This is a genomic window from Pseudomonas sp. W2Oct36, from assembly GCF_041060465.1.
Taxonomy (GTDB): Bacteria; Pseudomonadota; Gammaproteobacteria; order Pseudomonadales; family Pseudomonadaceae; genus Aquipseudomonas; species Aquipseudomonas graminis_B.
Genome location: NZ_JAUERW010000007.1, coordinates 173,015 through 229,911 on the forward strand (window position 1 = coordinate 173,015; position 56,897 = coordinate 229,911).

Here is a 56,897-nt window from a genome sequence, read left to right on the forward strand (position 1 = left end):
GCTCATTGCCATGGTCGGCACCACGCTGCCGACGCCGCTGTATGCCCTCTATCAACAGCGGCTCGGCTTCGACGCCAGCTGGCTGACAATCATTTTCTCGATCTACGCGGCGGGCGTTATCGCAGCGCTGCTGGCGGTGGGCAGCTGGTCCGATCAACTGGGGCGCAAGCCGTTGCTGCTGGCAGGGCTGGCAATGGGGGCGATCAGTGCGGTCATCTTTCTGTTCAGCGATTCGATTGGCGGCCTGCTGACAGGACGGCTTTTCTCCGGCTTCAGCGCGGGCATCATGACCGGCACGGCCACCGTGGCCGTCATCGAGCTGGCCCCCAAGACTTGGAAGAACGCCACGCTGGTGGCCACGGCCGCCAACATGTTCGGCCTCGGCATCGGGCCTCTGCTCGCCGGCTACACCTCCCAGTTTCTGCCGGACGCGCTGCACCTGGTGTTCTACGTGCACTTGGGCATGCTCCTGCTGGCGACGGTCGGTATCGCACTGATTCGCGAAACCGTGCAGCGTCCGGCGGTGCTGAAACTGGGCATTCAAAAGCCTTCCGTGCCGGCGTCGGTGCGCAGCGTGTTTATCTCCGCGTCCATCGCCGGGCTGGCGGGTTTCAGCGTGGCAGGCCTGTTCACCAGCATGGTGCCGTCGGTGATGATTCACGTCATGCACGAGCAAGGCGGGCTGTTGATCGGCGCGGTCATCGGCTTGTTCTTCGTCGCGTCGATCGTCGGCCAGGCGCTGCTGCAGGTGCTGCCGAAGGACCGGCATATGACCCTCGGTTGCGTCGGGCTGATTGTCGGCATGATCTGTCTGGGACTGAGCATTGCCACGTCGCAGTTGGGGCTGTTGATCGCGGCGGGTCTGGTGGCGGGTATCGGCCAGGGCATGATCCTGCGCGCCGGGATGGGCGCGGTCACCGCCAGCAGCCCGCCTGATCAGAAGGCTGCCGTGACGTCCGCCTTCTTCGTGGTGCTTTACGTGTCGATTTCGGTGCCGGTGGTGGCGGTGGGTTTCAGCGTGCGAGTGTTCGGGCTGGAGCATGTGGGCGAATTCTTCGCCTCGTTGGTGGCGGTGGTTGCCTTGCTGGCGATGATCAGCATGAAACGCGTGCAGTCCAGACAGGCCGCTCTGTCGGCGTCCAGGAGCTGAGCAATGAGCGTCAAAATCGGCTTGATCTCGGACACCCACGGTCTGCTGCGCCCTCAGGCAATGGAGGCGTTGCAGGGCTGCGATTACCTGATCCACGGCGGCGACATCGGCAAGCCGGAAATCCTCGACGCGTTGAAGGCCATCGCGCCGCTGACGGTGGTGCGAGGCAACAACGACACCGATGACGCCTGGGCTTGCGACGTGCCCTATGAGGCGGTTTTGCGGATTGGCGACGTAGGGATTTACACCACGCACATACTGGCCGACGTACCGAAATCGCTGCCGGAGGGGATACGCGTGGTGGTCACCGGGCACTCACACCGACCCTTGCAGCAGATGCGCGATGGCGTGCTGTTCATCAACCCGGGCAGCGCCGGGCCGCGTCGCTTCAAGTTGCCGATCACGGTGGGTCTGCTGCACATCGACGGCGATGAGGTGCGCGGCGAGTTGATCGAGCTGGCGCTCAAATAAGCCGCCGGGCATCCAGCTACTTCGCGATCGGGTCCAGGCCACTGGCTTTGATGGCCGGGGCCGCTGCCGATGAACTCAGGAATTCCAGAAACTGTTTCGCCTGTTCAGGGTGTTTGCTCTGAGTGACGACGCCTGCGGAGTAGAGGGTCATCTGCTGCGCCTGGTCGGGGATCAGGCCGATGATGTCGATACCGTCCACCGGCTTGAGCTCGCTCAGCTGTTGAAAGCCAATCTCGGCGTCTCCCCGTGCCACGACTTCGCCGACGGGCTCGGCGGGGATCATGCGGCTTTTGCTCTGGATCCGGTCGGCGATGTGCATCTGACTGAACAGCACACGGGACAGGTACACGCCGCTGGCGCTGTCCGAGTACGCAATGCTTTTAGTGTCCAGCAGGGTCTGCTTGAAGGCTTCCATGCTGCTGATGTCAGGGTGCGGCGCACCATGACGCACGGCCATGGCGATGTAGGATTTGCCCAGATCGACGCGGGTTTTCGGATCGACCTTGCCGTCCTTGATCAACTTGTCCAGCGCTGCACCGACCATCAACACCACGTCGGCCGGTTCATGGCGGGCCAGTCGGTTGGGAATGGCCTGGGGCGTCGCGCCCATTGACGGCGCGACTTCGCCCTGCAGCTTCACACCCGCGCGCTGTTCGTAATCGGGGGCTACTGCTTTGAACGCGCCCATGATTCCGCCGGAACTCAGTACGATCAGCTGGACAGGTGCAGGTGCCGTGGCGGCATGGGAGAAGGCGACTGGAACGAGGGAGAGGGCAGCACTGAGGAGATAAGGCAACATTCTTTTCATGGAGATAAATCCGGCGTTGGAGATGAATATGACGAAATAAAACAGCGCGGGCAGTATGTGGCAATTGTAGGATCAGTAAATCCCTTTCTTGCCAACGCACCCGCGCTGTTCGTCTTCAACCCCTTGCACCGCCTGCGCCGGGCGGCTTTTCGTCCGACGCAGATAAAGCCGGTTTACACCTTGAAGTGACTGACCAGCATTTGCAGCTGATTGCCCAGTCGTGCCAGTTCGACGCTTGAAGCGGCGGTTTCTTCGCTGGCGGCAGCCGTCTGTTCAGACACGTCGCGCACGTTGACGATACTGCGGCTGATCTCTTCGGCCACCGAGCTTTGTTGCTCGGCAGCTGCCGCGATCTGCTGGTTCATGGCCTGAATGTTCGACACCGTCTGGGTAATGCTTTCCAGCGACGTCCCGGCCTTGCGGGTCAGGGTAACCGAGCTGTCAGTCAGGTTGCGGCTGCTGAGCATGATCTCCGACACCTGGCGTGTGCCGTTTTGCAGTGCGGCGACCAGGCCTTCGATCTCTTCGGTGGATTGCTGAGTGCGTTGCGCCAGGCCACGGACCTCATCGGCGACCACGGCAAAACCGCGACCGGCTTCACCGGCACGGGCCGCCTCGATTGCCGCGTTAAGGGCCAGCAGATTGGTCTGCTCGGCAACGGCTTTGATCACGTCCATGACCTTGCCGATCTTGTCGCTTTCCTGTTCCAGCACGGACATCGCGTCAGTGGAACGGACCACTTCACTGGCCAGTTTCTCGATCTGTATGATCGCTTCGCCCACCACTTTGTCGCCTTCCCGTGCCTGCTTGTCAGCGGCGGAGGCGGCAACCGATGCCTGCTCCGCGTTGCGCGCGACCTCGTGAACAGTGGCTGACATTTCGTGCATCGCGGTGGCGACCTGGTCGGTTTCGACTTTCTGGCTGTTGACCCCGGCGCTGGTCTGTTCGGTCACCGCCGACAGCTCTTCAGCAGCGCTGGCAATTTGCGTGACGCTGTCACGAATGCCACCGATCAATTCGCGCAGCGTGGCGCCCATGCGCTGGATGCCCATTTGCAGAACGCCCAGCTCATCTTTACGGGTCACGACCATGTTGTGGGACAAGTCGCCGGAGGCAATGCGGTCAACGACAGCCAGGGTCTGCTGAAGCGGACGGGTGATCTGACGGGTAATGATGATCGCCGCCAAGGTGCCAAGGATCAGCGCCAGAAGCGTGCCGGCCAACTGCAGCATACGGGCTTGCTGAATGTCAGCCTGGCCCAAGGTGTTCTGCAGATCAGTGAGCTGTTGTGCCAGCTTGACGATGACACCCTGTTCCTCGGTCATCTCTGTGCGCGCAGCATTGATATTGCCAGTGGCGAGCTTGAATCCCTGCACCGAGTTGCGATAGCCGATCAGCGCCGCTTCCAGCTGCTTCAGGCGCTCGGCCTGAGTACCGCCAAACATGGCGTTGAGTGGGGCGAGGCCGTCAAGGGCGACGGTCAGTTGGCGCATGGCCGCTTCCTCAGTTTTGGCCGAGACGCCGGCGGTGTAGCCGCGCACTTCGTAGCGCACCAGCATCACGTCTTCGCGGGCTTTAATGACGGCCTGGTACTGCTCGGAACGACGTTCATCCGTAGGGTCGAGCTTCATCACATCATCGTTGATCGCGGCAATCAGCTCCGCTGCTTTTACCGCGTCGACGCCCATGCTATCGCGCACCCCGGCGCTCGCCTGGTAGGCCTCGCGCATTTTTTTCAACGAGGTCTCATAAGCGCTGAGTTGCTCGCCCATCGTTTTGATGAGCGGCACATTCTGTGGGTTAGTGAACGTTTTTTGCAGAAATTGCTGCTGCGCCTTGAATGCGTCGAGCGCGGTCTGAACGCTTCGCGCGGCCACTTCGTCGCCGTTGCTGAGCATATATTGCAGGCGCGTCACCCGCAGGTCTGTGAGCTTCTGGCTGAGCTTGGTGATATCACCCACCCATTGGCTGCGCAAGCTCATCTGGCCCAAGCTGTTCCAGCCCACCAGGGCCAGCAGGGCAGTCAGTACAAGCACGACGCCGAAGCCGAGGGCTAGCTTCTTGTTGACGCTGATATTGGCCATCCAGCTGTTCATTCCATTTCTCCAGAATCCGTAATATTTGAAATCGTCAGCTGGAGTTTTTTTGTTATGGAGCCAGCAAAACATTCATGTGTACGAGTGCATCGGCAGGTTCGCGAGAATCTGAAACCGATGTAGGAATTGTCCGACAGTCGACGGCGAGGCTGGCAGCAAAGTATTGACGGGTGTCGTTGCTACTGCGACCAGAAATCCTCAAAGTGACTCATCGGTCACTACTGACAAACGCTGGCGTCAATCTTTGCGCCGTCGGATGTACCGGACATGAAATATTTCAACTGTTGATAAGCCGGCCAACCCCCTACCGTGTAAAGGCCGCGAGAATTCGCGGCCGCCAAAGGCGTTTTCTCACTCAGGACGGGGCGTTGGGCCATGGGATCAGTTCAGCGATTTACGACGCTCGACAGCTTCAGGGGCGTTTTCGCCTTGCTGGTGGTGTTCTACCACCTGCATGTCGTGGGCGCTTTCATCGAGCTGCCGTTTTTCCGCAGAGCTGACATCCTGCTTAACTTCTTCTTCGTGCTCAGCGGTTTTGTTCTGGCCCACTCCTATGGGCTGAAGCCGCAGTTCGGTTTCAAGCGTTTCGTTATCTCGCGCCTGTTCCGCCTGTACCCGCTGCACGTGGTGATGCTGTTGGTGTTTATTGGCTTCGAAGGCGTGCGTTGGGCGGCCTGGAAGAAAGGCTTCACCCTCAACAACGTGCCGTTCACCGGGCTGTTCGACCCGACAGAGATCCTGCCCAATCTGCTGCTGTTGCAAGCCTGGACGCCGCTCACTGAGACCATGTCGTTCAACTACCCGTCATGGAGCATCAGCATCGAGTTCTACATCTACATGCTCTTTGGCGCCCTGTGCCTGCTTTCGCTGAGAAGCCGTTTCGCGATGTTTGCCTGCGTGGCCGTCGTCGCGTTCACGATGATCTTCACCGAAAACGAGCCGCTGGTCTGGCGTGCGATGCTGGGTCTGTCCTGCTTCTTCGCCGGCAACATCACGTACCTGGCCTACTTGCTGGTTCGCGACCGATTCGTGCCGGTGCGCTGGCTGATGACGGTGTTCGAAGTGGCGCTGACGGGCACCACGTACTGGATGGTGATGAACGACTACAGCGACCGCTCGCCCATCGCCAGTCTGACGTTCTGCGTGCTGGTGCTGGTGTTCGCGTTCGAGGCCGGGCTGGTATCGACGTTCCTGAAAACCGCCGTGTTCAGGCTGCTGGGCAAATTGTCGTACTCCATCTACATGACCCACGCCGCGCTGCTATTTTGCCTGTCGACGGTGTTCATCGTGGCGCAGAAGCTCACGGGCCGCGACCTGGCGCCCATGATCAATGGTCAGCGTTTCATGGACACCGGGTCAGAGCTGGGAAACAACGCGCTGGTGGTCGCCGTCACCCTCGTGGCGATCGGCCTGGCTGCCTTGGCTCACACGTACATCGAACTGAAGGGCGTCGCGTTGGGCAAACGGATGGTCGGGCCTTCGCAGGGCAAGGCGCCGGTCAATCAGGGGCTTGGTGGTAGCTTGAAGCCGCAGGTCGATCGCGCGGCGTGAATCCGTAAGGGTTGCGCTGAGCCTTACTCGCGGCGCAACCAGTCAACCATTCCCAGCCCTGCCGCGCGGCCGCTGGCGAAACAGGCGGTGAGCAAATAGCCGCCGGTGGGCGCCTCCCAGTCGAGCATCTCGCCGGCGCAGAACACGCCGGGCAGCGACGGGATCATCAATTGCTCGTTCAGCGCTTCGAACCTCACCCCGCCCGCCGTGCTGATGGCCTCATCCAGCGGGCGCGGCTTGATCAGTGGCAGCGGCAAGGTCTTGATCGCCATCGCGAGCAGGGCCGGATCAGCGAATGTCGTCGCGGGGGTGAGCTCACGCAACAGCGCCGCCTTCACGCCGTCGAGCCCTAACTGACTGTGCAGATGCTTGGACATCGAACGTGAACCGCGCGGTTTGCTCAGGGCCTTTTGCACCTCGGCGATGGTCTTGCCGGGCAGCAAATCAATCTCGACCGTGGCCGAGCCTGATCGGTTGATCGCCTCGCGGATTTGCGCGGACAGCGCGTAAACCAGGCTGCCCTCCACGCCTGTCTGGGTGATTACGCATTCGCCCAGTCGAAGGGTGTGCCCCTCCAGGCCCATCGCGATGTTTTTCAGCGGCGCGCCGGCGAACTTGCTGCGCAGCAGTTCGCTCCAGGCCGAGACCTCAAACCCGCAATTGGCAGCCTGCAGCGGCGCGATCCTGACCCCGCGGTGTTCAAGCAGCGGTACCCACGCGCCGTCCGAGCCCAGCCGCGACCAGCTTGCCCCGCCCAATGCCAGCAACGTGGCGGCAGGGCGCAGGGCAAGTTCACCTTCAGGGCCGGCGATCCGCAGCGTATTGTCGGCATTCCAGCCCATCCATCGGTGACGGGTGTGGATAACTACGCCGGACTCCCGCAGCCGCTTGAGCCAGGCGCGCAGCAGTGGCGCGGCTTTCATGTCGGTGGGGAACACGCGGCCCGAACTGCCGACGAAGGTCTGGATGCCCAAGCCGTGAATCCACTCGCACAGCGCTTCGGCGCCGAAGCTGCGCAGTAAGGGCGCGATCATTTGGGCGCGTTCGGCGTAGCGGGCGACGAATGCAGGGGACGGCTCGGAGTGGGTGATGTTCATACCGCCCACGCCGGCCAGCAGGAACTTGCGCCCAACCGAGGGCATGGCGTCGTAGAGATCCACCTTGAACCCCGCCTGGCTCAGCACCTCAGCGGCCATCAGGCCGGCAGGGCCGCCGCCGATGATGGCGACTGTCTGGGTGCGTGAGGTGGCGGGTAAGGTCATGGCTGAACGGACACCGGTTGAATGAGGGGCGCGCATTCTACGCGAGCTTCGTGAAATGCAGCCACCCTGTGGAAAACTAATCGATCAAAAAACGTACAGTATTCTCCAGGCCCAGTGTTATCAGGGGCTCGTGGCCTTGCGCTCAGGTTATCCACAGGCGGTTCCACAGCGGATGTGGGTAAGTTTGTGGGAGCGGCTTGCTCGCGATTGAGTTCAGCGGTCACTCATAGCCCGCGCTCCACCCACACCCGCTGCGCACTGTGGTGCAGAATGCCGTGCCGCCGGGCGAGTGCTTCGCGGTCCTTGCTGTAACCGCCGCCAATCACGCCCATCAACGGAATGTCGCGGCCCAGACAATGACGCATCACCGCCTCGTCACGGCGGGCAACCCCCGCGTCCGTCAGCTGTAGGTAACCCAACGCATCGTCCTTGTGCACATCCACGCCGGCGTCGTACAGCACCAGATCAGGCCGATACAGCGGCAGCAGGTAATTCAGCGTGTCGTCGACCACCTTCAGGTAATCGTCATCCCCCATGCCCATTGGCAGCGGAATGTCCCAGTCACTTTGGGCCTTGCGCGCGGGGAAGTTCTTCTCGCAGTGCAGCGACACGGTGATCGCATCATCGGTGTGTTCGAGGATCCGCGCGGTGCCGTCGCCCTGATGCACGTCGCAGTCGAAAATCAGCACCCGGTCGACGCGTCCGCTGTGCAGCAGGTACTGACTGATGATCGCCAGGTCATTAAAGATGCAGAACCCGGCCGGGTAATCGTAATGCGCATGATGGGTGCCGCCGGCGAGGTGACAGGCCAGCCCGTATTGCAGCGCCAGTTCCGCCGTCAGCAAAGAACCCCCTACCGCCCGCACCGTACGTCGGGCCAGATCCTCGGTCCAGGGCAGGCCAAGGCGACGTTGATCCTCGCGCGACAGCGCGCCTTCCATATAACGGCTGATGTAGCCGGGGTCATGGGCCAGCGCCAGGATGTCCGTTGGGCAGACCTGCGGGCGAAACAATTGAGCATCTGTTGTCAGGCCGCTGTCGATAAGGTGGTCGCGCAGAAGTCTGAACTTGTCCATCGGGAAGCGATGGTCCGGCGGAAAGTCCGGGGTGTAGTCTTCGTGGTAAATGAGGGGCAGGGGCATGGTGTGCACGCGTCTGGTTGGAAGGGGAATCTTGCCAGTTCTGACGACCACCGCACAGCGATTTGCCTGAGCGGGAGAATCGCCAGCCGGCGGGTAATTTGAAAGGCGAGGCACAGGGAGACGATCGATGGAGCCGATTCTTGAGCTCAACAGCGCACGCTTGTTGATGCGTCAATGGCGAGATGATGATTTGCCGGCTTTCGCGCAGATGTGCGCCGATCCCCAAGTTATGCGCCATTTCCCGCAGCCCTTGAGCCGCATGGAGAGCGCCAAGCTGATTGGCCGCGTGCGCGGGCATTTTGCCGAATACGGTTTTGGGTTCTGGGCCCTTGAGCGCAAGGACACCGGCGAATTCATCGGTTTCACCGGTTTGAGCGTGGTGGGCTTTGAAGCGGCGTTCACGCCTGCGGTGGAAATCGGCTGGCGCCTGGCTCGCGAGCATTGGAGCCTGGGTTACGCCAGTGAAGCCGCCTGGACGGTGCTCGGCTGCGGTTTCGAGCACCTGGATCTGGATGAGATCGTGGCGTTCGCGGCGGTCAACAACCTGCCCTCGCAAAAGGTCATGCAGGCCATCGGCATGCGCAACGATCCGGCCGACAACTTCAATCATCCCAAATTGCCCGAGGGTCATCCCCTCAGGCCCCACGTGCTGTATCGCATCAACCGGCCAGGCTGGCTGGCGACCCTGTGATTCGCTGCGGGAATCGGGCTACAAACCTCTGTATCATTTCGTCCCACTTCCATCTGCGCCGACCTTCGGCGCCCATGGCCTGATTGATACGATGACGGTCGGCGAGACGACCGTGTGAGGAACCCTGAATGAGTCACGTGCTGGATGATCTGGTGTCGCTGTTGAGCCTGGAGCCGATCGAAGAAAACCTCTTTCGCGGGCGCAGCCAGGACCTTGGCTTTCCCCAGCTGTTTGGCGGTCAGGTGCTGGGGCAGTCGCTGTCGGCGGCGAGCAAGACGGTCGAAGACGCGCGCCATGTGCATTCATTGCATGGCTATTTTTTGCGCCCCGGCGACGCGCACCTGCCGGTGGTGTACCAGGTCGACCGGGTCCGTGACGGCGGCAGTTTCAGCACGCGCCGGGTGACGGCGATTCAGAAGGGGCAGCCAATCTTCACCTGCAGCGCGTCGTTCCAGTACGACGAAGAGGGCTTCGAGCACCAGACTCAGATGCCACATGTGGTCGGCCCCGAGAGCCTGCCGTCGGAGCTTGAACTGATGCGTCAGCGCGAGCACCTGATCCCCGAGCACATGAAGGACAAGCTGCTGTGCCCCAAGCCCATCGAATTCCGCCCGGTCACCGAGTCTGATCCCTACAATCCCAAGCCTGCGGACCCAGTGAAGTATGTGTGGTTTCGCGCAGACGGCACGTTGCCCGACATCCCCGCGTTGCACCGCTACATGCTCGCCTACGCCTCGGATTTCAATTTGTTGACCACGTCGCTGCTGCCCCACGGCAGGACGGTCTGGCAGAAGGACATGCAGATCGCCAGCCTTGATCACTCGCTGTGGTTCCACGGCGAACTGCGCGCCGACGACTGGCTGCTCTATGCCATGGACAGTCCATGGGCCGGCAATGCGCGCGGATTTTCCCGCGGAAGCGTGTTCAACCGCGCGGGCAAGCTCGTGGCTTCCGTCACTCAGGAAGGTTTGATTCGCCACCGCAAGGATTGGTCATGAGCCTTAAACAGGTACGCCACTGGGTATTCGACATGGACGGCACGCTGACTGTCGCCGCCCATGATTTTCCGGCCATTAAACGGGCGCTGGATATCCCGCAGGAAGACGACATCCTCGGGCATCTCGCTGCGTTGCCGGCCGACGTCGCAGCGGCCAAACATGCCTGGCTGCTGGAGCACGAGCGCGCGGTGGCGATTGAGTCCAAACCCGCGACGGGGGCTGTCGAGTTGGTGAGGGAGCTGGCAGGGCGGGGGTATCGTCTGGGCATCCTGACCCGTAATGCCCGGGAGCTTGCTCACGTGACACTGGAAGCCATCGGCATCGCGGACTGCTTTGCGGTGGACGACGTGCTCGGTCGCGACGAAGCGGCGCCGAAACCCGATCCGGGAGGCCTGCTGAAGCTGGCCCAAGCGTGGAATGTGAAGCCGTCGGACATGGTGATGGTGGGTGACTATCAGTTCGACCTGGCCTGCGGTCGCGCAGCTGGGAGTCAGACCGTGCTGGTCAATCTGCCGGACAACCCGTGGCCGGAGTTGACCGATTGGCATGCGGCGGATTGCGTGGCGTTAAGAAAGATGATTGAAGTGAAATAGGGCGCGCATTCAAATAGTAGGACCGGCTTTAGCCGGTAAAGCGTCAGGCAATTCACTACAAAAATAGTGGTGTACGCACCGGCCTCTTCCCGGCTGAAGCCGCTCCTTCTGCCTGATTACGTTTAACGAGTAGGACCGGCGTTAGCCGGGAAGGCGGCAGGCAATTCACCACAAAATTAGTGATGTACGCACCGGGCTCTTCCCGGCTGAAGCCGGTCCTACTACCGGATTGCTTTTAAAGAGTAGGACCGGCTTTAGCCGGGAAAGCGGCAGGCAATTCACTACAAAATGAGTGGTGTACGCACCGGCCTCTTCCCGGCTGAAGCCGCTTCTACTACCGGATTACGTTTAAAGAGTAGGACCGGCTTTAGCCGGGAAAGCGGCAGGCAATTCACTACAAAATGAGTGGTGTACGCACCGGCCTCTTCCCCCTTAAAGCAGGTCCTGCTAGCGCAGTGCTTTCAATTCGCCTTGAACAACGCCGTCTGACCTTCAGGTGAAGTGAACATCGCCTCGCCGTTATGCCCGACGTTTTTCACTTCCACCAGGCGCTGATTCAAGCCTTCCGGATGACGCTTGGTCAGGTAATCGAAGTAGTTGTGACCGCGGGCCAGACGCTGTGGCCCCTGTGCTTCGGCGCCACAATCCTTGTCCAGCGCCGGGTGCTCTGGATCGGTGTCCAGTTCGCCCAGCAGGTAAGTAATGTCGCGCTTCACGTAAGCAGCCTCAAGCTCGGCCGGTGTTTCCTTGCCGGCATAGGCTGGCAGCTTGTTAAGACCGTACTTCCAGGTGTCAAACGTCGGGCAGCTGGCCGCATCGACCGGCAGCGGCCGGGTCGCGTCGAAATACGCATAAGAAGACGGATTGGCGATCACATAACGCAGCTTGATGCCTTCCTTCTTCAGCAACGCATCCTCCTTGCCGCCGATCATCGCGTAACGCTGCACCACCTGAGCACCGCCGGAATGGCCAGCGATCACAATCTCCTTCAGATTCGGGAACAGCTTGCTGTCGCTCAGACGCTTGAGGATGTGATCGATGACCACAAACGAGCTGACTGGCTTGGGGCCCAACGACTTTTCGCCTGCCATCCAGTCATTGGCGTGCCAGCGCAACACCGATTCGGGCAGGCGGTGCTGTGAAATGTCTTTCTCATCGAGAAATTGCGGCGCGATCAACAGCGTTTTCGAGCGCTGATGCGACTGGTTGGCCGCGCGCTCGACGCTGCGCAGGTAGGTTTGCGCGTTGCGCAGCCGACCGTGAAAGACAATGACAACCCGCTGGACCTGCGGGCTTGGACGAACCCAGCTCTGACTCAGGCCGAGCGTGGCTTGGGTCGTCCCGTTGATCTGAAGCCGGTCGGGGCTGATGGATTTAACCGCCTGATCCGCCGCATGAGCATTGAGGCTCATCAGGGTGCCCAACAACAGGATCGAAAGCGGTTTCATCATGTGATCAGAGGCTCTTGGCGGCGAATGTATCGCATTGGTTGATTTGTCCTGCGGCAAAACCTGTCTTGAACCAGCGCACGCGCTGAGCAGAAGTGCCGTGGGTAAACGAGTCTGGCACGACCCGGCCCTGACCCTGTTGCTGCAAGCGGTCGTCGCCAATGGCATTGGCGGCGTTTAGCGCCTCTTCAATATCACCCGGCTCCAGCCAGTTCAAACGCTTTTGTGCGTTGTTGGCCCAAACGCCTGCCAGGCAGTCAGCTTGCAGCTCCTGACGCACCAGCAAACCGTTGTCACCTTCCATTTTCATGCCGCGTTGGCGGGCGGCGTCAACTTTAGCCGAAACCCCCAGCAAGGTCTGCACATGATGGCCAACTTCGTGCGCAATCACGTACGCCTGAGCGAAGTCTCCTGCGGCCTTGAAGCGTTGACTCATTTCACGGAAGAACTCCATGTCCAGGTACACGCGCTGGTCAGCCGGGCAGTAGAACGGGCCGCTCGCGGAAGAGGCGGAGCCGCAGGCCGATTGCACCCGACCGCTGAACAGAATCAGGGTCGGCGCCTTGTACTGGCTCCCCATTTGCTGGAACACCTGCTGCCACGTGTCTTCGGTGTCGCCCAGGACAGCGCGCACGAAATCAGCCTGCTCGTCATTGGCCGGCGGCGCCTGGCGCGTTTGCGGATTGACCGCGGAGGTCTGATCCGAACCCATCTGGCCGGTGATCTCACCCAGAATCCGCATCGGGTCCTGGCCGGTCAGCAGACCAATCGCGACGATGATCACGATCCCGCCAAGCCCCAACCCCTTGCCGCCAATGCGCATCCCGCCGCCCCCGCCGCCCCCGGAATCGCCACGTGCGTCCACGACGTTGTCACTGCGACGTCCTTTTTTCCATAGCATGTGGGAATCCTCTTTTGGTCGTGTGGGAAGTGTAGACGGCGGGCGTGCGACGTCTGGTCTGCTGGACTAAGAGAGGAGAGGAGGGGGAATGGTTCAGGCGATCAGGTACCGGGAGTCTGCGTTTAGGCGTCTAGCGGCCATCTATTGTTTTTTGCAAAGGAAAAAAGCTGCGAAGGCGGTTATGGCGGGGGCGGGCGTAATCGAGCTCGCCCCCGAACTTTGCGCTATGTCAAACCCGCGCCGTCTGCTTCTCGGTGGTTTCGACCGGCGAGGCGTCAGCGAAGTGGTTCACCTGACGCAGGGCCTTGAAGCCAACCATCCAGGCGCCAACGACACCCAGTGTGCACACGCCGCCGATGATCGCGGCGGGCACGGCCCCCCAGAGCGCCGCGCTGCTGCCGGCGCGGAATTCGCCCAGCTCGTTGGACGAACCGATAAACAACATATTCACCGCATTGACCCGCCCGCGCATGTCGTCCGGCGTCGAGAATTGCACCAGTGTGGAGCGGATATAGACGCTGACCATATCCGCCGCACCGGCGATCATCAAAGCCAGCAGCGACAGCCAGAACAGCGTCGACAGGGCGAACACCAGATTGGCGACGCCGAACACCGCGACGGCGATGAACATGACCAGACCGACGTGTCGATCAAAAGGCCGGAAACTCAGGTACAGACCCGTGCTCACCTCACCCAGACTCATCGCACTGCGCAGCGCGCCCAGGCCTTGCGGCCCCAAGTGCAACACTTCATGGGCGTAGATCGGAAGCAGCGCCACCACGCCCCCCAGCAGCACGGCAAACAGGTCCAGGGAAATGGTGCCCAGGATGATCGGCCGCGAGCGGATGAAGGCGATGCCTGCGGTAAAACGCTTCCAGGCCGTGGACTCGAGAATCTGTTTCTTCCCCGCATAGAGCACCGGCACGCGGATCAGCAACAGCACGCCAGCGATGAAACTGGCCATGCACACGGAATAGGTCAGCCCGCCGCCGCCTGCGGCATACAACCCGCCGCCGACCAGAGGCCCGGCGATGGTGGCAATGCGCATGATCATGCTGTTGGTGGCGATGGCCGATGCAAGTTTTTCGCGCGGGACGACTTGCGGCAGCAGGCTCTGCAGCGCCGGTCCGGTGAACGCCCGCGCGCAACCGAACAGGGCCAGGGTGGCGTAGATCAGGCGGGTGTCTTGATGATGGGTCACAGAGAACAGCATCAGCATGAGGCTGCATACGGCTTGCACCGACCAACTGATGGTCAGGATCATCTTGCGATCGTAGCGGTCGATCAAGTCGCCGGCCGGCATCAACAGCAGCAACATTGGAATGAACTGCGCCAAGCCGACATAGGCCAGGGAGATCGGGCTGCGGGTCATGTCGTAGACCTGCCAGGCGACAACCACTGCCTGAATCTGCATGGCGAAAACGGCAGCAAGGCGCGCGGTCAGGAAGGCGAAAAAGCCGGGCAGCCGCAGGGCGCTTTTAGCGGAAGATTCAGACGATGAGGCGGGCGATTCGGAGCTCAAGGCAAGGCATCCATCGAAGCGAAAGACGGCCGAGTGTTATACACCGGTCTGGCGCGGTTCGCCGCTAGCTGTCAGGAATTTAATGATGGATGGTGCGGGATATGCTGCGGGCGCATGGAGATCAGTTGAAACGTCTGAAGGCCTGTTCCCGGCTGAAGCCGGTGCTACTGATGATAGTAGGACCGGCTTCAGCCAGGAACGACCGAATCGCGCTGTCAGCGGCGAACCAGCAGAACCCCTGACTCCATGTGATGGGTATACGGAAACTGATCAAACAGCGCGCAGCGCTCGACCCGGTGGGTGTCGTGCAGTTGTGCGATGTTCGCGGCCAGGGTCTCCGGGTTGCACGAGATGTACAGGATGCGCTCAAAACGTCGCGTCAGCTCACAGGTGTCCGGGTCCATGCCGGCGCGGGGCGGGTCGACGAACACGCTGCCGAAGTCGTAGCTTTTCAGGTCGACACCGGCCAGACGACGGAACGGGCGCACCTCATTCAGGGCTTCTGTCAGCTCCTCAGCCGACAGTCGCACCAGCGACACGTTATCCACAGCGTTGTCCGCTAGGTTACTCAGCGCCGCGTTGACCGACGTCTTGCTGATCTCGGTCGCCAGTACCTTGCGCACGCGGGTCGCCAACGGCAGCGTGAAGTTGCCATTGCCGCAATACAGCTCCAGCAAATCATCGTCGCGGTCGCCCAGCGCGTCATACGCCCAGCTCAGCATTTTCTGGTTCACCGTGCCGTTCGGCTGGGTGAACGCGCCCTCCGGCTGGCGATAACTGAAAGTCCGGCCAGCGACGTCCAGCTGCTCGGTCACGTAATCGCGGCCAATCACCAGTCGCTGCCCCTTCGAACGACCCATCACACTGACCTTCAGATCAGCCGCCAATTGCTCCGCCTCGACTTGCCAGGCCTCATCCAGCGGGCGGTGATAGCACAGGGTGATCATGCCGTCGCCGGCCAGCGTGGTCAGAAAATCCACCTGAAACAGCTTGTGATTGAGCGTCTTGCTCGCCTCCCAGCGATCCCGCAGCACCGGCATCAGCGCGTTGATCTGCTGGCTGGCAATAGGGAAGTCGTTGATCAGGATCGGCGTGTGCTTGTCCCCCGGCGCGAACATCGCATAGTGACGCTTGCCGTCGTCGCGCCACAGGCGGAACTCGGCGCGCAGGCGGTAGTGCTCGCGTGGCGAATCGAAGACCTGAGGCTCGGGCGCCTCGAAAGGCGCCAGTAGCTCGCGCAGGCGCGTGGCCTTCTCATCGAGCTGAACGGCGTAGTTTGCAGGGTCGAACGTAGAACTCATGGATAAAAGCCCAGCTTGATCACGAACAGAATCGACAGCACGACCAGCGCCGAATTCAGCTCGCGGCCCCGGCCCGACAACAGCTTGATCAGGGTCCAGGAAATGAAGCCAAAGGCGATGCCGTTGGCGATCGAATACGTGAATGGCATGGCCAGTGCGGTGATCACCACAGGTGCTGCTTCAGTGATGTCGTCCCAGTTGATTTCGGCAAGGCCCGAGGTCATCAACACAGCCACGAACAGCAGGGCAGGGGCGGTGGCGAATGCTGGAACGCTGCCAGCCAGCGGCGCGAAAAACAACGCCAGCAGAAACAACACCGCAACCACGATAGCCGTCAGACCGGTCCGGCCGCCGGCACTCACGCCCGCCGCGGATTCGATGTAACTGGTGGTGGTCGAGGTGCCCAGCAGAGAGCCGGCCATTGCGGCGGTGCTGTCGGCGATCAGCGCACGGCCCATCTTCGGCATGTGGCCGTCCTTGCCCATCAGGCCCGCACGCTTGGCGACGCCGATCAGGGTGCCGGAGTTGTCGAACAGGTCGACGAACAGGAAGGAGAAAATCACGCTGACCAGACCGATGTTCAGTGCGCCGGGAATGTCCAGCTGCAGGAAGGTCGGCGCCAGTGAAGGCGGCATCGACACCACACCGCCGAACGGCGAGAAGCCCATCACAATCGAAATGATGGTCACGGCCAGAATGCCGATCAGCACGGCGCCGCGCACTTTCAAAGCTTCCAGGGCCACGATCAGCGCGAACCCTAGAGCCGCAAGAATCGGTGCCGGTTTGGCCAGATCGCCCAGGCCGACCATGGTGGCCGGGTTAGTCACCACGATTCCGGCGTTGTGCAGCGCAATCAGCGCCAGGAACAGGCCGATACCGGCGGCAATGGCCGAGCGCAGCGGCAGCGGGATGCTGTTGATGATCCATTCGCGGATGCGGAAGATCGACAGCAGGAAAAACATCACTGCCGAAATGAACACCGCGCCCAGCGCCACTTGCCAGGTGTGGCCCATGTGCAGCACGACGGTATAGGTGAAGAAGGCGTTCAGGCCCATGCCCGGCGCCAGCGCGATCGGGTAGTTGGCGATCAGCCCCATGACGGTGGAGCCGATGGCCGCCGCCAGGCAGGTAGCGACAAAGATCGCGCCCTTGTCCATGCCGGTCTCGCCAAGAATGCTCGGGTTCACGAACAGGATGTAGGCCATGGCCAGGAAGGTGGTGACCCCGGCCAGAATTTCGGTGCGCACATTGGTGTTATGTGCCCTGAGTTGAAACAACCGCTCCAGCATTTAAGGCTCCCCGGTGACGCTCCGCGTCATTTATGTAGTCGACTGAAACAGCAAAGCACAGCTCACCGAAACGGCTTGCACAAATTCTGCCAGTTGCAAAAAGCCGCGCATCATACCAGCAGCTCCGGGCGATGGGGCCTGGCGCGTGTCGTCGGATTGCAAATGTCCGGATCGGCTTGCCCCATCCGGGCGCCCCGCTGCGTCAAAACGCTCATCACAAACCCTGAACGTTTCCGAAACCTCACAAGTCGTACCCCTTAAGACGCAGATCACTGCGCTGATCGAGTACCTACCGTGAGGCTTCCCATGAGTGCAACCAATGAACAGGCGTTCGCAGGGCATTCCATCGCCCTGACGTTGAACGGCCAGACCCGACAAGTGGACGTGCAGCCCTGGACCACGCTGCTGGATCTGTTGCGCGAGCAGCTCGATCTGGTCGGCACCAAAAAGGGCTGTGACCACGGCCAATGCGGTGCATGCACCGTGCTGCGCGATGGCAAACGCATCAATGCGTGCCTGACCCTGGCGATCATGTGTGACGGCGCCGAGCTGACCACGATCGAAGGGCTTGCCGAAGGCGACACGCTGCACCCCATGCAGCAAGCGTTCATCAAACATGACGCCTTCCAGTGCGGCTACTGCACGCCCGGGCAGATCTGCTCGGCAGTCGGCCTGGCCAACGAAGGCCGCGCCAGCACCGATGACGAAGTGAAAGAACTGATGAGCGGCAACCTGTGCCGTTGCGGCGCCTACAGCAATATCCGCGCGGCGGTGGTGGAAGTCTTGCCATTGATGAATGCCGCACCGGGTCAGGGAGGGCGCGGCCAATGAATCCCTTCAGCTACAGCAAGCCTTCCGACATCGCTCAGGCGGTCAATCTTGCAGGTCCTGCCAGCCGGTTCATCGCAGGCGGTACGAACCTGCTGGATTTGATGAAAGAAAACGTCGCCCGCCCCGAGCACCTGATCGACATCACCGGGCTGCCGCTCAAAGACGTCCGCGCAACCGACACTGGCGGCCTGATGATCGGCGCGCTGGTGAGTAACGCCGACCTGGCCTGGCATCCGCTGATCGAGCGCGATTATCCGCTGCTGTCCCAAGCCATTCTGGCGGGCGCCTCGCCGCAGTTGCGCAACATGGCGAGCACCGGTGGCAACCTGCTGCAGCGCACCCGCTGCTACTACTTCTACGACTCAACCGTGCCGTGCAACAAGCGCGAGCCTGGCACGGGTTGCCCGGCGAAAGAGGGCCTGAACCGCATCCACGCGATCCTGGGCGCCAGCGATGCCTGCGTCGCGACTCACCCCTCGGACATGTGCGTGGCCCTGGCTGCGCTCGAAGCCCGCGTCCACGTCCAGGGGCGCGCCGGTGCCCGGGTGATCGAGTTCGCTGACTTCCATCGCTTGCCGGGAGATGCGCCGCAGCGCGACAACCAGCTCGCCGACGATGAACTGATCACCGCTGTCGAGCTGCCAGCGCCACGTTTTCAGCAGCACAGCCACTACCTGAAAATCCGTGACCGCGCCTCTTACGCCTTTGCCCTGATCTCAGTGGCCGCGGCTGTCGAGCTTGATGGCGACGTCATCCGTGACGTGCGCATCGCCCTGGGTGGCGTGGCGCACAAACCTTGGCGCGACACGGCCGTCGAGCAGTCGCTCAAAGGTCAGCCGGTCTCGCGGGAAAACTTTGTTGCCGCCGCCGACGCGATGCTGCGCGACGCTCAGCCGCTGGCGCACAACGCTTTCAAGATCAAGCTGGCCCGCCGCGCGATCGTTCGCGCCTTGAGCGATGCCACCTTGGGAGGAACTGTTTAATGAACGCCAATACACCCACCCCGGGAAAGGCCTCCGCGCTGGGCCAACCGATGGACCGCGTCGATGGACGCCTGAAAGTCACCGGCCAGGCCCGCTACGCCGGCGAGTACCCGGAGGCAGGCTTGCTGCATGCCAGCGTGGTCTCCAGCACTATCGCCTTGGGTCGCGTCGTGCGTATCGATGCCTCGCAAGCGCTGGCGGTTCCTGGCGTGATCGCGGTTATCGATCACACCAATCGCCCGCACATCGCCAGCTATGACGAGGACTATCAGGACGCCGACGCCGCCGAAGGCTCGCCGTTCCGCCCGTTCTACAACGACCACGTGCTTTACAGCGGCCAGCCGCTGGCGCTGGTAGTGGCAGACACCCTTGAACTGGCGCGGCATGCCGGCTCCCTCGTGCGCATTGAGTACGAAACCAAGCCGCACCAGACCGACCTCAGTGTGGGTCAGAGTGACGCCCACACCGCGCCGGCCGAAACGCCGAAACCGCGTGGGGATTTTTCGGGCGCATTCGCCCAGGCGGCGGTCACGGTCGACAGCCACTACAGCACGCCCAACGAACACCACAACCCGATGGAGCCGCACGCCTCCACGGTGTTCTTCAAGGCTGACGGCAGCCTGGAGATCCACGATAAAACCCAAGGCACGCAGAACTGCCAGGACTACCTGCACAGTGTGTTCGGTCTGGAGAAAGAGAAGATCCGCATCCTCGCAGCCTTCGTCGGTGGCGCCTTCGGTTCCGGCCTGCGTCCGCAATACCAGTTGCCGCTGGCCGTCATGGCGGCATTGAAGCTCCAGCGTTCGGTGCGTCTGACCCTGACCCGCCAGCAGATGTTTACCTTCGGCTATCGTCCGCAAACCTTGCAGCACATGCGGCTCGGGGCGTCCAAAGACGGCAAGCTGATGGCGGTCGCCCACGACGCCATCGGTCAGACCTCGCGCTTTGAGGACTTTGCCGAGCACGTCGTTGAATGGAGCGGCATGCTCTATCAGTGCGACAACGTGGCATTGAGCTACAAGCTCGCGCCGCTGGACGTTTACACGCCGCTGGACATGCGTGCACCGGGCGCCGCTTCCGGCATGGTCGCGCTGGAATGTGCGATGGACGAGCTGGCCATTGCGGCCGGTATCGACCCCGTGCAGCTGCGAGTGGTCAACTTTGCCGACAGCAACGGCAACGAAGGCAAGCCTTACTCCAGTAAAGAACTGCTGGCGTGTTACGAACAAGGCGCCGAGCGTTTCGGCTGGAGCAAGCGCAACCCAGAGCCGCGCAGCATGCGTCAGGGCCGGCAACTGGTGGGTTGGGGCATGGCCGGAGGTGTATGGGAAGCCATGCAGATGCCCGCCAGCGCCAAGGCCAGTATCGATAGCAGCGGCAAGATCACCGTCAGCAGCGCCACCACCGACATCGGCACTGGCACTTACACGGTCATGACCCAGATCGCCGCTGAGGCCGCTGGCGTGAAGCCTGAGGACGTCACCTTCGTACTGGGTGATTCTTCGCTGCCGACGTCGCCATTGCAGGGTGGCTCGTTCACGGTGTCGTCCGTGGGCACGGCGGTGCAGCAGGCCTGTCGTGCCTTGCGCGCCAAGTTGCTCGACGCCGTTCGCATGGCGCATCCGCAACACGCGGTGGTGGACATGGCCGATGTTGTCTGTGGCGACGGTTATCTGCTCATCGACGATGAGCGTTTTGCTTACGCCGACATTGTCCGCGAGTCGTCCCACGAGACGCTTGAAGTGCAGATCGACGCCAAGCCTGACGACAAGCGCGAAGGCTATTCGACGGCAACGCACTCGGCGGTATTCGTCGAAGTGCTGGTGGACGAAGACCTGGGCACTATCCGCGTCAATCGGGTGGTGGACGCCGTTGCGGCGGGCCGTGTGGTCAATCCGAAAACCGCGCGCAGCCAGATTCTCGGCGGCGTGGTTTGGGGTATCGGTCAGGCGTTGCAGGAAGAAAGCCAGACCGACCACACCCTCGGGCGCTTCATGAACCACAGCCTGGCCGAGTATCACATTCCGGTGAACGCGGACATCGGCGAGATCGACGTGCTGTTCGTGGAAGAGAACGACAGCATCGTCAATGACCTGGGCTCCAAGGGTGTGGGCGAGATCGGCATCGTCGGCGTGGCCTCGGCCATTGCCAATGCCATCTACCACGCCACGGGCAAGCGGGTCCGGGAATTCCCGATTACGCTGGATAAAGTGCTGTAACCAACGCCGTATCTTGTGCCCTGATCGTTCTCACGCTCTGCGTGGGAACGATCATTTTCTCTGCTGTGCCCTCGAATCCCCCTCATTCAATGTCGCCCCAGTGCAAGCACAGGTCGCGCTGGTGCGCTTGTTGCTCAGGCCTGCTGCGTACCTTGCACCAACGCGGCAGCCACCGAATTGCCGTGGGTCTTCAAGCCTTGAAAAACTGCCGGAAAGAGCTGAATAAAATAACGAGCCGACCCGAGGAGCACCCATGAACTCATTTATTCGTCATATCAGTTGCGCTGTGTTGATGCTGAGCAGCAACGCCCTGATGGCTGCAGAACCCGCCAAATGCCAAAACGTGCGCATGGGTGTGGTCAACTGGACGGACGTCGTCGCCACCAGCGCTGTTGCTGAAGTGCTGCTGCAGAACATGGGCTACGAGGTCAAACAGACCAGCGCCGCTCAGCAAATCGTCTTCGGCGGTTTGCGTGACGATCGACTCGACGTGTTCATGGGTTACTGGAAGCCGGCGATGGACAAGAACATCGCGCCGTTTGTGGCCGCCAATCAGGTCAAAGTCCTCGACGTGCCGAGCATGAGTGATGCCCAGGCAACCCTTGCGGTGCCGGATTACGTGGCGTCAGGCGGATTGAAAACATTCGGCGATATCGCCAAATTCAAGGACAAACTCGGTGGCAAGATCTACGGCATCGAGCCCGGCACCGGCGCCAACGCCAACATCAAGGGCATGATCGAGAAGAACCAGTTCGGGCTCGGCGGTTTCCAGTTGGTCGAGTCCGGGGAGGCGGGCATGCTCGCGGCGGTGCAGCGTGCGATCAAGCGTAATGAATGGGTAGTATTCGTTGGCTGGACCCCGCACCCGATGAACATCAACATGAAGATCGCCTACCTGACCGGCAGCGAAGATGTGTTCGGGCCGGGTGAAGGGGCTGCGACCGTTTCCGTGGTCACGGCGCCGGATTACGCATCGCGCTGCCCGAACGTCAGCAAGCTGATGAGCAACCTGAAGTTCACGGCCGCTCAGGAAAGCCAGATGATGGTGCCGATCATGGACCGCAAGGCGCCAACCGACGTTGCTCGCCAGTGGCTCAAGGATCATCCTGAAGACATGAAGCGCTGGCTGGATGGCGTGACAACATTCGATGGCAAAGACGCAGCGTCCGCCGTGCAAGTGGCGGTGAACAAGTAACCAAGCACGCCTGGCCAAGGGCTCGGGCTGGAGCAGCCAATGCCCACGTCTTACCCGCTGTCCCCCGAAATGTCGGCGTTCGTGACCCATACCCTGAGTTTCAGCAGCACGTCCGAGGACATCAACGAGCAACGCCGCGCTTATTCCCGGATGAGTGAAGCGTTCACGCCCACCCGTCCGGGGCAGCTCGATGTAAGGGACTTCGCCCTCGGCGGCGTGGCGGTGCGCAGTTACCGGCCTCAGCGATTGTCCCTCGAACGCCCGGCGCCGTGCGTGATGTACCTCCACGGCGGCGGCTGGGTGGTGGGCGATCTCGATTCCCACGACTTTCTGACCGCGGCACTGGCGGCCGACCTCAATGCCGTGGTCATCGCCGTGGATTACCGGCTGGCGCCCGAACATCCATTTCCCGCAGGGTTCGGCGACTGTCTGGCGGTCTGGCACGCCTTGCAGATACACGCACAGCGGCTGGACATCGACCCACGCCGTATCGCCATCGCCGGGGATAGCGCCGGCGGCAATCTTGCCGCTGCAGTGTGCCTGGCATTGCGCGATTCCGGTGAGCGCCAGCCGGTGGGGCAGGCGCTGATTTACCCGGAACTGGGCGGCGCCAACGATCTGCCGTCGCGCCATGAATGCGCCGACGCGCCGCTTCTTTCTACCGCTGAGCTGGCGTATTACCGGCAGCTCTACATGACGGCGGACGAACAATCGGCCTATGCCCGGCCACTCGACGCCGGAAATTTCAATGATCTGGCGCCTGCGTTCATTGCTGTCGCGCAGTTCGACCCCTTGCGTGATGACGGCGTCTGCTACGAGCGTGCATTGCGCGAAGCGGGTGTGCGCACCGAGTTCGATCCCGGGCTCGGGCTGCTTCACGGCAGTCTCAGGGCCAAAGGCCAGGTGCCGGAAGTGGACGCGCTTTATCAGCGGCTGGTTTGCGCGCTGTTGGGCTTTATTCGCGTTCCTTTTTAGGGCCTTGCACCTGGAGGTTTTAACTGCCGTGCTGCAGATTCGCCGCTCTGCTCTGCTTCCCGTCAACTGCACTGCCCTGAAAGGTGAGTCAACTCGCCACGCGACAAAAGACCACGCAGAGCAAGTGCCGAAATGGGACTACTCTTTCCATGTCAGCTGACCTGGATCAATACCTTGGCGTGTATTGGTCGAACTGGCCGCCTGACGCATCTCCCCGGTCGCCGACCTGAGTACGAAACCACGAGAACAACGGCCACACCTCGTACTCAATACACCGTGGGGGCAGTCGCTGCAGGCCCCAAGTCTGAAGCCAGTTCCACCTGATAGAGGAAGACCTATGTTCGGCTTAGAGGCGCTCGATCTCGCCCGAATCCAGTTTGCGTTCACTGTTTCATTTCACATTCTTTTCCCTGCCATCACCATTGGTCTGGCGAGCTTCCTCGCGGTGCTCGAAGGCTTGTGGCTGAAAACCCATGACAACACTTATCGCGACCTCTATCACTTCTGGTCGAAAATCTTTGCCGTCAACTTCGGCATGGGTGTGGTTTCCGGGTTGGTCATGGCCTACGAGTTCGGCACTAACTGGAGCCGCTTCTCCGACTTCGCCGGTGCTGTGACCGGGCCCTTGCTGACCTACGAGGTGCTCACGGCGTTCTTCCTCGAAGCGGGCTTCCTGGGCGTCATGCTGTTCGGCTGGAACCGTGTCGGTCGCGGCCTGCACTTCTTCGCCACGTCCATGGTCGCGGTTGGCACGCTGATTTCGACCTTCTGGATTCTGGCCTCCAACAGCTGGATGCAGACCCCGCAGGGCTTCGAGATCATTGATGGCCGCATCATCCCGGTGGACTGGTTCGCGGTGATCTTCAACCCGTCGTTCCCGTACCGCCTGATGCACATGGCAATCGCCGCCTTCGTCTCCACGGCGTTCTTCGTCGGCGCCTCCGCCGCCTGGCATCTGCTGCGTGGTCGTGACAATCCGGCGATTCGCAGGATGCTGTCCATGGCCATGTGGATGGCGCTGATCGTTGCGCCAATTCAGGCCATGGTGGGCGACGCTCACGGCCTGAACACCCTTGAGCATCAACCGGCCAAGATCGCAGCGATCGAAGGTCACTGGGAGAACGTCGGTGACGAGCCGACCCCGCTGATCCTGTTCGGCATCCCGGACATGAAAGAAGAGCGCACCAAATACGCGGTCGAGATTCCGTATCTGGGCAGCCTGATCCTGACCCACAGCCTGGACAAGCAGATCCCGGCGCTGAAGTCCTTCCCGCCGGAAGACCGTCCGAATGCGCTGATCGTGTTCTGGTCGTTCCGCGTCATGGTGGCGCTGGGCATGCTGATGATCGCGGTCGGTCTGTGGAGTGCCTGGTTGCGCTGGCGCGGCGGGCTGTACACCAATCGCTGGTTCCTGCGGCTGGTCATGTGCATGGGGCCGGCCGGTCTGATTGCGATGCTGGCGGGCTGGTTTACCACCGAAATCGGGCGTCAGCCCTGGGTGGTCTACGGGATCATGCGCACGGCGAATGCCGTGTCCAGACACAGCGTTGAACAGTTGAGCATCACGCTGGTGCTGTTCGTGGTGGTGTATTTCCTGCTGTTCGGCACAGGCTTCGGCTACATGATGCGTCTGGTGCGCAAAGGGCCAAAAACCCATGAAGGCGACACGCCGGCACATGGCGGACCAGGGCAGAAACGCACCCCGGCGCGTCCTCTCTCTGCTGCTGATGAAAGCAGCACGGACCACCGTAAAGACAGCCTGACTGAGGGGAACTGAGCCATGGGTATCGATCTTCCACTGATCTGGGCCGTGATCATCATCTTCGGCGTCATGATGTACGTCATCATGGACGGCTTCGATCTGGGCATCGGGATACTGTTCCCGTTCATGAAGGACAAGACGGACCGCGACGTGATGATGAACACCGTCGCACCGGTCTGGGACGGCAATGAAACCTGGCTGGTACTGGGCGGGGCCGGCTTGTTCGGCGCCTTCCCGCTGGCCTACTCGGTCGTGCTCGAAGCGCTGTACCTGCCGTTGATCTTCATGCTGTTCGGGCTGATCTTTCGCGGCGTGGCGTTCGAGTTTCGCTTCAAGGCCACTGATATCAAGCGCCACCTGTGGGACAAGGCGTTCATCGGCGGTTCGCTGGTGGCGACATTCTTCCAGGGCGTGGCACTGGGCGCGTACATCGACGGCATTCCCGTGGTCGACCGAGCCTATGCCGGCGGTGGCCTGGACTGGCTGACGCCGTTCTCGATCTTCTGCGGTCTGGCGCTGATCGTGGCATACGCATTGCTCGGCTGCACCTGGCTGATCATGAAGACCGAAGGGGCGTTGCAAAAAGCCATGCACGATCTGGCACGACCTTTGGCCCTGGCCACGCTGGTGGTCATGGCGATCGTCAGCCTGTGGACGCCACTGGCCCATCAGGCCATCGCCGATCGCTGGTTCAGCCTGCCAAACCTGTTGTGGTTCATGCCGGTGCCGGCGCTGGTCATGCTGACGATGTACGGCCTGTTCAAAGCGGTGGCGCGCAACGCCAACTACGCGCCGTTCCTGTTGACGCTGGTGCTGATCTTCCTGGGCTACAGCGGTCTGGGCATCAGCTTGTGGCCGAACATTATTCCGCCAACCGTGTCCATCTGGGCCGCTGCCTCGCCGCCACAGAGCCAGGGTTTCATGCTGGTCGGTACGCTGTTCATCATTCCGCTGATTCTGGGTTACACGTTCTGGAGCTATTACGTATTCCGCGGCAAAGTCACCCACGAACACGGCTATCACTAGCAGCCAGTGGCCCCGGGTTATTGCCGGGGCCTGACTGCGGGAGAGGAGGGTTTAGCGATGTCGGTTAAAGAATCTGTTCAGTACGAAGGTCGGAATCAACACGAGCACAAGCGCGAGGTTGATCCAGCGCAAGGCAAGCCACTGTGGCAGCGCCTCGGCTGGCTGTTGATCATCTGGACCGGCAGCGTGCTGGCGCTGCTCGTGGTCGCCATGCTGCTGCGCATGTTCATGACAGCGGCAGGCATGAAGTCGCACTGAGTTATTCCCGCTCGATAAAAAACCCGCCTCGGCGGGTTTTTTTTGGCTGCACATCTGAAGTCAGGACGACGAGCGCGGTGAGCTATTTACGCGCCTTGAGGATCACGAACTTCGGCGTCGCCGCCACTTGCTCCACGCCCCGGAACAGCCGCGCCAGTTTGCTGTGGTAGCCCAGATGACGGTTGCCGACGATGTACAGCGCACCGCCAGTGACGAGCGCCGAGCGCGCCTGCTGGAACATCCGCCAGGCGAGGAAATCGCCGACTACTTGTTGCTGGTGAAACGGCGGATTGCACAGGACGACGTCCAGCGAATCGGGTTCCTGCGACGCCAGCCCGTCACCTGCGTGAATCACCGCCGGCCGCTCGCCGAGGGCCAGTCTCCAGTTCTCCTGCGCCGACTGCACCGCCATGAACGACTCGTCCACCAGCGTGTAATGCGCGTCAGGGTTGTCCAAGGCACTGGCGATGGCGAGCACGCCATTGCCGCAGCCCAGATCCGCGACCCGCGCCGAGCCCAGGCCTTTGGGCAAGTACGGCAGGAAGGCCCGCGTGCCGATGTCCAGACCGTCACGGCAAAACACGTTGGCGTGGTTGATCAGTTCGATCTTCGGCTCGTCCAGCGTGTAACGGGTGGGGTAGGGCGAAGGCTGAACGGTTTTGACCTCAGGGGTGCAGAACAGCAGCCGCGCTTTTTTCACGGCGAGGGATGCCTGCACGGGGCCGATGTACTCTTCCATCAGCTCGCCAGCCGAGCGGGGCAGGTGCTTGATCATCCCGGCGGCGACGACTTTGGCGTTCGGGGCCAGTTGGTCCTGCAAACGAATCAGCTGTTCTTCCAGCAAGGCGAGTGTCTTCGGCACGCGAATCAGCACCCAGTCGAAGGGGCCGGTCAACGGCGCGCTGGCCGGGATCACCGGCACCGCGTCGTAGGTCAGGCCGTTGCGCACCAGGTTCTTTTCCAGAGCCTGGGCGCCGAGGTACGAATCCGTGCTGCTGACCACTGTGGCATGGGGCGCGAGACTGGCTGCGAGCGCGCCGAAACTGTCGTTGAGCACCAGTACCCGTGTTTGCAGCGTCACGCCCTGTTCAGCGACGTGGTTGAGCAGGTACTCGTCAGCGGCATCGAAGGCCTGCAAGGGCTCATCCGACTGTTCCGGCTGGCGGATCAGATCGAGCTGGGCAAGCGGGGTGGTAAGCAGGGGCATGGGCGGAGCATTTCCAGTCGTTGATGGCGTGATCGGCGTGCTGGCGGGAGTTGCACCTGTGCCGGCGTCACGAGGTTCGCGAAGCCGGCGATTTTACGTGTTTTTTGCCCACACGCACCGGGCTTTTCGTCCTGGCTTCGCCCCAGCGTGGCCTTATGCCTAGATCACCCCGTCTTTCGTTGCCTGAACCACTGCCGACATCTTGTTGCAGGCGCCGATCTTCTGAATGGCTTTGCCCACGTGGAAATTAACGGTGCGCGCTGTGACATCAAGGATCAACGCGACTTCGGCCGCCGTCTTGCCCGTAGCGCACCACTTCAATACCTCTACCTCTCTGATCGTCAGGCCCTTGTAGGTGAGCGTCTCCGCGCTCGTCGTGCAGCCGTCCCCCCTCTTGCCGATGTCCATCGCGTGCCTCCATGCTCAGTCTTGATCGTCCTGATCGAAGTCTAGGAAACAATCACGGCCTCAAAAGCGTCGCGCCTGGGGAACAAGCCGGAGTGGTGACTGATGAGCTACCAGCGGCATCTTTGAACGGCCATAAAATCAAAAGGTTAGGGCAGCGTTATGCGCCGTTGCGAGCCGCTTCGCGATTACACCGATAGCGAAATACTCTAAAAATCGCTCAGTCCGCTGCGGATATCACTACAAACCGACGGTGTTTATCGCGGCGGGTTTGCGGGACACTGATCACCCTTTTTTGCGAGACAGGAGCCAGGAGCGCCCCATGACTGCCAGTGCAGAGAAATTCACCCGGCAAACGCTGCTGGACGTTACGCCGCTGACTCCCAGTCTCTTTACCTTTCGCACCACCCGCGATCCCGGTTTCCGCTTCACGGCGGGACAATTCGCACGTCTGGGCGTCAACAAACCCGATGGCACGACGGTGTGGCGGGCGTACTCGGTGGTGTCCTCACCCTTCGATGAATTCCTCGAATTTTTCTCGATCGTGGTGCCCAACGGCGAATTCACCAGCGAGTTGAGCCGGCTTCGTCAGGGCGACACGCTGATGGTGGAAAAACAGGCGGTGGGTTACCTGACCCTGGATCGCTTCACCGATGGTCGCGACCTCTGGATGTTATCCACAGGCACTGGCGTGGCGCCGTTTCTGTCGATTCTTCAGGACTTTGAGGTCTGGGAAAAATTCGAGCGCATCATTCTGGTGTACAGCGCTCGCGAGTCCCGGGAGCTGGCCTACCAGCAGTTGATTGCCAAGCTGACCCAGCGCGAATACCTGGCTGAGTACGCTCACAAATTCACGTTTATCGCGACGGTAACGAGGGAGTCGCATCCGGGGGCGCTCAGCGGACGGATTACCACGCTGATCGAAAACGGTGAGTTGGAGAAGGCGGCCGGTGTGGAGCTGACACCCGAGCACTCACGGGTGATGATTTGCGGCAATCCGCAGATGATCGAAGACACTCGCGCGATACTGAAGACCCGCGACATGCGCCTGGCGCTGACGCGCAAGCCGGGACAGATTGCGGTGGAGAATTACTGGTAGGTTCATACAGCGTTGCAATCGCAAGACCCGCACAGAAGCGGGCTTGCTCGAGTAGATGGGGGTGCATCCGCTGAGTTTCCAGCGGCCGGTATGCCGTCTTCGCGAGCAAGCTCGCTCCCACACGTCCAGCAGCGAGCGGTGATTCCGAGCCATCCCCCGATCCTGTGGGAGCGAGCTTGCTCGCGAAGCTCGCGTTCAGTATGCAGAGCAAACAGCCGGATGCTCGCAGCCCTCAGCCCTTAAACGAACCGGTCGGGCGTCACTGGCAGTGGCGCAGCCGGTTTGCTGTTCTGCTCTTTCAGCAGATCGCGGATTTCGCCCAGCAGCAGTTCTTCTTTGGACGGCGTTGGCGGCAGGGTCGGGGCTTTGGCTTCTTCGCGTTTCAGGCGGTTGATTGCCTTGACGCCCATGAAGATGGCGAATGCCACGATGATAAAGTCGATCACGGTCTGAATGAACTTGCCGTAAGCCAGCACCACCGCTGGCGCGGCACCTTCCGCAGGTCGCAGCACGACCGACAGATCACTGAAGTCCACGCCGCCGATCAGCAACCCGAGGGGCGGCATGATTACATCGCCTACGAACGACGAAACGATCTTGCCGAATGCCGCGCCGATGATGATACCGACGGCCATGTCGACGACGTTTCCTTTTACGGCAAAGGCTTTGAACTCGCTTAGTACGCTCATGGGTGTATTCCTTTGTTACAGATGTGAGGGGTAAATGTAGTGTAAGTCAGCTAGTTGCATCCCGCTTAAACCATGCAATCGACCGGGTACGACCCGGTAAGTTTTATTTAATCCTCCAAAAGCATGCATGCCCGGTAGCGCTGCGCCCGACGGTTTGACGCATCGGGTATGATTGCCCCTTTTTACATCGGGGGTGTCATGGCCAAGGCCAAACGCATGTACGGCTGCACCGAGTGCGGTTCGACGTTTCCCAAATGGGCCGGCCAGTGCAGCGAATGCGGCGCATGGAACACCCTTGTTGAAACCGTAATCGACAACAGCACAGCGGCTGCGCCCAGCGGTCGTTCCGGCTGGACCGGCCAACAGGCGCAGATCAAAACCCTGGCCGAAGTCAGTGTCGAAGAAATCCCGCGTTTTTCCACCAACTCCACTGAGCTGGATCGCGTCCTTGGCGGCGGCCTGGTGGATGGCTCGGTGGTGCTGATCGGCGGCGACCCCGGCATTGGCAAGTCGACCATTCTGTTGCAGACCCTCTGCGCCATAGCCGAGCGCATGCCGGCGCTGTACGTCACCGGCGAAGAGTCGCAGCAGCAGGTCGCGATGCGTGCCCGCAGGCTTGGCCTGCCCCAGGACAAGCTGCGGGTCATGACCGAGACCTGCATCGAAACCATCATTGCCACGGCGCGCATCGAGCAGCCGAAGGTCATGGTGATCGATTCGATCCAGACCATCTTCACCGAACAGCTGCAATCTGCGCCCGGCGGCGTATCCCAGGTGCGCGAGAGCGCCGCGTTGCTGGTGCGATACGCCAAGCAGAGCGGTACCGCGATCTTCCTGGTCGGCCACGTGACCAAAGAAGGCGCGCTGGCCGGGCCTCGCGTCCTGGAGCACATGGTCGACACCGTGTTGTATTTCGAAGGTGAGTCCGATGGCCGCCTGCGCTTGCTGCGCGCCGTGAAGAACCGCTTTGGTGCCGTCAACGAACTGGGCGTTTTCGGCATGACCGACAAAGGTCTGAAAGAAGTCTCGAATCCCTCGGCGATCTTTCTCACCCGCGCGCAGGAAGAAGTCGCGGGCAGCGTGGTCATGGCCACGTGGGAAGGCACCCGGCCGATGCTGGTCGAAGTGCAGGCGCTGGTCGATGACAGCCACCTGTCCAACCCGCGTCGCGTGACGTTGGGGCTGGATCAAAACCGGCTCGCCATGTTGCTGGCGGTATTGCACCGTCACGGCGGCATTCCCACCCATGACCAGGATGTGTTTCTCAACGTCGTGGGCGGGGTGAAAGTGCTGGAAACCGCTTCCGACCTGGCCTTGATGGCCGCCGTGATGTCCAGCCTGCGTAACCGGGCGCTGCCGGGCGACTTGCTGGTGTTCGGTGAAGTGGGCTTGTCGGGAGAAGTGCGCCCCGTGCCCAGTGGGCAGGAGCGACTCAAAGAGGCGGCCAAGCACGGCTTCAAGCGCGCCATCGTGCCCAAGGGCAACGCCCCGAAAGAGTCGCCGCCCGGCCTGACGGTGATCGGCGTGACTCGCCTTGATCAAGCGCTGGACGCGTTGTTCGAATAAGGCGGCGCGCCCTATAGATGTATCAGCGCACCCAGCTCGCGCTCCAGTTCATCGTGATCGGCAATGTTGAGTTCGATCAGTCGGCGCAGGTGCGTCACTGAATCGAGCTCGATGTGCTTGCAGACAAATCCCAGGTGATTGTGATCATCGTGGGTCAGCTGCACCTCCATCACGACGTCTATACCGTCCTGCAACTCGATGTCGACCATGAAGCGCTGGTTGGCATCACCCTCCCAAGGCGAGGGTTTTTCGATCAGCAGCCCCTTGAGCGACAGGTCGATCAGCTGAACCGTCCAGGTCTGCTCGCCCTGGCTGAGTTTGGTTTTCGCGTCGAATGCAACGCGTTTGAAGCGACGACGTTCATTGTGATTCTCGGTCATTACGCTACTACTCCTTCTGCGCCTCAAGCGCCCACTGCGTTGACTATAGGACAAATATCGCGCTAGACCATCGTGGGGGTAGCCTTTCGCTCCGGCGGCGCTAAACTCCGCTTGCTGAATAAAAATAAGTCCACTCAGTTGGAATCAAAAAAAATGAAAAACAATAATGGTCTGCTGCGCCACGTGCCCTGGCTGATGGTTGCCATCCTTGGGGCCTGGGCGCTGGGAGTGGTTGCGTTGCGTCGCGGGGAGGCGATCAACGCACTCTGGATTGTGGTCGCCGCAGTGGCCATTTATCTGGTCGCTTATCGTTACTACAGCCTGTTCATCGCAACTAAGGTCATGCAACTCGACCCGACCCGGGCCACCCCCGCGGTGCTGAAAAATGACGGGCTCGACTACGTTCCCACCAATAAACACATCCTCTTCGGTCACCACTTCGCTGCCATTGCCGGCGCCGGCCCTCTTGTCGGTCCGGTGCTCGCCGCGCAGATGGGGTATCTGCCCGGTACGCTGTGGCTGATTGCCGGTGTCGTGCTGGCCGGTGCGGTTCAGGACTTCATGATCCTGTTCCTTTCCACGCGCCGTAACGGGCGCTCTCTGGGCGACATGGTCCGCGAAGAAATGGGCCGCATTCCCGGCACCATTGCGTTGTTCGGCTGCTTCCTGATCATGATCATCATCCTTGCGGTGCTGGCGCTGATCGTCGTCAAGGCACTGGCCGAGAGCCCATGGGGCATGTTCACGGTCATGGCAACGATTCCGATCGCGATGTTTATGGGCATCTACATGCGCTTCATCCGTCCGGGCCGTATCGGCGAGATCTCGGTGGTGGGCGTCGTGCTGTTGCTGCTGTCGATCTGGGTTGGTGGTCTGGTGGCAGCGAGTCCTGAGTGGGCGCCGATGTTCACGTTCACTGGCGTTCAGATCACCTGGATGCTGGTCGGCTACGGCTTTGTCGCCGCCATGCTCCCGGTCTGGCTGGTACTGGCGCCTCGCGACTACCTGTCCACGTTCCTGAAAATCGGCACCATCATCGCCCTGGCGATCGGCATCCTCATTCTCGCGCCTGAGCTTAAAATGCCTGCGCTGACGCAGTTCACCGACGGCACCGGTCCGGTCTGGAAAGGCACCCTGTTTCCGTTCCTGTTCATCACCATCGCCTGTGGCGCGGTATCCGGTTTCCACGCGCTGATTTCTTCGGGCACCACGCCTAAGCTGCTGGATAACGAAGTCAACGCCCGTTACATCGGTTACGGCGGCATGCTGATGGAGTCGTTCGTGGCGATCATGGCGATGGTCGCGGCTTCGGTCATCGAGCCAGGCGTGTACTTCGCGATGAACAGCCCGGCGGCTATCGTCGGCTCCGACGTCAATTCGGTCGCGCAGATGGTCAGCAGTTGGGGCTTCCTCATCACGCCGGATCAATTGACCGCGGTGGCGAAGGACATCGGCGAAAACACTGTGCTGGCACGTGCCGGTGGTGCACCGACCCTGGCCGTGGGGATCGCTCAGATCCTGCACCAGGCGTTCCCGGGTCAGAACACCATGGCGTTCTGGTACCACTTCGCGATTCTGTTTGAAGCGCTGTTCATCCTGACCGCAGTCGATGCCGGTACCCGTGCCGGCCGCTTCATGCTGCAGGATTTGCTGGGCAGTTTTGTCCCAGCACTGAAACGCACCGAGTCCTGGACCGCCAACGCCATCGGCACCGGTGGTTGTGTCGCGCTGTGGGGGTATCTGCTGTATCAGGGCGTGATCGATCCGCTGGGCGGGATCAACACGTTGTGGCCATTGTTCGGTATCTCCAACCAGATGCTGGCGGGTATTGCGCTGATGCTGGCGACGGTCGTGCTGATCAAAATGAAGCGCCAACAGTACGTGTGGGTCACTATTCTGCCGGCTTCGTGGCTACTGATCTGCACCGTGACCGCAGGCTTCATCAAGCTCTTCGACCCGAGCCCTGCGGTGGGCTTCCTGGCGCTGGCGAAGAAATACAGCGCAGCGGCAGATGCCGGTCAGGTGCTGGCCCCTGCCAAGACCATGGACCAGATGCAGCATGTGATCTTCAACGCCTACACCAACGCCACCCTGACCACGCTGTTCCTGTTCGTGGTCCTGAGCATTCTGTTCTATGCACTGAAAGTGGGGCGTGCGGCGTGGATCAAGAAGGAGCGTACCGACAAGGAATCGCCATTCCAGGCGTTCCCGGAAACCCATTGAGTGCGCTGTAACGCGAGGAGCTGCCTATGTTCAACGATCTGAGTCGCCTGGGTAAGTATCTCGGTCAGGCCGCCCGCCTCATGGTGGGCATGCCGGATTACGACAACTACGTTGAGCATATGCAGAAGACTCACCCGGACAAGCCGGTGATGTCCTACGAAGCGTTCTTCCGGGAACGCCAGGACGCCCGTTACGGCGGGAAGGGCGGGCCCAAGTGTTGCTAATGAAGTGACCCCTGGTCATGCAGGAGTGAGCTTGCTCGCGATGCGTTAATTCAGTCGCCGCTGTACTGACTGACATTTCGAATCGCCAGCAATCTCACTCCTGTTTTTTTTCAGCGAATCGAGGTCTTTTTTTTGTTCACACCTATCCCCGTCACGATCCTCAGCGGCTTTCTCGGCGCCGGCAAAACCACCTTGCTGCGCCATCTGCTCAAGGAGGAGCACGGCCTGAAGATTGCCGTGATCGAGAACGAATTCAGTGATGCCGGCGTCGACACCCAATTACTGGGCGATGAGCCCGTGCAGGTCATGACGCTGTCCAACGGTTGCGTCTGCTGCACCATTCACACCGACCTGACCAAAGCGCTATTCCTTTTGCTGGAGCGGCTCGACAGCGGCGAAATAGCTTTCGATCGGCTGGTCATTGAGTGCACCGGTCTGGCAGACCCCGCACCGGTGGCGCAAACCTTCTTCATCGACGAGGAGCTGCGTGAGCGCTACATCCTCGACGGCATCATTACGCTGGTCGACGCCGCCCATGCCGACACGCACCTGGAGCAGACCATTGCCCAGGCGCAGATCGGCTTCGCGGATCGTCTGCTGGTGAGCAAGACCGATCTGGTGGACGAAGCAGCCTTCAATGCATTGAGCGAGCGCTTGACCCGCATCAACCGACGTGCGCCGATCCGTGTGGTCGAGCACGGCAAGATCGATCTGGCCGAACTGCTGGACGTGCGCGGCTTCAACCTCAACGCTGACATCGGCGGGATGACCTTGCGACCGGCAGCCCCTGCAGGCCGCTCCATCGACCGGATCAGCAGCCTGGTCCTGCGCAGTGACCAGCCGCTGGATATCGACAGGCTCAGCACCTTCATGAACGAGTTGCTGGAAGAGCACGGCAAACAACTGCTGCGCTACAAAGGCGTGCTGAACATCGCTGGCGAAGACCGCAAGCTGGTGTTTCAGGGCGTGCTGAAGCTGTACGGATTTGATTTCGATGTGGAGTGGGCAGAAGGCGAAAAGCGCGAAAGCGTGATCGTGTTCATTGCCGACGAACTGCCGGAAGAGAAGATCCGGGCGGGGTTTGAAATGGTCTCAGAATAGGCTAAGTTTGGCCATCAAATAATATGATGGCCATACAACTCACGCTTTACCCTTGCCCCAAACGTCAGAGGGTGCATAATCAACATTGGTGTCTTTAATATTTAGGCTGATGTATCGTTCCTCTGAGCCTACTTCGGCAGTGATGTATGACCACCACATTGTTTTATCGCTTGAATCGGGAAAATTTTTTGAATGGACCTTAAGGTTAGTTTCGGAGTCCGCTTGTTGAATTAGCAGCCGGCCCCCGCTTAGACTATCCCCTGTTACATGCTTCCAAGGTTGGTCTTTAGCGGACTGCGTCGCTAGCCAGAATAGATGGGGGCGACCAGAGTTTTCATTTGCGTACAGATAGCCATTGTTAGACATGGACAGGAGTTTTCCGGTGTTGGGGCCACTCCTCACCCATATTCTATAGCGACCTCCGCTGCCAACAGTCTCCCATCGGAAGTAAAGCTGAGCTGCGCTGCTTGCGTTCGTGTTTGCGCACAAATATGCAGTATCCTTATTTTTTGCAACCAAATTGTCGTTTAGATTCGACGAGTTCACTGCTTCCGTCGCGTTATATGAAAAGTCAAAATCTACAACATTCGCCGCGCCGTATTTATTAGTAGAGCCATCATTGTAAGTCAATGTAGCCACGAAAGATTTTTCAATATCCGTACTCATAGTGTTTCTCCATGATGTTGCTTTGTTAGGAGTGATAACTATTGCACGGGAAGGTGGGTGTGTCTGCTGTCAGTTTTGACAGTTTAAAGCGTACTTTGAAGTAAAAATGAAATTGATAGCAGATTTTGTTCTTTGAAGCCCGGGGCAGCATGCTATGCGCGAGTTCAGAAGCGTCGCATATGCAGCGTATTGTACGCATGTTCAACGAAGACGGGGACGCTGCCACAAAAAAGCCCGGCTAACAAGCCGGGCTTTTTCACATCAAACAACCGCTATCAAGCGCCGTAAACCGGCAGCTTGGCGCAGATGGCCTGGACCTTCTCGCGAACGGCGTTGATCACCGCTTCGTTGTTCAGGTCGGCCAGGATGTCGCAGATCCAGCCGGCCAGCTCTTTGCACTCTGCTTCCTTGAAGCCGCGAGTGGTCACGGCCGGGGTGCCGAAGCGCAGGCCGGAGGTGACGAACGGGGAGCGTGGATCGTTTGGCACCGAGTTCTTGTTCACGGTGATGAACGCTTTGCCCAGTGCGGCGTCGGCGTCTTTACCGGAGATGTCCTGCTTGATCAGCGACAGCAGGAACAGGTGGTTTTCAGTACCGCCGGACACCACGTCGAAACCACGCTCGATGAACACGCCGGCCATGGCCTTGGCGTTTTTCACCACTTGTTCCTGGTAGGTCTTGAACTCAGGCTGCAGCGCTTCTTTGAAGCAGATCGCCTTGGCCGCGATGACGTGCTCCAGAGGACCGCCCTGGCCACCCGGGAAAACAGCGGAGTTCAGCTTCTTCTCGATCTCGGCATTGGCGCGCGCCAGGATCAGGCCGCCGCGTGGGCCGCGCAGGGTTTTGTGGGTGGTGGTGGTGACGACGTCAGCGAAGGGAACAGGGTTCGGGTAAACGCCTGCAGCGACAAGACCGGCTACGTGCGCCATGTCGACGAACAGGTAAGCGCCGACCTTGTCTGCGATGGCGCGGAAACGCGGGAAGTCGAGGATCTGCGAGTAGGCCGAGAAACCGGCAACGATCATCTTTGGTTTGTGCTCAACAGCCAGACGCTCGACTTCGTCGTAGTCGATCAGGCCGTTGCCGTCGATGCCGTACTGAACGGCGTTGTACAGCTTGCCCGAGGAAGAAACGCTGGCGCCGTGGGTAAGGTGACCGCCGTGTGCCAGGCTCATGCCCAGGATGGTGTCGCCAGCATTGAGCAGCGCCAGGTACACCGCGCTGTTGGCCTGGGAACCCGCGTGTGGCTGGACGTTGGCGTAATCGGCGCCGAACAGTTGCTTGGCGCGGTCGATGGCCAGTTGCTCGACGATGTCGACGTATTCGCAGCCGCCGTAGTAACGCTTGCCGGGGTAGCCTTCAGCGTACTTGTTGGTGAGGACCGAGCCCTGGGCTTCCATGACGGCCGGGCTGGTGTAGTTCTCCGAGGCGATCAGCTCGATGTGATCTTCCTGACGCTTGGCTTCCTGTTCCATGGCGGCGTACAGGTCGGAGTCGTACTTGGCGATGGTCAAATTGCGGCTGAACATGGCGGTCCTCGAGGATCGGGCAGTAGAAAAGGGGGCATTCTAACCCATCGGGTTTTATCTGGCATATGAAAGCGGGTCATGTGCGGGACAAGTGGTTTTCATCCAGGCTGACGCAGCGTCTGTAGGAGCGTGGCTTGTCCCGCGATGTGCCGGGAACCGGCACTGGATCCGTGACCCTCGTTGGAGCTGAGACACCGAATTTGCCGGGGTGACGACGGGTGCCCCGCCGATCGCGGGACAAGCCACGCTCCTACAGGACCGGTGCTCCTTCAATCCAGCATGAACAGCGCATCGTTGCTGAACTGCGCCTCGAACCGCGTCGCCGGCATGGGACGCCCGAACAGATAGCCCTGCACTTCGTCGCAGCCGTGTTCGCGCAAAAACTCCAGCTGCTCGTGGGTTTCCACGCCTTCGGCGATCACTGACAGATTGAGGCTGTGGGCCATGGCGATGATCGCCCGGGCGATTTGCGCGTCCTGTTCGCCGGACGGCAGGCCATCGACGAAAGTGCGGTCGATCTTCAGCACGTCGATGGGGAACTGCTTGAGGTAATTCAGCGACGAGTAGCCGGTGCCGAAGTCATCGACTGCAATGCTCAGGCCCAGTCGCTTGAGCCCGGCCAGAATTTGCATGGCTTCGCTCACCTCACGCATCAGGATGCTCTCGGTCAGTTCCAGCTCGAGGCAGGCGGGCGGCAGACCGATTTCCTGAAGGATGCCGGCAATGCGCGTACCCAGCTGACCGTCCGAAAACTGCCGTGCGGAAATGTTCACCGACACCTTGGGCACGCGAACCCGCGCCAGGTGCCACTCGCGCAACTGGCGGCAGGCCTCCTTGAGCACCCACTCGCCGACTTCGACCACCAGCCCGAGCTCTTCGAGCACCGGGATGAATTCCACTGGCGGTACCAAACCGCGGCGCGGGTGACGCCAGCGCAGCAGCGCTTCGGCGCCGGTCAGACGCTTGCCGTCGCCACTGAACTGCGGCTGGTAATACAGCGTGAACTCGCCCTGCTCCAGGGCATGGCGCAGGTCGCTCTCCAGCTCCAGACGCTCAAGGGCACTGGCGTTCATGTCGGCTTGGTAAAACTGAAAGTTGTTCTTGCCGCGTTCCTTGGCGTGGTACATCGCCGTGTCGGCGTTCTTCATCAGCTGACTCAGTTCGTTACCGTCCTGAGGGCTGAGCGCGACGCCGATACTGGCCGTGACGAAAAACTCGCGCCCTTCCAGCACGAAGGGTTTCACCAGACTGGCAAGAATCTGTTCGGCCACATGAATCGCACGGTTCAGCGCGGCCTGTTGAGTGGGGCGAGGTTGCAGCAGCAGTGTGAATTCATCGCCGCCCATGCGCGCTACGGTGTCGTCCTCGTCGACGCATCCGAGCAGGCGCAAAGCCATTTCCTTGAGCATCCGGTCGCCGGCAGCATGGCCCAACGAATCGTTGATCGGCTTGAAGCGATCGAGGTCGAGGAACATCAACACCACCCACGTTTGCTGACGTTCGGCGTGCAGCAACGCGCTGTGCAGGCGATCCTGAAACAGCGTGCGGTTGGGCAGATGGGTCAGTGCGTCGTAATAAGCCAGCCGATGAATACGCTGCTCGCTGGCCTTGCGCTCGCTGATGTCGCTGAAGAAGCACACGTAGCTGGCCAGATCGCCTTCATCGTCGAGCACCGCAGTAATTCCGACCCACGCCGGGTAGTGCTCGCCGTCGCGCCGTTTGAGCCACAGCTCACCCTCCCAGCTACCGCGCTGGCTCAGCTGTTTGAGGATGTAGCCCAAGTGCGCTGCGTGCTGGTTCTCGACGGTCAGCATCATCGGCATCTGATCCAGCACTTGCGACACGGCGTAGCCACTGACCCGGGTGAAGGCGTCGTTGGCCTGCACGATGTAGCCCGCAGGGTCGGTGATCAGAATCGCCGAGGTCGAGTGCTCGAATACCGTGGCTGCCATCCGCAGGTCTTTTTCAGCGCGCCGCTGCTGACTGACATCACGTCCCACACCGAGAACGCCTTCGAAGGTCCCGGATTCATCCCACACCAGAACCAGACGCAGTTCCACGGGAATCTTGCGACCATCAGCGCGCATGCAATCGAACAGGAACAATTGAGTGGTGACCTCGCTGCGCAGGTCTGCCAGGGTCTCGGGCTTTTTCAACGCCTTACTGATCCGCTGCAGCAGCCCATTGAAGCCGCTGAGCTGCTGAGGGTTGGCGATGATCGCTTTCCAGCCGTTCTGCAGGATCCACTCGGCGGTGTAACCCAGCACGGTGTGGACAGAAGGGCTGATGTAGTTGGCCCGCAATAATGGGTCGGTGGAGAAGATGACGTCGCTGATGCTCTCCGCCAGCATGCGGTAACGCTGTTCGCTCTCGCGCAGGGACTGACTGGCCTCCACTTGCTCGGTGATGTCTTTGGCGACGCCCACAATGCGCCGCACCTGACCGTCGTCATCCGCCGCCAGCGCCTGTTCGCGGATGTCGAGCAAGCGCCAGCCGTCATGCCGGTCACGAAAGCGCAGCTGACGATGAATCGTCTCGCCGCTGCAAGGCTCGCCATGGGTCCTGCGTAACTGCTCGTAGGCGCTGAGATCATCCGGGTGCAGCAAGAGCTCCCAGAAGTATTCGCCCATCTCCTCCAGCTCGGGCCGGCTGTAACCCAGCGTCTGGCCCAAGTGGTGGTTGCTGTAGATCATTCTGCGCGTGACCACATCCTGTACGTACAAATGGTCGGGAACGGTTCGCACCACATCCGACCAGAACCGCTCCCGCTCCTGCAGCGACAACTCGGCCTGCTTGCGGTTAGTAAAATCACTGATGCTGAGGATGACGGCGTTGAAGTCTTCGGGCTGCTCGGGCAAACGCATGACCAGCCAGAGATGCTGGTCACTGCCCTGAGCGCCGGGTAGCAGGATTTCCAGCTCCAGTTGACGTTGCCCGTCGAGGACGGCCTGAAGGATCTGCAGACCGATGCCGTTTTTGAGGCGGGGGCAACCTTCGATGAGCTGTTGCCAGACATGCTGGGCCGACTCTGCGTGCAACAGTTGAGCGGCGACCTGATTGACTTCGGTGATGCGCAACTGCTGAAGCAGATCGCTGATTTGCTCAGGCTGGCGGGTCAGGCGCGCGTTCAGGTCTTCGCCACTGTTCACGTGCAGATGCTTCAGACAGGCCGGCAGACCTGAGAGGTCCAGCACACAGAGCGCGACGCCAGAGCCTTCAAAAATGTCTTTGTAGCGGCGACGGCTTTGATGCAACTGGAGTTGGCGGCGGCGCAGGCTGCGCAACGCGAACAACGGGATGATTGAACAGAGCAGGGCGAGCAGGCATTTGCCGATCAGCGGGAGCAGAAGGGTCTGGCGAGCTTTCTGCGGGTCGAACAGGCCACGCAGTTGCCAGTCGCTGTGGGTCAGCGGCTGCAAAAGGACGGTCTGCAGCTCACTGTCAGCGGACTCATCGGCGTCAGGCAGGCTTTTGTAAAGGGGGCGGTGACTGCTGATATCTTCCAGCCGCCAAGCGGGCTGGAAATCCAGGTCGCTTTGGTGGGACAGGGATTTCAGCATGTCGGGCTTGAGCCGTAGCGCCCAGTAGCGCTCATTGCCGGTGCCGGTGCCCGGCTGACGGATGAACAGGTAGAGCGTCGAGGCGCTCGAGTCGTTGGCATAAAAGTATGGGTGACCCTGGACGACCGAATGCATCTGGGTCAAAAAGCCGACGTCACGGGTATCGCCGTCGCTGTCAACAGCGACATTCCCGTCGCTGTCGAGCCAGACCAGGCTTTTCAGCGCCGGCATGGACTGACGCAGACTGGCCAGCACTGACACTGATTCGTCTGCAGATTGCGAAGCGTCGTGCGCCTCGTCGAGCACGTTCAGTGCCACCTGCGCGTTGAGGGCCATGTTCAGCCCCAACCGGTCGGCGAGCTGCACGCTGTAATCGATGCTGCGCTTGTGCTGACGCTCCTGAGACTGCTGGAACTGCTCGATCATCTGCCATAACAACAGCATCAACATCATCAGGACCAGGACCGCGAGCGCACCTCTGAGTACGCCTCTGAAAGGCACATTCGTTGCGCTATCGGATGGGCGCAGGGGTGAGATGGGTGTCGGTTTGAACAAACTGTGATCCTGACTACTGGACTGAATCAGCATGTGCGATACGCACTATAAGCCCGGTGCGCAAAAGGCGGCTAGCATGCCACCGAGCTGTGGCAAAGTGCCAGCGCTATTGGGCCGGACGGTTTGCCCTGCTGCGTGCATTCGGGTAGCTTTGCGCCACGCGCGACGCGCCGGTTTCTGCACGGTGTGCTTGCATGCTTCAAAAGACTGCAAGCATTGCTCCAGCTTTAATACCGGTGCTCGGAAGTTTGTCCCCGCCGCGCCGCTTCGGCCTGATCAATTCAAGGCCCGGATTCGCGCTACGGCAAGCTGCGGCGCGAAGATAAACGCATTTTTTGCGACGCAGCACCAAGCTCGCTCCTTTATTCACCGTCTCATTCCAGGTTTTCATTCCATGGCTCAATACGTCTTTACCATGCATCGGCTGAGCAAAGTTGTTCCGCCGAAGCGGGAAATCCTGAAAAACATCTCCCTCTCGTTTTTCCCCGGCGCCAAGATCGGCGTCCTCGGCCTCAACGGTTCGGGTAAATCCACGCTGCTGAAAATCATGGCCGGTGTCGACACCGAGTTTGATGGTGAAGCGCGCCCGATGCCCGAGCTGAACATCGGCTATCTGCCCCAAGAGCCGCAGCTCGACCCGACCAAGACCGTACGTGAAGTGGTCGAGGAAGCGGTCAGCGTTATCAAGGACGCTCAAGCGCGTCTGGACGAAGTCTATGCCGCTTACGCGGAGCCGGACGCTGATTTCGACAAGCTGGCGGCCGAGCAGGCCAAGCTGGAGTCCATCCTGCAAGCCAGCGACGGCCACAACCTGGAGCGCCAGCTGGAAGTCGCCGCCGATGCGCTGCGTCTGCCAGCCTGGGATGCCAAGGTCGAACACCTCTCTGGTGGTGAGAAACGTCGCGTCGCGCTGTGCCGCCTGCTGCTGTCCGCTCCGGACATGCTGCTGCTCGACGAACCGACCAACCACCTGGACGCCGATTCTGTCGCCTGGCTCGAGCATTTCCTGCACGATTTCCCGGGCACCGTCGTGGCGATCACCCACGACCGGTACTTCCTCGACAACGTCGCTGGCTGGATTCTGGAACTCGACCGCGGTGCGGGCATTCCGTACGAAGGCAACTACTCCGGCTGGCTTGAAGCCAAGTCCGATCGTCTGGCGGCCGAATCGAAGCAGCAGTCGGCCCATGAAAAGGCCATGAAAGAAGAACTTGAGTGGGTCCGTAAAGGTGCCAAGGCGCGCCAGTCGAAATCCAAGGCCCGCCTGCAGCGCTTCGAAGAGCTGCAGTCCCAGGAATTCCAGAAGCGCAGCGAAACCAACGAGATCTACATCCCGGCTGGTCCGCGCCTGGGCGACAAGGTCATCGAGTTCAAGAACGTCACCAAGGGCTATGGCGATCGCGTGCTGATCGACAACCTGTCGTTCTCCATGCCTAAAGGCGCCATCGTTGGCGTGATCGGCGGTAACGGTGCCGGTAAGTCAACGCTGTTCCGCATGCTGATGGGCAAGGAGCAACCGGATTCCGGCTCCATCGAAGTCGGCGAAACCGTGCAGCTGGCATGCGTCGATCAAAGCCGCGACGACCTGGACGGCAGCAAAACCGTGTTCGCGCAGATTTCCGACGGCTCCGATCAGATCAAGATCGGCAACTACGAAATCCCGTCGCGCACCTATGTCGGCCGTTTCAACTTCAAAGGCGGTGATCAGCAGAAGTTCGTGAAGGACCTGTCTGGCGGTGAGCGCGGTCGTCTGCACCTGGCGCTGACGTTGAAGGAGGGCGGCAACGTCCTGCTCCTCGACGAACCGTCAAACGACCTCGACGTTGAAACCCTGCGTTCCCTCGAAGAAGCCCTGCTGGACTTCCCGGGTGCTGCCATTGTGATCTCTCACGATCGGTGGTTCCTTGACCGCGTTGCAACTCACATCCTCGCGTACGAAGATGACTCGCAAGCTGTGTTCTTCGAAGGCAACTACACCGAGTACGAAGCCGATCGCAAGAAACGCCTCGGCGACGCAGCCGCTCAGCCGCACCGCGTGCGTCACAAAAAACTGGCCTGATTCGGGTTGGTGTCATAAAAAAACGGAGCCTTCGGGCTCCGTTTTTTTGTCTGGCCTATTGCCGGTCAATTGAGTCAGTCGCCGGCCTCAATCCGCATGACCTCGATGACTGCATCGCCAACCGGCCGCTGCCAAGTGACTTCGTCACCGACACTGGCGCCGAGCAACGCCTTGCCCAGCGGCGACGCCCAATTGATCAACTGACTGCCAGCATCGGCCTGATCCTCTCCGACCAGTTGCACGCGCTGCTCGACACTGTCCTCGTCGGCAAAGGTCACCCAACTGCCAATCTGAACCTTGTCCTCTGACGCGCTGCTGACCACTTGGGCGCTCTGCAGGCGCTGGTTGAAATAACGCAGGTCGCGTTCGATTTCGGCCATGCGCTGTTTGTCGGCGTCATCACCTTGGGCGTTCTGTTCGCTGTATTGCGCTTGCAGCTGCTCAACCTGAACGTGCAATTGATCAAAGCCGCGCTGGGTGACGTAGTTGATCTGGGCGCTGATCTGCCGTTCAACCGGCGGGTCGATTTGCGCGGCGGCGTTGTCTTCGTTGACGAAGGCGCGACTCATGGCGGGCTCCTGTTCATGGCTTGATCACATTGGGCCATAGTGAGTCCCCGATAGTTTCACGCGCTGTCCGCCGCGGCAGGCTTTCAATGAGAGCGGTAGGCTTTGGCGGCGTCCTGAGTTCGCTGACGGTCCCAATCGCGGTCCCGGTCATTCCAGATGCTGTCGCGGCCCTGATCCTGGACATTGCTGTTGGCAAGTTGCGCCTGGCACTGGCGGAATCCGTCCGACCAGCCTTGCGCATACAGCGTGTCACGCAAATAGCGCGGCACGTCCTTTTTGAATTGCCCTTTCATGAGATCGATGGATTGCCGCCCGCTCCCGCAGCCATCCTGAAAACCGTCAGCGAATGCCGGTGGGTAACCTTCGGCCACTAACTGGTCGTGGGTAGACTGACATCCGGCGATGACTACAACGCACCACAGCACAGCCCATCGCGCATTCATTTTGATTTCCTCACTGCTTGAGAGAAGTTTAGAAGCGCTTCTGTGAGTTATTGGTAAAAACGCTGTAGGAAATCCATTAACCGATGCCCGGTCACGCGCATTAAGTTCCGCCTTCTTTGCTTGGCGACGATAGCTTGAAAAACGTCCGGTAATTTTCCTCTGAGCGGGCCGTGCAGATTCAAGGTTGTTAAACTGTCGCGCTGCGCAAAACCGTTTAGGAAGATTGATGAACCTCAGAACGATTCTGATCCTCGGCGCACTCAGCGCTTTTGGCCCGTTGGCCATCGACTTTTACCTGCCAGGTTTCCCCGCCATCGCGTTGGCGTTCGGCACCGACGAGAAACACGTTCAGCTGACCCTGGCCTCTTATTTCCTCGGCCTGAGCATCGGCCAGCTTGCCTATGGCCCGATCGCCGATCGTTTCGGCCGTCGGATCCCGCTGTTGTTTGGCGTCGGCTTGTTCACCCTCGCATCCCTGGCGTGCGCCCTGGCGCCTTCACTGGAGTGGCTGATTGCTGCCCGCTTCGTACAAGCGTTGGGCGGATGTGCCGGCATGGTGCTGTCGCGGGCGATCGTCAGCGACAAATGCTCACCCGTCGACTCGGCCAAGGTGTTCTCGCAATTGATGCTGGTCATGGGCCTGGCGCCGATTCTGGCCCCCATGCTGGGCGGGTTGTTGGTCAACGTCGTGGGTTGGCAGGCCATCTTCCTGACCTTGACGGGATTCAGCGCACTCACCGCAGTGGCGGTATTCAGGGGCTTGCCGGAAAGCATGCCGGCCGGCCACCCGCGACTGCCGCTCTCGGGCGCGCTGGGTTCTTACTGGAACCTGCTGGGCGACCGGATCTTTCTGGGCCACGCGCTCACCGGCGGCATCGCGATGGCCGGGATGTTCTCCTACATTGCTGGCTCGCCTTTCGTTTTCATCAAGCTCTACGGCGTCCCGGCGGAACACTACGGCTGGTTGTTCGGCATCAACGCTGCCGGCTTCATCCTCATCGCCCAGGTGAACGCCCGACTCGTTGGCCGCTATGGTCCGGCGTGGTTGCTGTCGCGGACTGTCTGGATCTATCTCGCTGCCGCTCTCGTGCTGTTGACCATCGCCTCCCTGCACACCGAAAAGCTGTGGCCGCTGCTGATCCCGCTGTTCATCTATATCGCCAGCCTGGGCTGCATCATCCCTAACGCTTCAGCGTGCGCGATGAGCGGGCAGGGCAAACGCGCGGGCAGCGCGTCGGCCTTGTTGGGGTGTTTGCAATTCAGTGTCGCAGCGGGCGCTGCGGCACTGGTTGGCGTACTGCATGACGGAACAGCCGTGCCGATGGCGACCGTCATTACCTTGTGTGGTGTGCTGGCTGTGACGCTTGCCATGATCACTCGCCGGTCGCAGCAGAAGCGAGACGCGCAGACTCCCCACACGGATGTGCGTATTTAACCGACGTCGGCAACGTTAACGCGTTGCCGATTTTCACCGGGTTTAATGTGTGCCTGTACAAGCATGTTCAGCCTGTTGAAAAAGAGTGGGTTACATGAGGTTGTTTACTACTTTCGAATTGGAAACTTCTTACAGGGAATCAAAACTCTTAACGGAGTCGCGTGATTTATCCAGAGAAGTTCACTTCTGACATCCCCCGTCAGCAGATTATTTTCTTGAAGGGCTCAGGAGTTTCCGTTGTAGGCAATCGCCCTGGCGCTAAATTCGCGAACTGCCGTCATTCCCGCAAATGCCCGACCTTTAAGGGGGGAGGGCGGCTATCCAGCTGAGTCTGTCCATAAAATGATATGCCGGATTATGCTGAACATTCGCCAAAACGGCCCACAAACAAAGGGCAAGCCCATGGACAAGTTGATCCGCCGATCGGCTGCAGGTCTTATACTAAGCGCCGTCATGGATCCGATTTAATTCTCATTTTTCTAACTGTATTGCGATGGCGCAGCTGTCTGTATGGCCTGCAAGTTCAAGCGATCAGAGTTCGTATGAGGTGATTTAAATCAAGGTTCGTTTTCGCCTTAAACACCGATGATGGTCCACCACAGCAGCGGCCCGGCGCTTTCGACTGATTACGCCCGTGATCCCGCGCCAATGCACGCCTCGACCTGCGCACCGGCGCCGGTCCGCTTAGATAATGTTCAACAGGGAGTGAAGACATGGAATATGTACCTTGCATCAGCCAGATCGCTGCGTTGCTCGCCGACCCCAAACGCAGTGCGATCGTGTGGGCATTAATGGACGGAACATCGCGGGCGGCCAATGAAGTAGCTTCGCTGGTGGGTCTTTCCACTTCCTCCGCCGGTGCGCATCTGGCGCGCCTTGCCGCCGGGGGATTGCTGCGCCACGAAGTGCGTGCCCGCAAGCGCTACTTCAGGCTCGCTGCCCCGGAAGTCCGCACCGCCGTCCAGGCGCTGGTCAGTGCATCAATGGTCAGCGCGGATCTGATCAGCCGCAGCATGGCGCAACCGTTGCCACCACTGCCGCTTTGTCGCGCCAGTGTCTGCGCGGATCACCTGGGTGGCGAAATGGGGGCCGAGCTGTATTTGAGGATGCTGGGAGCGGGCTGGATCGAACAATCCGAGCACCGTCTCGAAGTCACCAGTGTCGGTATTTCCCGCTTTGCCGAACGGGGGATTTTTATTCCCGCGCTGGCCCACAGACGACGCGAAGCCGTGTGTGCCTGTGTTGACTGCCATGAAAGCAGGCCGCACCTGGGCGGCGCCTTGGGGGCAGGGCTGTTGCAGTTGTTCATGCAGCTGGGTTGGCTGCGGACGACGGAAGAGGCCTCTACGTTGCAGGTCTCTTCCAATGGGCAGCGAGAAATCAGCAAGATCGCTTCGGCGGCGTGACGCCCTCGGAGGAAGCGCGGCGTGTGGCGCAGAACGTCCACACGCTTTTGCTCATCAAAGGAGGTGACTGATCAGGGCTTGATCAGGCGGGCGTCGAGGCTGTTTTGCGCCAGGCGCTTGGCCTGATCCTGGGTCATGCCCAGATGGGTGTGCAGCGCGTGGAAGTTCTCGGTCACGTAGCCCCCGAAGTACGCCGGATCATCGGAGTTGACGGTCACTTTCACGCCGCGCTCGAGCATGTCCAGAATGTTGTGCTGACCCATGTGATCGAAAACGCAGAGCTTGGTGTTGGACAACGGGCAGACCGTCAGGGGGATTTGCTCATCGATGATGCGCTGCATCAGGCGCTCGTCTTCGATGGCGCGCACGCCGTGATCGATACGCTGGATCTTCAGCAAATCCAGTGCTTCCCAGATGTACTCCGGCGGACCTTCTTCACCGGCGTGGGCAACAGTCAGGAAGCCTTCACCGCGAGCGCGATCAAAGACGCGCTTGAACTTGCTCGGCGGATGGCCCATTTCCGAGCTGTCCAGGCCGACGGCGACGAAGGTATCGCGATAGGGCAGGGCCATATCGAGGGTTTTCTGCGCTTCGTCTTCGCTCAAATGGCGCAGGAAGCTGAGGATCAGGCCACTGCCGATGCCGAGTTTTTCCTTGCCGTCTTTCAAGGCGCCGGCAATGCCGTTAAGCACGACTTCAAAGGGAATGCCGCGATCGGTGTGGGTCTGAGGATCGAAGAACGGTTCGGTGTGAATGACGTTCTGCGCCTTGCAGCGCTCCAGGTAGGCCCAGGTCAGGTCGTAGAAATCCTGCTCGGTGCGCAGCACGTCGGCGCCGCGGTAATACAGGTCGAGAAACTCCTGCAGATTATTGAAGGCATAGGCCTTGCGCAGGGTTTCGACGTCTGCCCAGGGCAGGGCGATCTTGTTGCGCTCAGCCAGAGCGAACAACAGTTCCGGCTCCAGCGAGCCCTCCAGATGCAGGTGCAGTTCTGCCTTGGGCAGGGCGTTCAACCAGTCGTACATGGGCGTTGTCTCTTAAGGTGCAATGGCGGGCATTCTACAGAGTCAGGCGCGTGGGCTGAATAAAACCTGACCGGACGGTTCACACGGTACTTTGGCTTGCATCACCAACGGTTCAGGCAACGATACGTCGCATTTGCCGGGGTTTATAGGCGACTGCCGGTCCTGAACACCGTCAGATTGAAGACAATTTGATGGGGCGGCGCGACGATGTGTCGCGACCCGCTGCTAACCTGTCTTGAAACCTTTGTTTACATCCACACTCTCAAGCGCTTCAGTAAACTTCACTTCATGGATGTGCGGCCAGGGTCGCAAGGGGCTAAAAGGCAGCGATGGGCACGATTCTAAAGCAGGAAAAGTTTCTTCTACTGGCGGTCATTGCGACCTTTTTCGCGTACTTCTACGAACATCAGTTGCTCAGCAATGGGCACACCATCGCGCTGATCGCGGGCATCGCCCTGGTGGGCTTCATCATATGCGCCTCGCTGCGCGTGGCTCACCATGCCGAGTTGCTGGCGGAAAAGGTCGGTGATCCCTACGGTACGATGATCCTGACCTTGTCGGCGGTGCTGGTTGAGGTCGTGATTCTGGCGATCATGATGAGTAACGAACCTTCACCCACGCTGGTGCGGGACACCATCTACTCGGCCGTAATGCTCGACATCAACGGGATTCTGGGTCTGGCCGCGTTGATGGGCGGGCTCAAGCACGGCGAACAGTCTTACAACGATGACTCCGCGCGGTCTTACAGCGTGATGATTCTGACGGCCATGGCGGTGTCGATGGTGGTGCCGGAATTCATTCCCGAAGGGAAGTGGAAGCTTTACTCGGCCTTCACCATCGGCGCAATGATTCTGCTTTATGCGCTGTTCCTGCGTATGCAGGTTGGGCCGCACAGTTACTTCTTCAGCTACAACTACCCGGACAAGAAGCGCCGCAAGGGTGAGGCCGAAGAAGCGCACGAGCCAGTCAACCTGACGCGTTCGATCGCCACGCTGGTTTTCGGCGTGGTGGTGATTGGCGCGTTGGCCGAGGTCATGTCGAAAACCGTCGATCTGGGTCTGGAAGGCAGCGGCGCGCCGCCTGTCATGACGGCGATTCTGGTGGCGGCGATCTCGGCAGCGCCGGAAATCCTGACCGCCTTGCGAGCCGCGCTGGCCAACCGCATGCAGTCAGTGGTCAACATTGCGCTGGGGGCCTCGCTGTCGACGGTGATCCTGACCGTTCCGGTGATGGAAGGCATGGCGCTCTACAGCGGTCAGGCGTTCCAGATGGCGATGACGCCGGTGCAGACAGTGATGATCTTCGTCACCTTGCTGGTCTGCGCCATCAACCTCAACGACGGCGAAACCAACGCCATCGAAGGCATGACGCATTTTGTGCTGTTTGCCACCTTCATCATGCTGTCTTTGATGGGGCTGTAGACCGGTTTCGGCTTGAAGGCAGCAGTGGGGAGTTAGCAGTTTCACTTCCCCACCGCTGCAGCAGCGCATCACCCCCTGATCAATTCCGCAGCGGCCTGCCGATGGTCTGCGACCAATCCCTTCAGATCCAGCCCTTCTACCTGACCATCAATCACTCGCCATTTGCCGCCGATCATCACCCGATCTGCGCGATCGGCCCCGCACAGCAACAACGCCGAGAGCGGATCGTGGCTGCCAGAGAAGCGCAACTCGTCCAGCTTGAACAGCGCCAGATCAGCCTGTTTGCCCACGGCCAACTCGCCAATGTCCTGCCGGCCCAACAATTGCGCCGAGCCCTTGGTCGCCCAGCGCAATGCCAGTTCCGGCGTGATCTTTTCCGCCCCGTAACGCAAGCGCTGCAGGTAAAGCGCCTGCTTGGCCTCAAGCATCATGTTCGAGGCGTCGTTTGACGCAGATCCATCGACGCCCAGACCGATTGTCGCGCCCGCCGCAAGCAGGTCCAGCGTGGGGCAGATGCCTGACGCAAGGCGCATGTTCGAACTCGGGCAATGACAGACCCCGGTGCCCGCCTGGCCAAGGCGCGTGATCTCTTCACTGTTGAAGTGAATCCCGTGCGCCAGCCAGGTACGAGGGCCAAGCCACCCGACGCTGTCCAGGTAATCCACTGTGCGCAGGCCGAAGCGCTGCAGGCAGAAATCCTCCTCATCCAGGGTTTCGGCCAGATGCGTGTGCAGGCGCACGTCGTGCTTCTCCGCCAGCGCCGCGCTTTCAGCCATGATCTCGGTTGTCACGGAAAACGGCGAACACGGTGCTAACGCAATCTGGACTTGCGCGCCGTCATCCCGCTCGTGGTAGGTCTCGATCAACCGTACGCTGTCATCGAGAATCACCTGGCCCTGCTGGACGGTTTGTTGGGGTGGCAGGCCTCCGTCTGCCTCGCCCAGGGTCATCGAACCCCGCGTCAGCATCGCGCGCATCCCCAGTTCGCGGACGCTTTCTACCTGGACATCGATGGCGGCTTCCAAACCCTGCGGAAACAAATAATGGTGGTCGGCGGCGGTGGTGCAGCCCGACAGCAGCAACTCGGTCAGGGCGACCTTGCTGGCCAGTGCGAGCTTTTCCGGCGTTAATCGCGCCCACACCGGGTACAGGGTTTTCAGCCAGGGGAATAACGGCTGATTGACCACCGGGCCCCAGGCGCGAGTCAGCGTTTGATAAAAGTGGTGGTGAGTGTTGATCAGGCCGGGCAGCAGCACATGCTCCCGTGCATCGAATACGTGATCGCAAGGCTGTGCAGGCTGTTGCCCGAGCGGGAGCATCTCCACGATAACCCCGCCTTCGACCACCAGGCCGCCGCGAGCATCGAGTTCATTGGCCGTGAAAACGGCGAGGGGGTTTTTCAACCAGGTACGGATCGCGGGCATTGGCCGGCTCCTCTGAAAGTGGGTTCAGGTCGCCAGCTCAGTGTTGCCCTGTCTGCTGATCCAGGGTCGCCGCAGCATCGAACGTGCTGCGAGGCGAGGGCGGATTCTAGAATGGTGTGGCGGGCGCGGGCAAGTCACGTCAGCTCATGCTGCCGCGACTTGCATCGCAATCACCAGGGAATCGTCTCACCCTTATAGTTCACGAAGTGATGACCGCCTTTCCCTGCAAACCGCTCAAGCTGCTCGACAATCCCACGCACGCTGGTCTCGACGTCGATATCTGCGCCTTCGCCACCCATCGCCGTACGGACCCAGCCCGGGTGCATCGATACCACGGTGGGCTTGCTATCGGCCAATTGCGTCACGAACGTGTGGGTCATTGAGTTCAGCGCGGCTTTGCTTGCTTTGTACAGCGCCATCTCTGGCGCGTCCGGCATGGTGACGCTGCCGAGCACCGAGCTCATGAACGCAATCACGCCGGTCTCGGGACGGATCTGGTCGACGAAGCGTTTGGCGAGGCGGATGGGCGCGACGGCGTTGGTGAGAAACAGCTGACCCAGTTCGCCGGCAGTGGCGTCGGTGGGGTTGGGATGCATCGGGCCCATCACGCCGGCGTTGACGAACAGCAGGTCATACGTCTGGCCCTTGAGGTTATGAGTCAGCACTTCGAGGGAAGACGGCTCGTCGATGTCCAGTGTCTGCAACTGAACATTCGGCAGTGCCTTGATCTCGTCGGCCTTTTGCGCGTCGCGGACGGTGGCAGTGACTTCCCAGCCCAGTTCCGTCAGACGTTTCACCAGTCCGAGGCCGAGGCCGCGTGACGCTCCGATGATCAGGGCTGTTTTAGGGGTGGACATTGAAATGACTCCTTTACAGGCAAACAAAAAATTTAGCTCAATCCATGGACAGCACGGCGCGACGGGAATTTTGTTTCTTGAAGCGCCGTGTTGCCGCGAGGCGCACACGTTAGCGCCAGAGGATGACAGAGGCTCGCGACATATGTGAGTGGACGTTTCCCACAGGAAGCTCAGGGGGCAGGATGGCGCACGCTCGTGCCTGCTGGCGGTATGTCTGTATAAAAAATATCCAATTCCGCCAATGCGTGCTGTACCCGGCCGTCGGCGAAGGCTTGCACGGGTTATCCACAGTTTGCTCCACAGGTAATGTGAGCAACTGTGGAGTAGCGATACAGTCCGCTCGAATCGGGGGGTTGCATCGGCATAACTGGCGTTAACATCCTGTTTTACGACAGGTTTTACTCACAGGGCACTGTTTTGGCTAAAAAGTGATCAAGCTGCGCAAAGCCTTATGGGTCGTGGCCTACGGCGATATGTGCTCAGCTTGTCCACAGCCGGATGCACAGTAGATGTGGGCAAATGCCACTGGCGATTACAGCCGTCGCGTTTCCTTGTAGGACGGCTTTAGCCGGGAGGGCGTCGATATGTCTGCGGATCGATTACTGCGGCGGCTGCAAGACAATCCGCCCGCGACTGATGTCGGACAACTGGCGTTGAAGGGTTTCGATCTGCTCGGGCCCCAGGGCGATTGAGAGCGTGACGCCGTTTGCGTTGAAGCGCTCATCCTCCACAAGCCCGTTGAGTTCAGCCACTCGCAGCTTTATCAGCACCAGTTCACTGAAGCTGCAATCGAATTGCAACGACACTCGGTTGATCAACGGCACCCGATCAGCCTGCTGCAGGCATTTATTGGCGCCTCCACCGTAGGCCCTCGCGAGCCCGCCGGTGCCCAGTTGAATCCCGCCGTACCAGCGGATGACCAGCACTACGACCTGATCGAAATCCTGAGCATCAATGGCCGCGAGTATCGGCCGCCCAGCCGTGCCGCCCGGTTCTCCATCGTCGTTGCTGCGGTACTGCGCGCCCAGCTTCCAGCCCCAGCAATTGTGCGTGGCGTCGAGATCACTGTGCTCCTCGATGAACGCTTGAGCATCGGCAGCCGTGTCGATGGGGGCGGCGAGGGTAATGAATCGGCTCTTGCGAATCTCTTCGCGAAACTCGCAGGGGCCGGTGAGCGTAAAAGGCATTGTAGTTCCAGACTGCGCTTGGGTTTTCAGGGTTATAAAGCAGGCGTGAGTCCGCAGCCTTTGAGGATAATGCGGATCAAGTTATCCCCAGCGGCCTCCATGTCTTGCCTGGTCAGCTTCGAACGGCCGGTGACCTGGCAAATCTGCGTGGCGAAGTCAGCGTAATGCTGAGTGCTGCCCCACAGCAGGAAAATCAGATGCACCGGATCGACCGGATCCATCTTTCCGTCGTCGATCCAGGCCTGGAAAACGGCGGCACGCCTTTGGAACCATTCGCGGTAGTCCTGGCTGAAATACTGGCTCAGGCACTCGCCGCCACTGATGATCTCCATCGCGAATATGCGCGAAGCCTGTGGCTGGCGTCGTGAGAACTCCATCTTGGCGCGTATGTAGTGCGTCAGCGCCTGTGCCGGATCGTCGTCTGCGCTCAAGTTGTTAAAGGTACTGTCCCACAACTCGATGATGTTGCTCAGCACCGCGATATACAGACCCAGCTTGTTGGTGAAGTAATAGTGCAAGTTGGCTTTGGGCAAACCGGCATTCTGCGCGATGGTGTTCATGCTGGTGCCCTTGAAGCCATGCCGAGCGAACTCGTCCTCGGCAGCCTTGAGGATCGCTTCTTCGTTCTTCTGCCGAATGCGGCTGGCCGGTTTGTTGGCGCTGGGGCTGTGAGCGGGGACTTCGAGGGTCATGTGCGGTTCCAGACGGATCATTTGGGTGCGACGCGGTGAACACATAGCGCACCCGCGATCATCCGACAAGCGTGACCTTGTAAATCAGTGCTCAAAGGATTCCGTTGCCTGGTTGTTGGCTTCGCTCGAGGTCTTGGCCTCCGGAAGTAACAGGCACATCACGATGGCCGTCAGACCGCCGCTGGTGATTGCCGAGTCGAACAGACTCTGCACCCATTGCGGCAAATGATGCAGCAGCGTCGGCTGCGCCGCGATACCCAGCCCTATACCGAACGAGGTGGCGATGATCAACATGCTGCGGCGATCCAGCGGCGCTTGAGCAAGGATCCGCACGCCCGCCGCCGCGACGCTGCCGAACATCACCAATGTTGCGCCGCCAAGCACTGGTTTCGGAATCTGCTGAAGAATCGCACCGATCACCGGAAACAGTCCAAGCAGAAAAAGGATCGCTCCTATATAGAGGCCGACATAGCGGCTGGCCACGCCGGTGAGCTGAATCACCCCGTTATTCTGCGCAAAGGTCGTATTCGGGAAGGCACTGAAAGTCGCTGCGATCATGCAACTGACACCGTCGCCCAATACACCGCCCTTCAGTCGGGCAATGTAGCTTTGGCCCTTGATGGGTTCGCGGGAGAGCATGCAGTTGGCGGTGAGGTCGCCGACGGTTTCTATACTGCTGATCAGATAAATAAGCGCCACCGGTAGGAACGCGGCCCAGTCGAAGCTGAATCCGAACCGAAAAGGCACGGGAATGCTGACCAGCGCAACATCGGCGATGGAGTGAGGTACGAGCTTGCCGCTGAACCACGCTGCAATGCTGCCGACCGCGAGCCCGATAATAATGGCCGACAGCCGCAACCAGGGCGCGCTTGAACGGTTGAGCACGACGATCACTGCCAGCACAAAAACGCCAAGGGCCAGATTCACCGGCTCGCCGAAGTCCGGAGCGTTGAAGCCGCCTCCCAAATCCGTTACGCCGACCTTGATCAAGCTGACGCCGATCAGCGTGATGACGATACCGGTGACCAGCGGTGTGATCACCCGACGCAATTGGCCGATGAAACGGCTCAGCACAATCTGCACGACGGCGCCGAAGAAACATACCCCGAACACCATGGCCATGATGTCTTCCGGGCTGCCACCGCGCTGCTTGACCATGAAACCTGCCGACAGCACCGCACCGAGAAATGCGAAGCTGGTGCCTTGCAGGCAAATCATGCCGGCGCCGATACCGAACGGTCGGCGCGCCTGAATGAACGTGCCCACCCCCGAGACCATCAGCGCCATGCTGATCAGATACGGCATGTAGGCACCAAGCCCGAGCGCCGATCCGATAATCAGTGGCGGCGTGATAATGCCCACGAATGCGGCGAGGACATGCTGGATTGCAGCCAGGACCGCGGGTCCGGGGTGCGGCCGGTCGTTGAGGCCATAGATGAGGTCGTTATTGTCTGGCGCTTCAGGCTGCATGCTGGCTCTCGATGTTTGTGTGGGGCTTCGACATCCAGCGTTACTGCAAAAACCTGTCCAATTGATCAGTTACCTGTTCACCGATTCGCTGTACATGCCCGTGTATCAAGGGCTGGACGAATATGGCAGCCGGTTGACTGCGTGTTATTGAGGCGCCAACGTACTGAGCCGGCTTCATCGTGTGGCAGCCAGACTCTCCAGAAAACTTTCCAGCACCAAATGGGGGCGGCGGCCTTTGCGTGTGACGGTCACAAGGCTGAGGTCGTAAAACCGCGCTTTGGGCTTCAGCGCACGCAGCCGACCTTGTTGCACCCAAAGGCTGGCGTAGTGGTCGGGCAGATAACCGATGTAACGCCCGGTCAGAATCAGAAACGCCATGCCTTCCCGATCCGACGCGCTCGCGGTGCACTTCAGCGCCTGATAGTGGGCCTGGATTTCACTCGGCAGACGAAACGTCGGCGCAATGGTTTCCTGTGCGGACAGTCGATCGTCGTCAAGCAGCGCATCGTCTACGTAAAACAAGGGATGCCCGACCGCGCAATACAGCAGCGAACGTTCGCTATACAGCGGCTGATATTCCAGGCCTGACAAGGCGCTGGCCTGGGGTACGACGCCAACATGCAAGCTGCCGTCGAGCACCCCTTGCTCGACTTCGTTGGGCGCGATCATGCGGATATTGATGTGCACGTCCGGGCCACGTTCTTTCAGCTGGGAAAGCGCGTGGGTGATGCGCATGTGGGGGAGTGTGACCAGATTGTCCGTCAGCCCGATGTTCAATTCGCCGCGCAGATGCCGGTGAAGACCGTTCACCTCCGTACGAAAACTCTCAAGTGCGCTCAATAGCTGCAGTGATGACTGATAGACCTCTCGGCCTTCCTCCGTCAGGGAAAACCCGGCACGGCCTCGTTGGCAAAGGCGTAATCCCAGGCGCTGTTCGAGATCACTCATCTGCTGACTGATGGCAGATCGACCAATACCCAGCGCGCTTTCCGCTGCCGAGAAGCCGCCGGACTCTACTACGCTGCGAAAGATGCGCAGCAGACGGATGTCAAAATCGCTGACTTGCGCCAGCGGGTCGTTGCGGCGGGTGCTCATAGTTTAGTGGCCGATGAACTGAGGATCGTAAAAGCAGGGTTTTCCAGACTTTATGCCCGTGACACTTTAGCTGCAACCGGCTTGCACCTGCCCGCACTTCAATGGGGAAGTCAGGCCCCCACGACCAGTGAGGTTAAT

General features: G+C 60.3%; 50 protein-coding genes (1 of these 50 cut by a window edge). 24 read left to right on the forward strand and 26 right to left on the reverse strand.

What is annotated here, in order from left to right:
- Together QWI18_RS12570 and QWI18_RS12575 are read left to right on the forward strand one after the other, a co-directional pair.
- On the forward strand, nt 1-1,150 hold the 3' portion of the coding sequence (locus tag QWI18_RS12570; RefSeq protein WP_369318954.1) for an MFS transporter. The gene continues 56 nt to the left of window position 1, outside the view; 1,150 of the gene's 1,206 nt are visible here — the last part of the coding sequence; the start codon falls outside the window, past its left edge; it ends in the stop codon at nt 1,148-1,150.
- 3 nt (nt 1,151-1,153) lie between these two features.
- Complete coding sequence (locus QWI18_RS12575; protein WP_369318955.1) at nt 1,154-1,621, forward strand: metallophosphoesterase family protein; 468 nt, start codon at nt 1,154-1,156, stop codon at nt 1,619-1,621.
- A 16-nt stretch (nt 1,622-1,637) separates the two neighbouring features.
- Here QWI18_RS12575 and QWI18_RS12580 read toward each other — a convergent pair whose 3' ends face one another.
- Nucleotides 1,638-2,429: a substrate-binding domain-containing protein gene (locus tag QWI18_RS12580; RefSeq protein WP_192132918.1), complete on the reverse strand. Its 792-nt coding sequence runs from the start codon at nt 2,427-2,429 to the stop codon at nt 1,638-1,640.
- Here QWI18_RS12580 and QWI18_RS12585 point away from each other — a divergent pair.
- Nucleotides 2,364-2,618: a hypothetical protein gene (locus tag QWI18_RS12585; RefSeq protein WP_192133295.1), complete on the forward strand. Its 255-nt coding sequence runs from the start codon at nt 2,364-2,366 to the stop codon at nt 2,616-2,618. The genes QWI18_RS12580 and QWI18_RS12585 overlap by 66 nt on opposite strands.
- Here the strand turns inward: QWI18_RS12585 and QWI18_RS12590 are convergent.
- Nucleotides 2,603-4,525, reverse strand: a complete 1,923-nt coding sequence (locus QWI18_RS12590) for a methyl-accepting chemotaxis protein (RefSeq protein WP_192132916.1) — start codon at nt 4,523-4,525, stop codon at nt 2,603-2,605. The genes QWI18_RS12585 and QWI18_RS12590 overlap by 16 nt on opposite strands.
- Before the next feature lie 375 nt (nt 4,526-4,900).
- Here QWI18_RS12590 and QWI18_RS12595 point away from each other — a divergent pair, with 375 nt between their 5' ends.
- Entirely contained in the window at nt 4,901-6,076 is a 1,176-nt protein-coding gene (locus QWI18_RS12595) for an acyltransferase (RefSeq protein ID WP_192132914.1), read from the forward strand.
- A 23-nt stretch (nt 6,077-6,099) separates the two neighbouring features.
- On the opposite strand, the gene QWI18_RS12600 is transcribed toward QWI18_RS12595, so the two are convergent.
- A complete protein-coding gene (locus QWI18_RS12600) occupies nt 6,100-7,338 on the reverse strand; it encodes a TIGR03862 family flavoprotein (protein ID WP_369318956.1) in 1,239 nt (412 codons plus the stop codon).
- Nucleotides 7,339-7,562: 224 nt separating this feature from the next.
- A complete protein-coding gene (locus QWI18_RS12605) occupies nt 7,563-8,480 on the reverse strand; it encodes a histone deacetylase (RefSeq protein WP_369318957.1) in 918 nt (305 codons plus the stop codon).
- Between the two features lie 127 nt (nt 8,481-8,607).
- Here QWI18_RS12605 and QWI18_RS12610 point away from each other — a divergent pair, with 127 nt between their 5' ends.
- From QWI18_RS12610 to QWI18_RS12620, 3 genes are all read left to right on the forward strand, one after another.
- Nucleotides 8,608-9,171, forward strand: a complete 564-nt coding sequence (locus tag QWI18_RS12610) for a GNAT family N-acetyltransferase (RefSeq protein ID WP_369318958.1) — start codon at nt 8,608-8,610, stop codon at nt 9,169-9,171.
- Nucleotides 9,172-9,299: 128 nt separating this feature from the next.
- Nucleotides 9,300-10,169: an acyl-CoA thioesterase II gene (gene tesB, locus QWI18_RS12615; RefSeq protein ID WP_369318959.1), complete on the forward strand. Its 870-nt coding sequence runs from the start codon at nt 9,300-9,302 to the stop codon at nt 10,167-10,169.
- A complete protein-coding gene (locus tag QWI18_RS12620; RefSeq protein WP_296313982.1) occupies nt 10,166-10,762 on the forward strand; it encodes an HAD family hydrolase in 597 nt (198 codons plus the stop codon). The genes tesB and QWI18_RS12620 overlap by 4 nt, the downstream gene beginning before the upstream one ends.
- Before the next feature lie 461 nt (nt 10,763-11,223).
- Here the strand turns inward: QWI18_RS12620 and QWI18_RS12625 are convergent, their stop codons facing one another.
- The 5 genes from QWI18_RS12625 to QWI18_RS12645 form a co-directional block, all read right to left on the reverse strand.
- Nucleotides 11,224-12,213, reverse strand: a complete 990-nt coding sequence (locus tag QWI18_RS12625) for a hypothetical protein (protein ID WP_065987565.1) — start codon at nt 12,211-12,213, stop codon at nt 11,224-11,226.
- A gap of 4 nt (nt 12,214-12,217) precedes the next feature.
- Complete coding sequence (locus tag QWI18_RS12630; RefSeq protein ID WP_369318960.1) at nt 12,218-13,111, reverse strand: neutral zinc metallopeptidase; 894 nt, start codon at nt 13,109-13,111, stop codon at nt 12,218-12,220.
- Nucleotides 13,112-13,340: 229 nt separating this feature from the next.
- Nucleotides 13,341-14,633, reverse strand: coding sequence for an MFS transporter (locus QWI18_RS12635; RefSeq protein ID WP_369318961.1), 1,293 nt, complete (start codon nt 14,631-14,633; stop codon nt 13,341-13,343).
- A gap of 215 nt (nt 14,634-14,848) precedes the next feature.
- Nucleotides 14,849-15,934 (reverse strand): tRNA (uridine(54)-C5)-methyltransferase TrmA, encoded by a 1,086-nt coding sequence (gene trmA / locus QWI18_RS12640; protein WP_369318962.1) that lies wholly within the window; start codon nt 15,932-15,934, stop codon nt 14,849-14,851.
- Nucleotides 15,931-17,223, reverse strand: coding sequence for an NCS2 family permease (locus QWI18_RS12645; RefSeq protein WP_369318963.1), 1,293 nt, complete (start codon nt 17,221-17,223; stop codon nt 15,931-15,933). Before QWI18_RS12645 ends, trmA begins: the two co-directional genes overlap by 4 nt.
- Nucleotides 17,224-17,529: 306 nt before the next feature.
- On the opposite strand from QWI18_RS12645, the gene QWI18_RS12650 reads away from it, so the two are divergent.
- The 8 genes from QWI18_RS12650 (at nt 17,530) to QWI18_RS12685 (ending at nt 26,472) form a co-directional block, all read left to right on the forward strand.
- Complete coding sequence (locus tag QWI18_RS12650; RefSeq protein WP_369318964.1) at nt 17,530-18,054, forward strand: (2Fe-2S)-binding protein; 525 nt, start codon at nt 17,530-17,532, stop codon at nt 18,052-18,054.
- Complete coding sequence (locus QWI18_RS12655) at nt 18,051-19,037, forward strand: xanthine dehydrogenase family protein subunit M (RefSeq protein ID WP_369318965.1); 987 nt, start codon at nt 18,051-18,053, stop codon at nt 19,035-19,037. The genes QWI18_RS12650 and QWI18_RS12655 overlap by 4 nt, the downstream gene beginning before the upstream one ends.
- Nucleotides 19,037-21,256 carry a xanthine dehydrogenase family protein molybdopterin-binding subunit gene (locus QWI18_RS12660; protein WP_369318966.1) on the forward strand — a complete coding sequence of 740 codons (2,220 nt, stop codon included), beginning with the start codon at nt 19,037-19,039 and terminating at the stop codon, nt 21,254-21,256. Before QWI18_RS12655 ends, QWI18_RS12660 begins: the two co-directional genes overlap by 1 nt.
- Nucleotides 21,257-21,509: 253 nt before the next feature.
- Nucleotides 21,510-22,451, forward strand: a complete 942-nt coding sequence (gene choX, locus QWI18_RS12665; protein ID WP_369318967.1) for a choline ABC transporter substrate-binding protein — start codon at nt 21,510-21,512, stop codon at nt 22,449-22,451.
- 39 nt (nt 22,452-22,490) lie between these two features.
- The gene (locus QWI18_RS12670) at nt 22,491-23,426 is read left to right on the forward strand and encodes an alpha/beta hydrolase (RefSeq protein ID WP_369318968.1); all 936 of its coding nucleotides are present in this window, start codon (nt 22,491-22,493) and stop codon (nt 23,424-23,426) included.
- A 337-nt stretch (nt 23,427-23,763) separates the two neighbouring features.
- Nucleotides 23,764-25,203 (forward strand): cytochrome ubiquinol oxidase subunit I, encoded by a 1,440-nt coding sequence (locus QWI18_RS12675; protein WP_065987550.1) that lies wholly within the window; start codon nt 23,764-23,766, stop codon nt 25,201-25,203.
- Between the two features lie 3 nt (nt 25,204-25,206).
- Entirely contained in the window at nt 25,207-26,214 is a 1,008-nt protein-coding gene (cydB, locus tag QWI18_RS12680; protein ID WP_369318969.1) for a cytochrome d ubiquinol oxidase subunit II, read from the forward strand.
- A gap of 57 nt (nt 26,215-26,271) precedes the next feature.
- A complete protein-coding gene (locus QWI18_RS12685; protein WP_369318970.1) occupies nt 26,272-26,472 on the forward strand; it encodes a DUF2474 domain-containing protein in 201 nt (66 codons plus the stop codon).
- Nucleotides 26,473-26,554: 82 nt separating this feature from the next.
- Here QWI18_RS12685 and QWI18_RS12690 read toward each other — a convergent pair whose 3' ends face one another.
- Complete coding sequence (locus QWI18_RS12690) at nt 26,555-27,679, reverse strand: class I SAM-dependent methyltransferase (RefSeq protein WP_065987547.1); 1,125 nt, start codon at nt 27,677-27,679, stop codon at nt 26,555-26,557.
- A 159-nt stretch (nt 27,680-27,838) separates the two neighbouring features.
- On the reverse strand, nt 27,839-28,087 hold the full coding sequence (locus tag QWI18_RS12695) for a helix-turn-helix transcriptional regulator (protein ID WP_065987546.1): 249 nt from the start codon (nt 28,085-28,087) through the stop codon (nt 27,839-27,841).
- A gap of 319 nt (nt 28,088-28,406) precedes the next feature.
- Here QWI18_RS12695 and QWI18_RS12700 point away from each other — a divergent pair, with 319 nt between their 5' ends.
- On the forward strand, nt 28,407-29,183 hold the full coding sequence (locus QWI18_RS12700) for a ferredoxin--NADP reductase (protein ID WP_369318971.1): 777 nt from the start codon (nt 28,407-28,409) through the stop codon (nt 29,181-29,183).
- 239 nt (nt 29,184-29,422) lie between these two features.
- Here QWI18_RS12700 and mscL read toward each other — a convergent pair whose 3' ends face one another.
- Complete coding sequence (mscL, locus tag QWI18_RS12705) at nt 29,423-29,872, reverse strand: large-conductance mechanosensitive channel protein MscL (RefSeq protein WP_065987544.1); 450 nt, start codon at nt 29,870-29,872, stop codon at nt 29,423-29,425.
- Between the two features lie 198 nt (nt 29,873-30,070).
- Between mscL and radA the strand changes: the two genes are divergently transcribed.
- Nucleotides 30,071-31,438 (forward strand): DNA repair protein RadA, encoded by a 1,368-nt coding sequence (gene radA, locus QWI18_RS12710; protein WP_074888638.1) that lies wholly within the window; start codon nt 30,071-30,073, stop codon nt 31,436-31,438.
- Between the two features lie 11 nt (nt 31,439-31,449).
- On the opposite strand, the gene QWI18_RS12715 is transcribed toward radA, so the two are convergent.
- Nucleotides 31,450-31,818, reverse strand: coding sequence for a PilZ domain-containing protein (locus QWI18_RS12715; protein WP_192132887.1), 369 nt, complete (start codon nt 31,816-31,818; stop codon nt 31,450-31,452).
- 153 nt (nt 31,819-31,971) lie between these two features.
- On the opposite strand from QWI18_RS12715, the gene QWI18_RS12720 reads away from it, so the two are divergent.
- The 3 genes from QWI18_RS12720 (at nt 31,972) to yjiA (ending at nt 35,366) form a co-directional block, all read left to right on the forward strand.
- Nucleotides 31,972-34,041, forward strand: coding sequence for a carbon starvation CstA family protein (locus QWI18_RS12720; RefSeq protein ID WP_192132885.1), 2,070 nt, complete (start codon nt 31,972-31,974; stop codon nt 34,039-34,041).
- 26 nt (nt 34,042-34,067) lie between these two features.
- Complete coding sequence (locus QWI18_RS12725) at nt 34,068-34,265, forward strand: YbdD/YjiX family protein (RefSeq protein ID WP_065987541.1); 198 nt, start codon at nt 34,068-34,070, stop codon at nt 34,263-34,265.
- Between the two features lie 132 nt (nt 34,266-34,397).
- Entirely contained in the window at nt 34,398-35,366 is a 969-nt protein-coding gene (gene yjiA, locus QWI18_RS12730) for a GTPase (protein ID WP_192132883.1), read from the forward strand.
- Nucleotides 35,367-35,405: 39 nt separating this feature from the next.
- Here yjiA and QWI18_RS12735 read toward each other — a convergent pair whose 3' ends face one another.
- The 4 genes from QWI18_RS12735 to QWI18_RS12750 form a co-directional block, all read right to left on the reverse strand.
- Nucleotides 35,406-36,032: a hypothetical protein gene (locus QWI18_RS12735; RefSeq protein WP_369318972.1), complete on the reverse strand. Its 627-nt coding sequence runs from the start codon at nt 36,030-36,032 to the stop codon at nt 35,406-35,408.
- A gap of 275 nt (nt 36,033-36,307) precedes the next feature.
- Nucleotides 36,308-37,561 (reverse strand): serine hydroxymethyltransferase, encoded by a 1,254-nt coding sequence (gene glyA, locus QWI18_RS12740; RefSeq protein WP_192132879.1) that lies wholly within the window; start codon nt 37,559-37,561, stop codon nt 36,308-36,310.
- A gap of 269 nt (nt 37,562-37,830) precedes the next feature.
- Nucleotides 37,831-41,574 carry an EAL domain-containing protein gene (locus tag QWI18_RS12745; RefSeq protein ID WP_369318973.1) on the reverse strand — a complete coding sequence of 1,248 codons (3,744 nt, stop codon included), beginning with the start codon at nt 41,572-41,574 and terminating at the stop codon, nt 37,831-37,833.
- A gap of 301 nt (nt 41,575-41,875) precedes the next feature.
- Nucleotides 41,876-42,067 (reverse strand): hypothetical protein, encoded by a 192-nt coding sequence (locus tag QWI18_RS12750; protein WP_369318974.1) that lies wholly within the window; start codon nt 42,065-42,067, stop codon nt 41,876-41,878.
- Between the two features lie 3 nt (nt 42,068-42,070).
- On the opposite strand from QWI18_RS12750, the gene ettA reads away from it, so the two are divergent.
- The gene (ettA, locus tag QWI18_RS12755) at nt 42,071-43,735 is read left to right on the forward strand and encodes an energy-dependent translational throttle protein EttA (protein ID WP_065987538.1); all 1,665 of its coding nucleotides are present in this window, start codon (nt 42,071-42,073) and stop codon (nt 43,733-43,735) included.
- Nucleotides 43,736-43,809: 74 nt separating this feature from the next.
- Here the strand turns inward: ettA and QWI18_RS12760 are convergent, their stop codons facing one another.
- Together QWI18_RS12760 and QWI18_RS12765 are read right to left on the reverse strand one after the other, a co-directional pair.
- Nucleotides 43,810-44,304 carry a GreA/GreB family elongation factor gene (locus QWI18_RS12760; RefSeq protein ID WP_192132873.1) on the reverse strand — a complete coding sequence of 165 codons (495 nt, stop codon included), beginning with the start codon at nt 44,302-44,304 and terminating at the stop codon, nt 43,810-43,812.
- Nucleotides 44,305-44,387: 83 nt separating this feature from the next.
- Nucleotides 44,388-44,747 (reverse strand): hypothetical protein, encoded by a 360-nt coding sequence (locus QWI18_RS12765; RefSeq protein ID WP_192132871.1) that lies wholly within the window; start codon nt 44,745-44,747, stop codon nt 44,388-44,390.
- A gap of 226 nt (nt 44,748-44,973) precedes the next feature.
- On the opposite strand from QWI18_RS12765, the gene QWI18_RS12770 reads away from it, so the two are divergent.
- Both QWI18_RS12770 and QWI18_RS12775 read left to right on the forward strand, forming a co-directional pair.
- Nucleotides 44,974-46,182, forward strand: a complete 1,209-nt coding sequence (locus QWI18_RS12770) for a multidrug effflux MFS transporter (protein WP_065987536.1) — start codon at nt 44,974-44,976, stop codon at nt 46,180-46,182.
- A 713-nt stretch (nt 46,183-46,895) separates the two neighbouring features.
- The gene (locus QWI18_RS12775) at nt 46,896-47,588 is read left to right on the forward strand and encodes a helix-turn-helix transcriptional regulator (RefSeq protein ID WP_065987535.1); all 693 of its coding nucleotides are present in this window, start codon (nt 46,896-46,898) and stop codon (nt 47,586-47,588) included.
- Between the two features lie 71 nt (nt 47,589-47,659).
- Here QWI18_RS12775 and QWI18_RS12780 read toward each other — a convergent pair whose 3' ends face one another.
- Nucleotides 47,660-48,613, reverse strand: coding sequence for an adenosine deaminase (locus tag QWI18_RS12780; RefSeq protein WP_065987534.1), 954 nt, complete (start codon nt 48,611-48,613; stop codon nt 47,660-47,662).
- A gap of 329 nt (nt 48,614-48,942) precedes the next feature.
- Between QWI18_RS12780 and QWI18_RS12785 the strand changes: the two genes are divergently transcribed.
- Nucleotides 48,943-50,034, forward strand: coding sequence for a calcium:proton antiporter (locus QWI18_RS12785; protein WP_192132869.1), 1,092 nt, complete (start codon nt 48,943-48,945; stop codon nt 50,032-50,034).
- 68 nt (nt 50,035-50,102) lie between these two features.
- On the opposite strand, the gene QWI18_RS12790 is transcribed toward QWI18_RS12785, so the two are convergent.
- The 6 genes from QWI18_RS12790 to QWI18_RS12815 all read right to left on the reverse strand — a co-directional run bounded on the left by QWI18_RS12790 (nt 50,103) and on the right by QWI18_RS12815 (nt 56,759).
- Nucleotides 50,103-51,458: an 8-oxoguanine deaminase gene (locus tag QWI18_RS12790; protein ID WP_369318975.1), complete on the reverse strand. Its 1,356-nt coding sequence runs from the start codon at nt 51,456-51,458 to the stop codon at nt 50,103-50,105.
- Nucleotides 51,459-51,628: 170 nt separating this feature from the next.
- The gene (locus QWI18_RS12795; protein ID WP_369318976.1) at nt 51,629-52,315 is read right to left on the reverse strand and encodes an SDR family oxidoreductase; all 687 of its coding nucleotides are present in this window, start codon (nt 52,313-52,315) and stop codon (nt 51,629-51,631) included.
- Between the two features lie 599 nt (nt 52,316-52,914).
- Nucleotides 52,915-53,502 (reverse strand): YigZ family protein, encoded by a 588-nt coding sequence (locus QWI18_RS12800; protein ID WP_369318977.1) that lies wholly within the window; start codon nt 53,500-53,502, stop codon nt 52,915-52,917.
- Nucleotides 53,503-53,534: 32 nt separating this feature from the next.
- Nucleotides 53,535-54,194 carry a TetR/AcrR family transcriptional regulator gene (locus QWI18_RS12805; RefSeq protein WP_369318978.1) on the reverse strand — a complete coding sequence of 220 codons (660 nt, stop codon included), beginning with the start codon at nt 54,192-54,194 and terminating at the stop codon, nt 53,535-53,537.
- 84 nt (nt 54,195-54,278) lie between these two features.
- Complete coding sequence (locus tag QWI18_RS12810; RefSeq protein ID WP_369318979.1) at nt 54,279-55,664, reverse strand: uracil-xanthine permease family protein; 1,386 nt, start codon at nt 55,662-55,664, stop codon at nt 54,279-54,281.
- A 174-nt stretch (nt 55,665-55,838) separates the two neighbouring features.
- Nucleotides 55,839-56,759 carry a LysR family transcriptional regulator gene (locus QWI18_RS12815; protein ID WP_065987527.1) on the reverse strand — a complete coding sequence of 307 codons (921 nt, stop codon included), beginning with the start codon at nt 56,757-56,759 and terminating at the stop codon, nt 55,839-55,841.
- Nucleotides 56,760-56,897: the final 138 nt, after the last annotated feature.

Excerpts from the sequence above, each read along its gene's own strand:
- QWI18_RS12785 (WP_192132869.1), top strand. The coding sequence starts at position 48,943 with ATGGGCACGATTCTAAAGCAGGAAAAGTTTCTTCTACTGGCGGTCATT.
- QWI18_RS12750 (WP_369318974.1), bottom strand. The coding sequence starts at position 42,067 with ATGAAAACCTGGAATGAGACGGTGAATAAAGGAGCGAGCTTGGTGCTG.
- QWI18_RS12735 (WP_369318972.1), bottom strand. The coding sequence starts at position 36,032 with ATGAGTACGGATATTGAAAAATCTTTCGTGGCTACATTGACTTACAAT.
- QWI18_RS12685 (WP_369318970.1), top strand. The coding sequence starts at position 26,272 with ATGTCGGTTAAAGAATCTGTTCAGTACGAAGGTCGGAATCAACACGAG.
- QWI18_RS12760 (WP_192132873.1), bottom strand. The coding sequence starts at position 44,304 with ATGAGTCGCGCCTTCGTCAACGAAGACAACGCCGCCGCGCAAATCGAC.
- QWI18_RS12720 (WP_192132885.1), top strand. The coding sequence starts at position 31,972 with ATGAAAAACAATAATGGTCTGCTGCGCCACGTGCCCTGGCTGATGGTT.
- QWI18_RS12805 (WP_369318978.1), bottom strand. The coding sequence starts at position 54,194 with ATGACCCTCGAAGTCCCCGCTCACAGCCCCAGCGCCAACAAACCGGCC.
- QWI18_RS12765 (WP_192132871.1), bottom strand. The coding sequence starts at position 44,747 with ATGAATGCGCGATGGGCTGTGCTGTGGTGCGTTGTAGTCATCGCCGGA.
- QWI18_RS12610 (WP_369318958.1), top strand. The coding sequence starts at position 8,608 with ATGGAGCCGATTCTTGAGCTCAACAGCGCACGCTTGTTGATGCGTCAA.
- QWI18_RS12715 (WP_192132887.1), bottom strand. The coding sequence starts at position 31,818 with ATGACCGAGAATCACAATGAACGTCGTCGCTTCAAACGCGTTGCATTC.
- QWI18_RS12620 (WP_296313982.1), top strand. The coding sequence starts at position 10,166 with ATGAGCCTTAAACAGGTACGCCACTGGGTATTCGACATGGACGGCACG.
- QWI18_RS12575 (WP_369318955.1), top strand. The coding sequence starts at position 1,154 with ATGAGCGTCAAAATCGGCTTGATCTCGGACACCCACGGTCTGCTGCGC.
- QWI18_RS12790 (WP_369318975.1), bottom strand. The coding sequence starts at position 51,458 with ATGCCCGCGATCCGTACCTGGTTGAAAAACCCCCTCGCCGTTTTCACG.
- QWI18_RS12655 (WP_369318965.1), top strand. The coding sequence starts at position 18,051 with ATGAATCCCTTCAGCTACAGCAAGCCTTCCGACATCGCTCAGGCGGTC.
- ettA (WP_065987538.1), top strand. The coding sequence starts at position 42,071 with ATGGCTCAATACGTCTTTACCATGCATCGGCTGAGCAAAGTTGTTCCG.
- trmA (WP_369318962.1), bottom strand. The coding sequence starts at position 15,934 with ATGAGTTCTACGTTCGACCCTGCAAACTACGCCGTTCAGCTCGATGAG.
- QWI18_RS12780 (WP_065987534.1), bottom strand. The coding sequence starts at position 48,613 with ATGTACGACTGGTTGAACGCCCTGCCCAAGGCAGAACTGCACCTGCAT.
- QWI18_RS12745 (WP_369318973.1), bottom strand. The coding sequence starts at position 41,574 with ATGATGTTGATGCTGTTGTTATGGCAGATGATCGAGCAGTTCCAGCAG.
- QWI18_RS12670 (WP_369318968.1), top strand. The coding sequence starts at position 22,491 with ATGCCCACGTCTTACCCGCTGTCCCCCGAAATGTCGGCGTTCGTGACC.
- QWI18_RS12650 (WP_369318964.1), top strand. The coding sequence starts at position 17,530 with ATGAGTGCAACCAATGAACAGGCGTTCGCAGGGCATTCCATCGCCCTG.
- glyA (WP_192132879.1), bottom strand. The coding sequence starts at position 37,561 with ATGTTCAGCCGCAATTTGACCATCGCCAAGTACGACTCCGACCTGTAC.
- QWI18_RS12690 (WP_065987547.1), bottom strand. The coding sequence starts at position 27,679 with ATGCCCCTGCTTACCACCCCGCTTGCCCAGCTCGATCTGATCCGCCAG.
- QWI18_RS12695 (WP_065987546.1), bottom strand. The coding sequence starts at position 28,087 with ATGGACATCGGCAAGAGGGGGGACGGCTGCACGACGAGCGCGGAGACG.
- QWI18_RS12595 (WP_192132914.1), top strand. The coding sequence starts at position 4,901 with ATGGGATCAGTTCAGCGATTTACGACGCTCGACAGCTTCAGGGGCGTT.
- QWI18_RS12645 (WP_369318963.1), bottom strand. The coding sequence starts at position 17,223 with ATGCTGGAGCGGTTGTTTCAACTCAGGGCACATAACACCAATGTGCGC.
- QWI18_RS12630 (WP_369318960.1), bottom strand. The coding sequence starts at position 13,111 with ATGCTATGGAAAAAAGGACGTCGCAGTGACAACGTCGTGGACGCACGT.
- choX (WP_369318967.1), top strand. The coding sequence starts at position 21,510 with ATGAACTCATTTATTCGTCATATCAGTTGCGCTGTGTTGATGCTGAGC.
- mscL (WP_065987544.1), bottom strand. The coding sequence starts at position 29,872 with ATGAGCGTACTAAGCGAGTTCAAAGCCTTTGCCGTAAAAGGAAACGTC.
- QWI18_RS12590 (WP_192132916.1), bottom strand. The coding sequence starts at position 4,525 with ATGAACAGCTGGATGGCCAATATCAGCGTCAACAAGAAGCTAGCCCTC.
- QWI18_RS12585 (WP_192133295.1), top strand. The coding sequence starts at position 2,364 with ATGGGAGAAGGCGACTGGAACGAGGGAGAGGGCAGCACTGAGGAGATA.
- QWI18_RS12625 (WP_065987565.1), bottom strand. The coding sequence starts at position 12,213 with ATGATGAAACCGCTTTCGATCCTGTTGTTGGGCACCCTGATGAGCCTC.
- tesB (WP_369318959.1), top strand. The coding sequence starts at position 9,300 with ATGAGTCACGTGCTGGATGATCTGGTGTCGCTGTTGAGCCTGGAGCCG.
- cydB (WP_369318969.1), top strand. The coding sequence starts at position 25,207 with ATGGGTATCGATCTTCCACTGATCTGGGCCGTGATCATCATCTTCGGC.
- QWI18_RS12725 (WP_065987541.1), top strand. The coding sequence starts at position 34,068 with ATGTTCAACGATCTGAGTCGCCTGGGTAAGTATCTCGGTCAGGCCGCC.
- QWI18_RS12675 (WP_065987550.1), top strand. The coding sequence starts at position 23,764 with ATGTTCGGCTTAGAGGCGCTCGATCTCGCCCGAATCCAGTTTGCGTTC.
- QWI18_RS12605 (WP_369318957.1), bottom strand. The coding sequence starts at position 8,480 with ATGCCCCTGCCCCTCATTTACCACGAAGACTACACCCCGGACTTTCCG.
- QWI18_RS12660 (WP_369318966.1), top strand. The coding sequence starts at position 19,037 with ATGAACGCCAATACACCCACCCCGGGAAAGGCCTCCGCGCTGGGCCAA.
- QWI18_RS12600 (WP_369318956.1), bottom strand. The coding sequence starts at position 7,338 with ATGACCTTACCCGCCACCTCACGCACCCAGACAGTCGCCATCATCGGC.
- radA (WP_074888638.1), top strand. The coding sequence starts at position 30,071 with ATGGCCAAGGCCAAACGCATGTACGGCTGCACCGAGTGCGGTTCGACG.
- QWI18_RS12815 (WP_065987527.1), bottom strand. The coding sequence starts at position 56,759 with ATGAGCACCCGCCGCAACGACCCGCTGGCGCAAGTCAGCGATTTTGAC.
- QWI18_RS12810 (WP_369318979.1), bottom strand. The coding sequence starts at position 55,664 with ATGCAGCCTGAAGCGCCAGACAATAACGACCTCATCTATGGCCTCAAC.
- QWI18_RS12775 (WP_065987535.1), top strand. The coding sequence starts at position 46,896 with ATGGAATATGTACCTTGCATCAGCCAGATCGCTGCGTTGCTCGCCGAC.
- QWI18_RS12580 (WP_192132918.1), bottom strand. The coding sequence starts at position 2,429 with ATGAAAAGAATGTTGCCTTATCTCCTCAGTGCTGCCCTCTCCCTCGTT.
- QWI18_RS12795 (WP_369318976.1), bottom strand. The coding sequence starts at position 52,315 with ATGTCCACCCCTAAAACAGCCCTGATCATCGGAGCGTCACGCGGCCTC.
- QWI18_RS12700 (WP_369318971.1), top strand. The coding sequence starts at position 28,407 with ATGACTGCCAGTGCAGAGAAATTCACCCGGCAAACGCTGCTGGACGTT.
- QWI18_RS12800 (WP_369318977.1), bottom strand. The coding sequence starts at position 53,502 with ATGCCTTTTACGCTCACCGGCCCCTGCGAGTTTCGCGAAGAGATTCGC.
- QWI18_RS12770 (WP_065987536.1), top strand. The coding sequence starts at position 44,974 with ATGAACCTCAGAACGATTCTGATCCTCGGCGCACTCAGCGCTTTTGGC.